The following is a 57,006-nucleotide window of genomic DNA, read 5'->3' as shown; positions in this document are numbered from 1 at the left end:
GGGTATTACGGGTTTTTAGGATTGGGGCTGCCTTGTGCAATCTGTAATTTGCTTATTGGGTTATTTACGAACGGTCGTAATAATAGCCCCCAGGAAAAGGGAAAGCTTATCGACAGCTTTCCCTCTTTTTGCCTCTAATCCCCGCGCTTGTTCTTTGCCTCCAGCAACATCAAGGCAAGCAAAACAACACTGCTCATTGCCAGCCCAAACACCACCAGCGGCCATGCTGTATCCCCATCAAGCAAGGTTACGGCCAAGGTGCCGATCACGCTAACGATCAGGCTTTCCACGCAAAAGTAGATGGCAACGGCGGAACCGGCCACGTCGTTGAACTGGGCCAGGGCGCCATTGGCGGTGACGGATACCGTCATCACAATGCCGATGGCGGCTACCCACATGGGCAGGATAAAGCTGGTAAAGGAGGGTTTCAGCAAGAGCTGTCCTGTTGCCAGCAACAGGGCGGCAAGGGCAATCAAGCCCATGCCGCGTTTCAGGCTCCCGGCTATTCCCCAACGAGCCACAACGTTTTTGGACAGGCGAGTAGTGACGATCATGACCAGGGCAACACTGGCAAAGGCCAGGCTGAAGTTCATTTCTGAATAGCCCGCTTGTCCGATCAAGACTCGTGCTGCGGTCGAGAAGTAGACAAAAAATGTCCCCATCCCGGTGGAGAAGCCCAGGGTGTAGACCCAAAAGGCTGGGCTTTTGAGTACGGCCAGCGCAGATTGCTGTGGATGCAGCGGTTTGGCAGGCCGCGTTTCCGGCCATCTGAGCAGCGCATGAATCCAGGCCAGTAGCCCTGTGCCAGCCAAACTCAGGAAGATGGCTTGCCATCCTCCCACGCTGGCAATTAGAGCACCTGCAATGGGTCCCAATGCGGGAACAAAAGCCAGAATGGAGCTGAACAGGCTATAAATCACCACCCCTTCGGGGCGATCGGCATAGACATCGCGCACGGTGGCAAACAAGGCCACAAGGGTGGCCGAAGCCCCCAGTGCCTGCAGCACCCGGAAACCCACGAACGTCCAGGCGGAGCTGGACAAGGCGGCTCCGGTTGAAGCCAGCACAAACAGGGCGGCACCTGTTAGCAAAACAGGCCGTCGGCCTATGCGATCAGACAGGGGGCCAAAAATCAGTTGCCCTGCACCCAATAACAGCATGTACAGGCTAAGGGTCAACTGGATGATGTCAGGGCTGGTGTCCAGAAGCTCCGGCATGGCCGGTACGACGGGCAGGTAAATATCCATCCCCAGGGAGGCGAGGATGTCGAAGGGCGTCATCAGCAGCAGGGCGGCTGGCAACGTAAAAGCCCAGGAAGAGCGTGAGGAAGACATAACAAAATTACCACTCGAAAAAGAAATCGGGCGGCGTCTGTTTGTTATCAATCAGCGGGATTGGAAGTACAGAACGCCGCAACAAGACCAGAGCTTGTTGCGGCTTATTCAGTTGCTGACTTAGTGCTCGTCATGCAGACGGCTCCTCATTCAAATAGCTTGCAGGGGCATTGCTGGCGAAATGCGGTACTTGTGTAGGTAGGCGCAATCCCCAAGAGGGTACATGGCCTTGCTGAGACAAGCGTTCATTATAGGGGGAGGTTTCTATGATTTTGAAGCATCAGCCCAGTAGGGTTGTGGCTTTTCTGCCCTACACCGTTTTGGCACGACGCGACACTACTACTTCGCTGCAGCCGCTGGTTTTGTTCTTTTTTACACGGATGGCGGCGGCTTTCAGCAGGCGCTGGAATGTCGGGCATTGCGTATGATTGGCAGCGGGGCAATGGGCTGCGTGCCGTAAGCCTTCGCTCATGGCTGTTAGACGTTTGATGGTGGCATCCAGTTGATCGGCCTTGGACAGCAGCAATTGTCTGTCCACCTGCGGAGCCCCATCGGGAGGCAGCATGGCCCGTATCTCTTCCAGCGACAAACCGCCCGCTTGCCCCAAGGCAATCAAGGCCAATTGATCCAGCACGTGCGGCGTAAAACGACGTCGCTCACCAGGGGCGCTGACGGCACGGATCAGGCCTTCTTTTTCGTAATAGCGCACAGTGGAGGAGGGCAAGCCGGTTTGTTTGGCGACTTCTGAGATATCCATCGTATACCTATTGACTTGAAGTTGACTTCAACTTCTATGATCGCTCAGAACGATAGGTGTATCAATGCAAAGGAGTGCCAATGTTATCGATCAATGAATGGGGGCAAGTGATTCTGATTGGAGTCGGAGCCACTATGTTTATGGATATCTGGGGCCTGATTCAAAAGACGATGGGTGTTGCCACGTTAGATTACGCCATGGTGGGCCGTTGGGCTGGGCATTTGCTGCGTGGTCAACTCGCGCACAGTCATATCGGCAAAGCTGAGCCGATTGCGGGAGAGTCTGCCTGGGGCTGGTTCATTCACTACGCCGTGGGCATTGTTTTCGCCTTTTTGATGGTGGCGGTCTACGGCACCGCGTGGTTGCAGGATCCCCGCTGGCTGCCTGCTGTCATTGTGGGTACGGTCACGGTCGTGATGCCCTTTTTTGTGATGCAGCCCGCCATGGGAGCGGGGGTGGCGGCATCGCGTACCCCTACGCCTTGGGTCAACCGTTTGCGCAGCGTGCTGACACACGCAATTTTTGGTCTGGGCATGTACCTTGCCGCTTGGCTGATCAAGCACGTGGTCTGAGTCACCGTTATGCCCAGTACCACGGCGTGCGTGGATTACGACAGGCGTTTAAGCCGGTTGTTTGGGCAAGGCCAGCCATTGCTGGGCTGTAATACGGCTGATGTGTTCAGTCCGATAGTCCTGCAGAAACGGGTTGTACTTGTTTTCCTCGGTGTGATGATGGCGAAAGCCACACTTGGTTTGCACAATCTGCGATTGGGCATTGTTGGCAAAGTAGCCGCACCACAGGGCCTTCAGCTTCAGTGTTTCAAAAGCGTGTCGCATCACTTCGCGCACGGCCTCAGGGATCAAGCCCTGACCCCAGTAGGGGACGCCAATCCAGTACGCAATTTCGCCTTCTTCTTCACTGATCTGGATGTTGCTGTTCTTGCCGATCAGGATGCCAATGCAACCGACGGCCCGGCCATTGTCCTTGTGTACGACGGCATACACTTCGGGCATATTGAAAACGGTGCGGATAATTTCAGTACTTTCCTCAACACTGGTATGAGCAGGCCAGCCGGCAATCGGGCCAACTCGTTCGTCTTGGGCGTATTCGTACAAATCCTCGGCGTCGCTGTCCTGCCAGGGTCGTAAAATAAGTCTTTCTGTTTGAAGTTTCATTTTCTTTACTCGCAATCAAGTAGAAAACAGAATAGAAGCTGGTGGGTTTAGGGAACAGAGCAGTACCTTGGTACTTTCGGTACTTTTAGAAAGTCTTGTCTGTTGTCAGCCAGTAAAGGACAGCCCATCCCCATGCATCACATTCCACAGTTATTCAACGCCAACGACGGTTGCTTGACGGGCGAGACAACGCTGTCCGAAGGCGTGGGGATGCCTTTGTCTTTTGGTCATGCCTATATGACCTTGATGATTTGCCTGTCAGGCCGTGCCCGGGTCAGCCTGAATTTCAAGGACCAGATTGTGCAGCGTGATGATGTGCTGGTGCTGGCTGAAGACACCATCGCCATACTGAAACGGCGTTCGCGCGGCTTCAAGGTGTTTTTTCTGTTGATGCCCAAGAGCCTGGCTTCAGAAGTGGCTTATCCGCTGCCCAATCCCTTGTTTGTGTTCCTGCACGACAATCCCTTGTGTATGCCCCCGCAGAGGGATCGGGCATTGCTGGCTGCATGGCTGGTGCAACTGCGCGAGATTGTGCAGACCCGCAGGCTGTATCAACACATCATGCTGCGTAACCAGTTGCAGAATCTCTTTCTGCGTATTGCCGAGCAGATTCCGTCCGAATACCAGGACAGTCAGCCGTTCAGCCGCAAGGAAATGATCAGTTGGCGGTTTTGGGAGCTGGTAGGCCAGCAATGTCGAAAGCACAGAGAGGTGAAGTTTTATGCGGATGCGCTCAATATCACGCCGTTTTACCTATCTCAACTGAGCAAAGAGCTCTTCAACGACAGCCCCAAGGCCTTGATCGACAGGCAAGTGGTTCTGGAGATCAAGGCGCTGCTTTCCTACAGCCAACTGGCGATCGGGCAGATTGCCGATCAGTTGAATTTTGAGGATCCGTCCTATCTGTGCCGCTATTTCAAGCGCCACACAGGGCTATCTTTGACCTGCTATCGCCAGCATGAGCAGGCCCGTTCCAGCGTGGTGGCAATAGGCTGATAGAGGGACGGTGGGGGTTGCAAGCGATCAGAAAATGGCGATGTGGTATGGCTCAGGAAGGCGAAAAACCTGTCCGCCTGATCAATGCGTTTGGGACTCAAACTCCAGGCGGAGCAGGTTTACAGCTTACATCTTGCCGGTGAATTTATAGCGATCGCCGGGATGCCATAGCCTGGCGTGAGTCGTGAACTGCTCGCTGGAAAAAGTGCGGCGGTCCATCACCAAACAGGGCTGCTGCTCCTTCATGTGCAGGGCCTGTGCGATTCCGGCGGGCGGCACCAGTACCTCGATGCTGTAAAAGCCGGTCGGCAAGGGAGCAACGCGCAGCAGATACTCATTGGGCGTGATCTGGTCCCAGTCTTGCTCCATGTAATCCGGGGCCATGTGTGCATCCACCAGACGATCCTCGTACTGGATGGGCAAGCCGTTCTCCGCATGAACAATAATGGAATGAAACAACGTCGCACCCGGCGCAATATCATACAGCCGCGCTTGAGCCGGGCTGGCTTGCAGCCGCTCCATGCTCAGCACCTGACAACTGTGCTGGTGGCCGCGCTCCCGTATATCCTGCGCGATGCTGCGTATCTCGATCAGGGTGGACTGGAATTTGGGCTGCGCCACATAAGTGCCCGAGCCTTTGATGCGGACCAGCAACGCGTCGTTGGTCAGTTCGCGCAGAGCGCGGTTGACTGTCATGCGTGATACACCAAACTGCTTACATAAAGCCAGTTCGGTGGGGACCAGGTCACCTGCACGCCATTGGCCGGACTGAATTTTCTCCAGCACAAAATTCTTGATTTGCAGATAGGCGGGCAGGGTCGGTTCGGACGATGAATGACTCGTCATGGGAACATCCATTCTTATGTTTTCCTGTAGGACGTGTTCACACTCAAAAGAGCCTCGCACAGACCAGATTTAAGATCGTGAACGGGGCAATGAATGATGCTTGTCATGTTCACGCTCATGAGCATATGCAAGACTCTCTTTCGTATATGTATAGACAACTTTAAAAAATGACTATACATTGGCGTGAGCTTACAAGAAAACCGTTGTTTTGTCGGCGCTTGGGTCTGCTTTCCGCGTGTGGAAACAGCCTGCCAGATAGAACCAGCGCGTATCCAGAGACACCCCAGATGGAGGACATCAGCATGCCTGATCATCACACTTCGGCGGCCAGCCAGGATCCACGTTTTGATGCCACGCGGCAGATTCATGCCCCTACGGGGACACAGCTCAGTTGCAAGAACTGGGTGGCGGAAGCCGCGTACCGCATGATTCAGAACAATCTGGACCCGGCCGTGGCCGAGAATCCCCAGCATCTGGTGGTGTACGGCGGCATCGGGCGTGCGGCCCGAAACTGGGAGTGCTACGACCAGATTCTGGCCAGCCTGCGCCAGTTGGAAGATAACCAGACGTTGCTGATCCAGTCCGGCAAGCCGGTGGGTGTGTTTCGTACTCATAGCGATGCGCCGCGTGTGTTGCTGGCCAACTCGAATCTGGTCCCTAAATGGGCCACGTGGGAGACGTTTCACGAGCTGGATCAGGCCGGTTTGTTCATGTACGGACAGATGACGGCAGGTAGCTGGATCTACATTGGCAGCCAGGGCATTGTGCAAGGCACGTACGAGACGTTTGCCGAGGCAGGTCGTCAGCATTTTGGTGGTTCGCTGGCCGGGCGCTGGATTCTGACTGCTGGCCTGGGTGGCATGGGCGGCGCACAGCCTTTGGCTGCCAGCTTTGCTGGGGCGGTATCGCTGACGATTGAATGCAAGCAAAGCAGTATCGACTTCCGTTTGCAGACTCGTTATCTGGATAAGCAAGCGCGCGATCTGGACCATGCGTTGGAGCTGATTGCCCAACACACTACGGCCAAGGAGGCTGTGTCGATTGGCTTGCTGGGTAATGCGGCCGATATATTGCCCGAACTGGTGCGACGCGCCCAAGCCGGTGGTTTGAAACCTGATCTGGTGACGGACCAGACGTCCGCCCACGATCTGCTCAATGGCTATTTGCCGTCAGGCTGGACGGTGGAACAGTGGCAGGCCGCGCAGAAAGACCCGACGCAACACACCCGCATTCAGCAAGCGGCCGCCAAGTCTTGCGCGGTTCATGTACAGGCCATGCTGGATTTCCAGAAAATGGGTATTCCGGTTGTGGACTACGGCAATAACATTCGCCAAGTCGCGTTTGATGAAGGCGTGGCCAATGCCTTTGACTTTCCCGGTTTTGTGCCCGCCTATATTCGCCCCTTGTTTTGCGAGGGCAAAGGCCCGTTCCGTTGGGTGGCCTTGTCGGGCGACCCGGAAGACATCTACAAAACCGATCAAAAGATCAAAGAGCTGTTCCCCGACAATCAGCACGTGCATCGCTGGCTGGACATGGCGCAGGAGCGCATTGCTTTCCAGGGCTTGCCTTCACGAATTTGCTGGCTGGGGCTGGGTGAGCGTCACCGCGCCGGTCTGGCCTTTAACGAAATGGTGCGTAACGGCGAGCTGAAAGCGCCGATTGTGATTGGCCGCGACCACTTGGATACCGGTTCGGTGGCCAGCCCCAACCGCGAAACCGAAAGCATGCGTGATGGCACGGATGCTGTGTCGGACTGGCCGTTGTTGAATGCCTTGCTGAATACCGCAGGCGGGGCTAGCTGGGTCTCGCTGCACCACGGGGGCGGGGTGGGCATGGGCTACAGTCAGCACGCGGGCATGGTGATTGTGGCTGACGGTACTGAGCAGGCTGACGTTCGTCTGGAGCGGGTCTTGATTAACGATTGCGCCAGTGGTGTGATGCGTCATGCGGATGCAGGCTACGAGCTGGCGATTCAAACGGCCAAGAATTTCGGGCTGACACTGCCCATGATCAAGTAAGAAAAACAGGACAGATAAATGAGCAAGAGTATCGAGCTTTCTCCCGGCGCACTGACTTTGGCACAATTGCGCCAAATCTGGCAGGAACCGACTGTTCTGACTCTGCCGCCAGAGGCGATCGGGGCCATGGATGCGTCCTCGGCCATTGTGGCCAAGATTATCCGTGAGGGTAATCCGGCTTATGGCATCAATACCGGCTTTGGCAAGCTGGCCCAGCAACGCATTCCCGACCACGATCTGGAGCAGTTGCAAAAGAACCTGATTTTGTCGCACTCCGTGGGGGTGGGCGAGCCGGTGTCCGATGCGGTGGCCCGCTTGATCATGGCCATGAAAATTGCCAGCTTGGCGCGCGGCTTTTCGGGGATACGCTCGCAGGTGGTCACGACCTTGCTGAACATTCTGAATGCGGGGGTGGTGCCTTTCATTCCGTCCAAAGGGTCTGTGGGGGCATCGGGCGATTTGGCGCCTCTGTCGCATATGACGCTGACCCTGATCGGTGAAGGACAAGCCAAGTGGCAGGGCGAATGGATGCCGGCTCAGCAGGCTTTGGCCAAGGCCGGTATCACCCCGATTGTGCTGGCGGCCAAGGAAGGGCTGGCGCTGATCAATGGTACGCAAGTGTCTACGGCTTTGGCGTTACATGGCCTGTTCCGCGCCCAGACCTTGTTCCGCAGTGCGATTTTGGCCGGTGCCTTGAGTGTGGACGCCGCCAAAGGCAGTGATGCGCCTTTTGATCCGCGTATCCATGAGGTGCGTGGGCAGCCAGGGCAGATTTATGCCGCCCGCCTGTATCGGCAGTTGCTGGCCGGTAGCCAGATTCGTCAGTCGCACCGTGACAATGACAACAAGGTGCAGGACCCCTACAGCTTGCGTTGCCAGCCCCAGGTCATGGGCGCGATTCAGGATCTGATCACGCAAAACGAACGTACCTTGCTGACCGAAGCCAATGCCGTTACGGATAACCCGCTGGTGTTCCCCGGCAAAAATGGCGAACCGGATCAGGTGCTTTCAGGTGGCAACTTTCATGCCGAGCCGGTGGCGTTCGCTGCTGATGGTTTGGCGCTGGCCATTGCTGAAATGGGTGCCTTGGCAGAACGCCGCGTGGCCTTGTTGATTGACGCCAGCATCTCTGGACTGCCCCCGTTCCTGGTACCTTCCGCTGGTTTGAATTCGGGCTTCATGATTGCTCATGTGACCGCGGCGGCTTTGGCTTCGGAAAACAAGTCGCTGGCACACCCTGCCAGTGTGGATAGTCTGCCGACTTCGGCTAATCAGGAAGACCACGTCAGCATGGCTACCTTTGCGGCGCGCAGGCTGGAAGACATGGCGCAGAACACGGCTGCGATTGTGGCTATTGAATTGCTGTGTGCGGCACAGGGTATTGATTTTCATGCGCCTTTGTTGACTTCAGCGCGTTTGAAGAAGGTGCAAGACGCGATTCGTCAGGTCGTGCCTTTCTACGATCAAGATCGCTATCTGGCACCGGACATTGAAGCTCTGAAAACTTTGGTGCTGGACGAGAGTCTGGCCGCGACGGCGGTGGATCTGTTTGAGCTTTCATGAAGGACTGCTGATTGTTGTTGTCTCCACGAACTTGTCCCTGGCCTGGATTACCAAGCCGGGGGTTTTTTTATGCATCACTCTGGGGGCTCATTGGATCCAGGGCAGGAAGCTGAGTAGAGTCGGGTGAGTAGTTCAATCAGCTTCCTGCCTTTTGCTTGTTGCTGGATTCGGCTAGACCATAATACGAGGCACTGAACGTGTCAGACAGCCTGGCTTCATTGCCTATGGTGTGCAGATCGCCATGAAGAAAATGGGTGGTCGGGTTATTGGATCTAGGCTTTTGTCATCAGACTTTCCAGCGTTTTTTTATAAGCCGCACAGGCCGCTTCTTCTTGCGGATGATGGCCATCCCTAATGCAGGTTTTACCGCTGACGAACACATCGCGAATCGGGTTGGTGTGGGCGCGTTCGGAAAAGACCAGAGCCGACAGCCAATGTTGGCTATCCAGTCCCGCCAGACTGGGGTGTTCCAAATCAATCACCATGAAATCCGCCTGATGGCCGGGGCGTAGCTGTCCGCTGGTTCGTCCGGAGGCCTGTGCGCCACCGCGCGTGCAGGTTTCAAACAAATAGTCCGCTACAAAAGGCTGTTGGGGGGAAGTCAGCACATTGCGTTGCTGACTGATCAATCGTTGACCATATTCCAGCAAGCGCAATTCGGCGCGCCAGTCCACGCAGATATGACTGTCTGAACCTAGGCCCATACGCCCTTGCTCAGCCAGAAAGGCGGCGGCGGGGAACAGGCCATCGCCCAGATTTGCCTCGGTGGTCGGGCACAAGCCTGCTACGGCACCGCTACGGGCAATTTGCTTGCGCTCCTGCTCGTCGATATGAGTGGCGTGGACCAGACACCAGCGTTCGTCCACATTGAAGTTGTCATACAGATAGGCCACTGGGCTGCAGCCCTTAATGTCCTGGCAGGCCAGCACTTCGGCCATTTGCTCGGCAATGTGGATGTGAATCGGGTGGCGCGAGGGCAGGCTGTGCAGGCCGTCGATCAGGGTATTGATGGAAGCAGTATTGGCGGCGCGCAGGGAGTGGGGCGCAATACCGTAACGCCGGTCCGCATGTAAGGGGTGGCTGTTGTGCAAGGACTCCAGCAGGTGCAGCAATTGTGTGGGGCTATTCAAAAAGCGTTGTTGATCCTGGCGGGGAGCCTGACTGCCGAAATTGCTGTGCTGATACAGCACGGGCAGCAGGGTAATGGCCAGCCCGCTGGCGCTGGCCGCTTCCATGACGCCTTGGGCCAGCAGGCCTATGGGTGCGTAATTTTGGCCGTCGCGCTGGTGATGCAGGTAATGGAATTCACACACGCTGGTATAGCCCGCTTTCAGCATCTGTATATAGAGCCATTGGGCGATGGCCTGCATATGCTCGGGTTCCAGACGGGCAGCGAAACGGTACATCAGGTCGCGCCAGCTCCAGAAGCTGTCCTGGCCTTGCCCCCGGAATTCGGTCAGCCCGGCCATGGCGCTTTGAAAAGCGTGTGAATGCAGATTGGGCATGCCCGGCAGTGCCGCGCCCAGTGCCTTATAGACGGAGCCTGCGGTGTCTATGTCTTGTTGGCTGGCTTCGGGGAGAACATGCGTTAGCGTACCGTCCAGATCCCAGCGCAGCAGTACATTGGCTTGCCATTGGCTGTCCAGATAGGCCCAAGGGGCCCAAAGTGCCTCATAGTGCCGCAGAATAGTCATGGTGACTCCTTACGCAGGTCACGGCTGATGATTCCTTGGTACACGACCAGGGCACAGCGTGGCAGGCCCAGCCAGTAGACCAGCTCAGGTAGGGAGTCTATATCCCAGGCGGCAAAGTCGGCGCGGGCCCCGATACTCAATTCACCGCTGATATCCGGGGCACCCAGGGCTTTGGCGGCATGGCGGGTGACGCCTGCCAGGGCCTCCGGGACTGTCAGCTTGAAAAGCGTGCTGCCCATGTTCAGCATCAATAATAGGGAGGCACAGGGGGAGGTACCGGGGTTGCTGTCGGTGGACAGGGCCATGGGCACGCCGTGTTTGCGTAGCAATCCGATAGGGGGCAACTGCGTTTCACGCAGGAAGTAGTAGGCACCGGGCAGGAGTACGGCCACGGTTCCTGCTTGTTTCATGGCGATGACACCGGCCTCATCCAGATATTCCAGATGATCGGTCGACAGGGCGTGATAACGGGCTGCCATTTCCGTACCGCCCAGGTTGGAGAGCTGTTCGGCGTGCATTTTGACGGGTAGACCCAGGTCCTGGGCTGCTTTCAGGACGCGCTCGGACTGCTTCAAATCAAAGGCAATGCGCTCGCAAAAGACGTCAACTGCATCGATTAGTCCTTCTTGTGCCAGCGTGGGCAGCATGTGATCGCACACCAGATCCAGATAGGCATCGGTTTGTCCGGCAAATTCAGGGGGCAGGGCATGGGCCCCTAAAAAGGTGGTGCGTACGGTGACCGGGCGCAGCTCACCCAGACGGCGGGCCACACGCAGCATCTTGCGCTCGCTCTCCAGATTCAGGCCGTAGCCGGATTTGATTTCAATCGCGGTGACGCCTTCGTCCAGCAAGGCATCCAGTCGGCGCAGGGCTTGGGCGAGTAATTCGTCTTCGCTCAGGGAGCGCGTGGCTTTGACGGAGGACACAATGCCGCCACCCTGGCGGGCGATGTCTTCATAAGAGGCCCCGGCCAGCCGCAGGGCAAACTCTTGGGCGCGATTGTCGCCGTAAACCAGATGAGTGTGACAATCGATCAGGCCAGGGGTGACCCAGCGGTTTCCCAGCCTGTGTTCGTGAGTAGGGTGTTGCCACTGCGCGGGCAGAGCAGGGCGCGGGCCCATCCAGGCGATACGGCCTGCCTGTTCGACCAGACACGCATCTTCGATGACGTGCTCGGGGTCGGCGTTGGGGGCCAGGCGTAAATCAGTCCAAAGTGTGTGGCTCATCATTTCATTCCGTGGGAGCGATATAGGCGTAGACCAGCGGGGCCGCAGTATGGTCGGCTTGCAGTTGCAGCGACAAGGGGGCGGATGTGCTGCCCGTCAGGGCTTGCCCGGCGTCCAGGGTCCAGCTCTGTGTGTCGGCCTGGAGCTGATAGCCGCCTTGCGGTGCATACAGAAAGTGCGTGCCAGTGGCCAAGCTTATGGGGGTGTTCCGTCCTTGCCAGGCTTGCAGGCTGCCCTGGGCTCGGCCCCGGCGCAGCATCAGATTCAAGTCCTGTGTCGGTCCTAGTGGCAACAAGCAGGCCATCTTGTCCTCGCCCGCGAAGGCGTAGGGCTGGAACGGGTGCAGCACATGAGGGTTTCCATTGTGAATTAACGGCATGTTGTTGCCTTGGATCAACATGATGTGTCGATCTATGCCGGGAAAGCACGAAAAATCGCCGGAGGTTTGGACCTGGGCCAGGCTGATGCGCCAGTCAAAGTGCTCATAATCGGAATTTTTTGGGGAACACCGTATTTCGCGCGTGGTGCCACCCCCGTTTTTCCAGGGCTGTGCAGGCAGGTTGTTGATGTTCAGCAGGCCAAGCGAAGTGGCAGGGTGGGGATCGCTCATGGTGGCATGGCTCCACGCAGATTTTCAGTTGTATATACAATAGTTGAGTATAGACAAAGTGCGACGATTGCCTTGAAGGGGAGGTCGATTTTTCAGGGTAAATCCCGAGCCGTTGCGGTTTGGCTACTTGCGCTGCAAGCCGCTTGGTGGCAAGGTATACGCTAATAAACCCGCGTCATAACTCATTCAAAGGTGCAGGATGCCTGGTTTGTCCGGCATCCTGCGTTCATTGTTGCAAGCTAGAAAGTTTGCATATGAAGTATTTAATCGTTCTTCTTCAGGACTTTTCCGAATCATGGATACCCTCTCGCAGTCTTTTACCTTTTCCCAACGTGCCCAGAAACTGAGTGGCTCCGCAATTCGTGAAATTCTCAAGGTCACTGCGCGTCCCGAGATTATTTCCTTTGCGGGCGGTCTGCCCACTCCAGCAGGCTTTCCTGTCGAGGAAATGCAAAGCGCGTTCAACAAGGTACTGGGCGAGCAGGGTCGTATGGCCTTGCAATACACCACCACGGAAGGCTATCTGCCCCTGCGTCAGTGGTTGGCAGAGCAAATGAGCGCCGAAGGCTCCCCTGTACACGCCGACGAAATCCTGCTGGTGAACGGTTCGCAGCAGGCGCTGGACATGCTGGGCAAGTTGTTCATTGATGAAGGCAGCAAGGTGTTGGTGGAATCGCCTACTTATCTGGGTGCCTTGCAGGCTCTGTCGGTGTACGACCCTTCTTTTGTGGCGATTCCTACCGATGGCCAGGGCATGATTCCCGAGTACGTATCCGCTCCTGAGGCCATGGGTGCCCGTTTGCTGTACGCGCTGCCCAACTTCCAGAACCCGACCGGTCTGCGTCTGCCCTTGGAGCGTCGTCAGGATCTGGTGGAACGATGTGCTGCCGCACATATCCCAATCGTCGAGGACGATCCCTACGGCGAACTGCGTTACGCGGGCGAACGCCTGCCCAGCTTGCTGTCTTTGGGTCGCAAGGCAGGCGCCACCGTGATTCGTCTGGGCACCTTCTCTAAAGTTCTGGCTCCTGGCCTGCGCCTGGGTTACATCGTGGCTCCTGCCAAAATCATCGACAAGCTGGTGCAGATCAAACAGGCCACGGACTTGCATACTTCCACGTTGACGCAGATGGCAGTATACGAAGCCGTACATAACGGTTTTCTGGAACAGCATCTGCCCAAAGTACGCGATATTTACCAGAAACAGTGCGCCATCATGCTCGATGCCATGGACAAGAACTTCCCGGACACGGCCCAATGGACCCGTCCTGAAGGTGGCATGTTCATTTGGGTGACCCTGCCCGAGCACGTGGATGCCACGGCCCTGTTGCAAAAAGCGATTGAAAATCTGGTGGCTTTTGTGCCTGGCGAGCCCTTCTACGCGGGCAAGGACGTCAAGCGCAACACCTTGCGCCTGAGCTTTGCGACGGTGCCCGAGGAAAAAATTCGCGAAGGTATCGCCATCTTGGGTAAACTCATCAAAGAAGCCTGATGGGTGTTTGGCAGGCAATGGACGCAAACTGATGGTCTGCGTCTTTTCACGCGCTGGCTGGGCCAGCGTTGTGGTTTTCACGGGCCGCCCATTTCGCTCTCTTTGCTCTTGGAGCACGAGCAGGTTCCTGGAATCCACCGCATACCCTCAGCCAGAGGGTATGCCTGTTTCTAGTCTATGGCTCAAGGCCTGGATTTAGGTTTTACCTCTATGACATCTCCATCCGCTTCGGAATCTTCCCCGCGCCCAGATCTGTCCGATATGCGCCCCACCAATGACTGGGTGGCGCGCTATTTGCCCGCCTCCTGGGGGCCTTATGCCCGTTTGTGCCGGCTGGACCGGCCAGTAGGCACCTGGTTGACCCTCTTGCCTGCTCTGGCCGCGCTGGTTCAGGCAGCGGACGGTATTCCTACCTTGTGGCGTGTGGTGATTTTTTCCCTGGGTGCCTTGTTGATGCGCGGTATTGGCTGCTGCTTTAACGATATGGCGGACCGCAACTTTGATCATCAGGTTGAACGCACCCGCTTCCGGCCCTTGACCAGCGGCCAGCTCACCATGCGCAAGGCCGTCATCTTCGTGCTGGCGCAGATGGTCGTGTGTGCCTTGCTGCTCTTGGCCATCAATGAATACAGCCGCTGGCTGGCGCTGGCCCTGTTCCCCATTGTGATGATTTACCCGCTGTGCAAGCGTTTTACCTATTGGCCGCAAGTGGTTCTGGGTATCTGTTTTAACTGGGGCATGCTGATGGCCTGGTCCGATACACAGAACATGGTGCCTTTGGGGGCGATTCTGATGTGGGTAGGCGCGATTGTGTGGCAGGTGGGCTATGACTCCATCTATGCCTATATCGACATGGCTGACGATACCAAGCTGGGTCTGCACTCGACCGCCTTGCGTTTTCGCGAGGCCGGCAAGACCTGGATCAGCGGTTTTTACATAGCTGCCATGCTGTGCTGGCTGGTAGGCGGCTTGCTGCTGGACGAGCGGATTTTGTATTACGCCGTGATGGCGGTTATTGGTGCTCATCTACTGTGGCAGATGAAGCATTTTGATGTGCGCTATCCCGAACGAGGCTTGCGCCTGTTCCGTGCCAACATCTGGGTGGGTGTTTTGCTGGTGGTGGCCGCGTTGGCGGGCACAATCAGTGTGGTTTGATACGCAGCAATTTACATACAGCTTTAAAGGTTTGAAGAATGGCCTCTCCTCTTGAGTATGTTGCAACGGCGCTCTTTGCCATTGCCATCGTCCACACCTTCTCGGTTCCGGTGTTTGCGCGCTTGGCCAATAAAGGCGGCAGCCATGCAGGGCTATGGCATATGTTGTCCGAGGTCGAGGCCGTGTTTGGCGTCTGGGCCTGTGTGCTGGTGGCCTATATGGCCGTTTTTGTAGACCTGCAGTCGGCCATCGAGTATCTGGAGAGCCGCAATTTTACCGAACCCATGTTCGTGTTTGCGATTATGGTGGTTGCCGCCAGCCGCCCGATTCTGGAGCTGGTGAACAAGATCGTGTCGGTGCTGGCGCGAGCGGTACCCGTGTCGAACCAGATTTCCACCTACTTCATCACCATTTCCGTGGTGCCCTTGGTGGGTTCCCTGATTACCGAACCTGCTGCCATGACCTTGGCGGCCTTGCTGCTGCATAAGGCGTATTTCCGCCATCAAGGCCATGCCGGTTTCAAGTATTTGACCGTAGGCGTGCTGTTTGTGAACGTCTCCATTGGCGGTGTCTTGACGGCGTATGCGGCACCGCCTGTCCTGATGGTCGCCAGCACGTTTGGCTGGGACAGCGCCTTTATGGCGACGCATTTTGGTTGGCGTGCAGTGTTGGCTGTCTTGATCAATGCCACTTTGATCACCCTGATTTGCCGTAAAGCCTTGATGGAAATGGGGCAGGGCATGCCCGAGCCCAGCCAAACCCAACGCCCGGTACCGATTGGTGTCATGGCGGTTCACGTGGCTTTCCTGATAGCGGTGGTGCTCGGTGCGCATCACCCCATTGTGTTCATGGCCTTGCTGATGTTGTTCATTGGTTATGCCCATTCGTACAAGCATTATCAGAACCCCTTGCTGGTGCGCGAAGGTCTGATGGTTGGTTTCTTTCTGGCCGGTTTGGTGGTGCTGGGTGGTTTGCAAAAATGGTGGTTGCAGGATCTGCTGGGTGGCCTGTCGCCGACGGTGCTGTTTTGGGGCGCAACGGCTTTGACTGCGGTTACTGATAATGCCGCCTTGACCTATCTGGGCTCTTTGGTGGAAGGCACATCGGATATTTGGCGATACATGCTGGTGGCCGGTGCTGTAACCGGCGGTGGTTTGACTGTCATTGCCAATGCGCCGAACCCTGCGGGTTTCTCCATTTTGAAAGGCAGCTTCCCGGACGGGGCGATCTCGCCGCTGCGCCTGCTGCTCAGCGCCGCAGCACCCACGTTGATTGCGGCTTGTTTGTTTTTGATCTAAATCGGATGGCCGCCATAGGCGGCCCGCCAGGCCGGAGAGAGACTCAGTGCGATTGAACACCAAAAAGGGCTAAAATCACGCACAGAAGTGCTTCTGTGAACTCTTTTCGGGTTCTGCTTGGGCGGGTCCCCAGCTTGAATTTGCTGGTATCGACCCTACTTATTTGTCTCTCGAAGTTTGTTTCGGCTTTTTGTTAGGATGAGTCGTGCCTATCTATGCGTATAAATGCAGCTCGTGCCAATACGAAAAAGATGTGCTGCAAAAAATGTCGGACCCTGTTTTAGAGGTTTGTCCAGAATGTCATCAGCCTACCTTTAGCAAACAGGTAACGGCGGCAGGATTCCAGCTCAAAGGTACGGGCTGGTATGTAACGGATTTTCGTAATCAGGGTGGCAGCAAGTCCGCGGACAGTGGCGCTACGTCCACGCCCGCACCTGCAGCGACACCTACGTCCTCACCGTCCAGCTAACACTACTTTCTATGCGCCCCTTCAAGCGTTATTTCGTCACTGGCCTGCTCATTTGGGTGCCCTTGGTCATCACTGTCTGGGTGATGACCTTGCTGATCGAAACGCTGGAGAGCGTGGTGCCGGAGTTTCTGTCTTCGCAGGCCCTGTTCGGCCTGCGTATTCCCGGTTTCAGAATTGTGCTGGTACTGGCGGTCTTGTTTGGCACGGGGTTGCTGGCGGCCAATTACCTGGGCCGTGCGGTGGTGGATCGTTGGGAATTGCTACTTGGGCGTATTCCTTTGGTGCGTTCCATTTATAATTCCGTCAAACAAGTCAGTGATACGGTGTTGGCACCCGATGGCCAGGCGTTTCGCGAGGCCGTTCTGGTGCAGTATCCCAGGGCGGGTTCCTGGACCATTGCCTTTTTGACTGGCACGCCGGGCGGACAAGTGGCACAGATATTGGGCGACGACTTTGTCAGCGTCTACGTGCCCACGACACCTAACCCGACTTCCGGTTTTTTCCTGATGATGCCTCGAGCCGATATACACAAGCTCGACATGACAGTGGATGCGGCGCTTAAATACATCGTATCCATGGGAGTGGTCGGCCCTGCGGAGTCGATCGCTTTACCCCCCGTTTCTGACCAGCCGGAGGGCCCCACAGGGACACCCCCCTTGGCTGGAACCTGAATTTTCCAATTTGCAGTTTTTACTATTTCGGAGTCATCCTAGATGCGTACGTGTTATACCGGCGAGGTTTCCAAAGAATACCTGGGCCAGACGGTCAATTTGTTTGGCTGGGTACATCGTCGCCGCGACCACGGGGGTGTGATTTTCATTGATCTGCGCGACCGTGAGGGTCTGGCGCAGGTTGTCGTCAATCCTGACAACGTGCAGGCCTTTGAAGTGGCCGAACGTATCCGTAATGAGTACTGCCTGCGCATTACCGGCCGCGTTCAGGCCCGCCCTGAAGGCACTGTCAACCCGGATCTGCGCTCGGGCGAGATCGAAATCGTTTGTGACGAAATCGAAATCCTGAACGCCTCGGTCACGCCTGCTTTCCAGTTGGATGACGACAATCTGTCCGAAACCACGCGTCTGACGCATCGTGTGCTGGATCTGCGCCGTCCGCAAATGCAGAACAACCTGATGCTGCGCTACAAAGTGGCCATGCAGTCCCGCCGCTATCTGGACGACCTGGGTTTCATCGATATTGAAACGCCCATGTTGACCAAGAGCACTCCTGAAGGCGCTCGCGACTACCTGGTTCCTTCCCGTGTGAACGCAGGCGAGTTCTTCGCGCTGCCCCAGTCGCCCCAGTTGTTCAAGCAAATGCTGATGGTGTCTGGCTTTGACCGTTACTACCAGATCACCAAGTGTTTCCGCGACGAAGACCTGCGCGCTGACCGCCAGCCAGAATTCACCCAGATCGACTGCGAAACCTCCTTCCTGAACGAAGAGCAGATTCGCGATATCTTTGAAGGCATGGTCACGCACATTTTCCGCACGGTGCAAAACGTAGAACTGCCCAAGTTCCCCACCATGAGCTGGACCGAAGCCATGCAGCGATACGGCTCGGACAAGCCTGACCTTCGTGTCAAGCTGGAGTTCGTGGATGTGGCTGACCTGATGCGTGAAGTGGACTTCAAGGTCTTCTCCGCTCCCGCCAATGACCCATCCTGCCGCGTGGTTGCCTTGCGCATTCCTGGTGGTGGCGCCATGCCCCGCAGCGAAATCGACGCCTACACCAAGTTCGTCGGCATTTACGGTGCCAAGGGTCTGGCTTACATCAAGGTCAACGATGTTGCCTCGATTCCCGAAGGCCTGCAGTCGCCTATCGTCAAGAACATCAATGTTGATGTCCTGAAACAGGTGATGGAGCGTACAGGCGCCCAGAACGGTGATTTGATCTTTTTTGGTGCGGACAAGGCCAAGATCGTCAACGACGCGATCGGTGCCCTGCGTATCAAGGTGGGCCACAGCGAGTTTGGTAAAGAAAACGGTTTGCTTGAAGAGGGCTGGAAACCTCTGTGGGTGGTGGACTTCCCGATGTTTGAGTACGACGAGGGCGAGAACCGCTACTTTGCTGCTCATCACCCCTTCACCAGCCCCAAAGACGGCCATGAGGATTTGCTGGAAACCGATCCCGGCAAGGCCTTTGCCAAGGCTTATGACATGGTGCTGAACGGTTGGGAAGTGGGTGGCGGCTCGGTCCGTATCCACCGTGCCGACGTTCAAAGCAAAGTGTTCAATGCCTTGAAGATTGGTCCTGAAGAAGCACAACTGAAGTTCGGCTTCCTGCTCGATGCGCTGCAATACGGTGCGCCTCCACATGGCGGTCTGGCTCTGGGCCTGGATCGTCTGGTCACTTTGATGGCCGGTGCCGATTCGATTCGTGACGTGATTGCGTTCCCCAAGACACAGCGTGCTCAGTGTCTGTTGACCCAGGCCCCATCGGCGGTGGATGAGCAACAACTGCGTGAGTTGCATATTCGTCTGCGGGCGATTGAAAACAAGTAAGTCAGGGCGGGGGACGGCGTGTCAGTGATTCGGGTGGTCAGCTACAACATTCACAAAGGCCGCTCGGCTTCGGGCAAACGGGAGTCTTTGGCGGATCTGCGCCTGGGACTCTACGGCTTGTCTCCCGACTTGTTGTTTTTGCAGGAAGTGCAGGGGCGTAACCAACTGCAAAGCAGTCTGGACGCCCAGCACGAATCGCTGGCTGCTGCCTTGCGTATGAATACGGCTTACGGCTGCAACGTGGTTCGTCCACATACGGACCACGGCAACGCCTTGCTGTCGCGCTTTCCCATTTTGCAGTACGAAAATCAGGACATTTCCGACCATCGTATGGAGCAGCGCGGTTTGCTGCATGCCGTTATTGATGTTGGTGGCCGTCCAGTGCATTGCATTGTGGTTCATCTGGGATTGTTCAACAGTGGCCGGGTTCGCCAGGTTCAGGCCTTGCTCGATCGCATCAAGCGCATTGTCCCTGCGGACGAGCCCTTGTTGATTGCGGGTGACTTCAACGACTGGAATAACCGCCTGGCGCCTATCTTTGTGCAGCAATTGAATCTGTATGAAGTGTTTTCCTTCTCGCCTCGTGGTCAGGCCGATAACCGCTTCCGTTTGCGTCAGCCCATCAAATGGCTGCGTACCATGCGCAAAAGTGGGCTGGTGGTGCCGGATCAAGGCATTCAACTGGGCGTGAATGGCGCCGCACGCATGACCCCCCCCCCTCGTACTTTCCCGGCGGCTTTTCCCTGGTTACGTCTGGATCGTGTCTATCAGCGTGGTTTTGCGGTGCGTAATGCCCGCGTGCTGGTGGGAGACCCCTGGAAGCAATTGTCCGATCATGCCCCTATCCTGACCGAGCTGGAGCTGCCGTAACGGAGCATTCAGTGGTTTCCTAACGCATAGGCCTAGCCAGCATGCCGAGTCTGAAGCGCGATCCACTTTGGCACGAAGGTAATCACATTACCTTGCTGCAAAATGGCCAGGAGTTTTTTCCGGCTATTTGCGAAGCCATCGATCAGGCCAGAAAGCGCCTGCATCTGGAAACCTATATCTTCAATCTGGACGATAGTGGTCACTGTGTTTTGGACGCCTTGCGTCGAGCCAGTGAGCGCGGTGTGCGCGTACGCGTGGTGATTGATGGCTTTGGCAGCGATGTGCATGCCTTGCAAATTGCCAAGCAGTTAAAGGCGATGCGTGCGCGCTACCGGATTTATCGCCCCAAGCCGCAAGGGTGGCGCGAACCGCGCTTGTCCTTGCGACGCCTGCGCAGACTGCACCGGAAGATGCTGGTGGTCGATGAGCGCATTGGTTTTGTGGGTGGTATCAATATTCTGGATGACTTTGATGACGTGCCCTTGATCGATGGGCGGGGCAGGCCGCGCTTTGATTTTGCCGTGCGCTGCGAAGGGCCGATTGTGGATGATATGGTGCGGGCGCAGCAGGCTTTATGGCTGCGTATGGCTTGGCGCAGACGCAAGGATTGGGATAGCTTCACCCAGCGTTTTACCTTATGGCGTGAGTGGCGCAAGCGCCGTCAGGAGCGCAAGAAGGCGGAGCAGGCGGGTCAGGTTTTTGAGGGCGTGCGGGCCACTTTGTTGCTGCGGGATAATGTGCGCCACCGCCAACAAATTGAGCAGGCTTATTTGCAGTTGTTGTGCAAGGCGAAAGAGCAAGTCATTTTGGCCAACGCCTATTTTTTTCCGGGCCGTACCTTGCGGCGGCATATTGAACAAGCCGCTGAACGTGGCGTACGAGTGCGCTTGTTGTTGCAAGGCCATGCTGAATACTTCCTGCAATATCGGGCCTGTAGATTCATGTATGGGCAGTTGCTGGATCATGGCATTGAGCTGTACGAGTACAAAGCCAGCTATTTGCACGCCAAAGTCGCTGTTATTGATGACTACTCTATGGTGGGCTCATCCAATCTGGACCCGTTCAGTTTGCTGCTGGCGCGCGAGGCCAATGTATTGATTCAGGATCAGTCATTTACCCAGAATTTGCAGACCAAGCTGGAGTACGAGATTGAACACAATGCCGTCCGAGTTTACCCGGAGCAATATCAGCGCCTGGGAGTGTTCAGCCGGCTGATCGATTACCTGGCTTATGGTATGTTGCGCCTGGGTGTGCTCCTGACGGGCAAATCGTCCTTGTATTGATGCCTGCCAGGTGATTTGTACGGGGCTTTACCCATACAAGGTGCCGTCAGCCGGGCTGCGCCTTATAAAATACTCTCTATACTTGAAGAGTTTGGTCCCGAAGGACTGAGTTTGCCGTAACCATAATTACTTTTACCCGGAGGGTGGACCCTATGAAAACACGTGCAGCTGTTGCCTGGAAAGCGGGCGCACCGCTAACGATTGAAGAGGTCGATCTGGCAGGACCCCAAGCGGGCGAAGTGCTGGTCGAGATCAAGGCGACAGGCATTTGCCATACTGATTACTACACCCTGTCTGGCGCTGACCCAGAGGGTTTGTTCCCTGCCATTTTGGGCCACGAAGGCGCCGGCGTGGTGCTGGATGTAGGTGCTGGCGTGACCAGCCTGCGTCCCGGTGATCACGTGATCCCTCTGTACACACCCGAGTGCCGCCAGTGCAAATCCTGCCTGTCGCGCAAGACCAACCTGTGTACCGCCATTCGCTCTACCCAGGGCAAGGGCCTGATGCCCGATGGCACCTCGCGTTTCTCCATCGGCGGCAAGCCAGTGCACCACTACATGGGCACATCGACTTTTGCCAACCACATCGTGGTGCCAGAAATTGCCTTGGCCAAGATCCGTAACGACGCACCGTTTGACAAGGTGTGCTATATCGGCTGTGGCGTGACGACAGGCTTGGGGGCGGTGTTGTTCACCGCCAAGGTGGAAGCCGGTGCCAATGTGGTGGTGTTCGGTTTGGGCGGTATCGGCCTGAACGTGATCCAGGGTGCCAAGATGGTGGGTGCTGGCAAGATCATTGGCGTGGACATCAACCCCGAGCGCGAAGCCATGGCTCGACAGTTCGGCATGACCGATTTTGTGAACCCCAATGACGTTGAAAATGTGGTGGATCACATTATTCAACTGACTGATGGCGGCGCCGATTACTCCTTTGAGTGTATTGGCAACACCAAGGTCATGCGTCAGGCGCTGGAGTGCTGCCACCGCGGTTGGGGCCAGTCCATCATTATTGGTGTGGCCGAGGCGGGTGCTGAAATCTCCACCCGTCCGTTCCAACTGGTCACAGGCCGCGAATGGAAGGGCTCCGCCTTTGGTGGCGCTCGTGGCCGTACCGACGTGCCCAAAATTGTGGACTGGTACATGGATGGCAAGATCAATATCGATGATTTGATCACCCACACCTTGCCACTGGAACGCATTAATGAAGGCTTCGACTTGATGAATGCCGGTAAATCCATCCGTTCGGTGGTGATGTACTGATCGACGTCGCTGCAAGAGGGAGCAGGCCGCTGCCTGCCCCCTTTATCCCGGTGCCAGAGTCCGTTGCCGCCCTGGGGGCGTGCCACCGGCTTTGGGCCGGATCTGCAATTGGGAACACGAGGGGGCTATGACTCAGACACTGGAACTGCTCAACGAACACCGCTGTTTTAATGGTTGGCAGCGTTATTATCAACACGCTTCGCAGACGATTGGTTTGCCTATGCGTTTTTCTGTGTATATGCCGCCGCAACTACAGGCTAGCGCCCAGAAAGGGGCCGACAGCTTGGCAGCGGCAGTCGGGCAAGGCCGTGTGCCTGTGCTGTTTTTTCTGGCAGGGCTGACCTGCACGGAAGAAACCTTCATGATCAAGGCCGGTGCCCAGCGTTACGCTGCCGAGCACGGCATTATGCTGGTGACTCCCGACACCAGCCCGCGTGGCGCTGGTGTGGCAGGGGAGGATGAGGGCTGGGATCTGGGAACTGGTGCTGGTTTCTATCTGGATGCCACTGAACCGGGCTGGAACAAGCATTACCGCATGGAAAGCTATGTGACCCAGGAGCTGTTTGAGCTGGTCACGACCATCCTGCCCGGTGACGCCAGCCGTGTGGGTATTTTTGGTCATTCCATGGGCGGCCATGGTGCCTTGACGCTGGCTTTGCGCCATCCCGGCAAGTACCGCTCCGTGTCGGCCTTTGCGCCTATTGCTGCGCCAACCCGCTGCCCCTGGGGTGAAAAAGCCTTTGGTGCCTATTTGGGTCAGGACAGGCAGGCATGGGAACAACACGACGCCAGCGCCTTGATGGCCAAGGCCAGCACACCGTATCCCGCCGGTATTTTGGTGGATCAGGGTTTGAGCGACGGTTTTCTGGCTGAACAACTGTATCCGGAAGTATTCGAGCAGGCGTGCGAGCAGGCCAATCAGCCTTTGAGCTTGCGCCGTCACGACGGCTATGACCACGGCTACTACTTCATCTCGACCTTCATTCAGGACCATCTGAATTTCCACGCCGAGCGACTGTGATCGCTGGATAAACAAGGTCGCACTTTGTTATTTTCAGGTGGGCGTTAAGGCGTTACTCTCAGGCAGCCCTGTTTTTTTGCCTGTTTGTGGCGTTCTGCCCACCGATTTTCCGCGGTTTCCCCCAAGTAGTGAACTTTTTCTTGCTGCGTCGCTCTTATTCCTGTACTCGAAATTTTTAGCACTCCAGACCATCGAGTGCTAAACTCAACGATTGTTGAAATACGTTTTCTGCGGTTTGAGGGCCTTGTTGAGTGCTCTCGCCGGCTGACCTTTGAAGGATTTTCCATGACACAACAAGCGAACGCTTTGGCCCTGACGTCTGGTAATGAACTCGTCGCCGCCGTGTCTAATCCAGGCGCACTGGGGACGATCGAAGCGTATATTTCTGCTGTTAATCGCCTGCCCATGCTTAGCGCCGAACGCGAAACTGAGCTGGGCCAGCGCCTGCGCGACCAGGACGACCTGGACGCAGCGCGCGAACTGATTTTGTCGCACCTGCGTCTGGTGGTTTCCATTGCCCGCCAGTACCTAGGCTACGGCTTGCCGCATGCCGATTTGATTCAGGAAGGTAACGTGGGTTTGATGAAGGCCGTCAAACGCTTTGACCCCGATCGCGGTGTGCGTCTGGTGTCGTTTGCCGTGCACTGGATCAAGGCCGAGATCCACGAATATGTCGTGCGCAACTGGCGCATGGTGAAAGTGGCGACCACCAAGGCCCAACGCAAACTGTTTTTCAACCTGCGCCGCATGCGTCCGGACGGACAAACGCTGGATACAGCTCAGGTTGATGCGATTGCACGTGAGCTTGATGTGCGTCCACAGGACGTTAGCGAGATGGAGGTGCGTCTGTCTGGTCACGATATGGCTCTGGAAGCCCCGACCCATGACGACGATGACAATTTCGCCCCTATCTCCTACCTGTCCGACGAAGGGCAGGAGGAACCTTCGCGTGTGCTGGAGCGTCGTGCTCAGGACATGCTGGAAGGCAGCGGTCTGGAAGAAGCGATCGACACACTGGACGAGCGTTCGCAGCGCATTGTGCGCGCCCGCTGGTTGCAGGACGATGGTGGCGCGACCTTGCACGATCTGGCCGCTGAATTTGGCGTGTCGGCAGAGCGCATCCGTCAAATCGAGGTGGCTGCCTTCAAGAAGCTGCGCGTCGCCTTGGCGCCAGCGGCTTAAGCCGTTTTAAAGAGTTACAACTTTTCAGGGAAACGGGTAGAACTTACGCTGATCTTCGCGGACTAAACAATACATTTGCTGATTTTTGCCACCTATGCAATTCGGCATTTGCACATCCGCTTCGGCTTCTCCTCTTCCCCTCCCTTTTGAAGCGGATGTTTATGGGACACCAGTTAGGTGTCCCTTTTTTTTGCTCTGATTGCTTAGCGGCGTTGCCTGCCGAGCCCATCTGACCCGGCAGGCAAAAACGATCAGAAAGTCAAAGCAGCACGCAGCCACAGGGTGCGGCCAGGGTCATTAAAGCGGGTCGCTGCCCCAAAACCAAAACCACTGTTCCCGGCCAGGTTCAGGTGTTCGCCGTAAGTCTTGTCGAACACATTGTCCACACCGGCGGTCAGAGACAGATTGCGGTTGATCTTGTAGCCGCCGTACAGCGACAAGGTGCTGAAACCACCCGTAGGCCCGAAGTCGTAACCCACCACATTCCCTTGTCCCTGCGAATAGCGAGTTTGCTTGGCCACAATGCGCCAGATACCGCCTGCAGACCAGGGGCCCTGCACATAGTCAGCCGTCAAACGCAGATCCAGCGGGGGCATTTGTGGCAGGGCGCGGCCATCGGTGCTGTTGCGGCCCCAGGCATAGGCCAGACTGCCGCCCAGAGTCCAGTTGGGTGTCGCGTTCCAGTCCGCACCCAATTCGCCGCCCATGATGCGGGCCTTGACGTTTCTGGCCTGAGTTTTCATGCCCATCATGCCGCCGGGCAGGTAGTCAAACAGGATGTAATCCTGGATCTGGCCAATATAGGCGGAAGCCCAGGCCGAGACTGTTTCATCCTTGTACTGCGCACCAAAATCCAGCTGTGTGGTCTTTTCAGGCTGAATGCCCAGGAAGGCACTGGCGCTACCTTGCGGGCCGCTGGCCGGGGAAATCAGCTCCCAGTAGTCCGGCATGCGTTGGACATGGCCAATACCGGCGTACAGGCTCAAGGGCAGGGAATCCAGATCATGCTCGATACGCAGGAAAGCACTGGGCAGGGTTTCTCTACGGCGCTCGTTCGCACCGGGGTTGGGCTTGCTCATCATGCCACTGCCCAGGCTGGGTCGCAGGTCGCGGGCACTGGCCCAATCCAGACGTGCGCCACCCATCAAACGGCTGGCGTCGTTCAGATCCCAACGGGCTTCGGTGAACAGGCCAATATTGTCAAACTCGGCATCTTTCACCCAGTCCTGATCGCGGTAGTCCTGCATGCCCATACCGCTGCGTTTGCGATGGCGGCTGCGCATCAAATCAGCACCCGTGGTCAAGGTCAGGTCCTCACTCAAGGCCCAGTCCATGCTTAGACGGCCACCCCAGGTCAGGCGGTCCACATTGGAGGCCATAGGCATGGACATGCCACCACCCGGTTTGAAGGTGCGCAGCCCGTAGTTGTCCATCACGTGATCGGCGTAGTTGTAGTAGAGCTGGGCCTCTACATTGCGTAGCACGCCTTCGTGCATATCCTTCTTGAAACGCAGACCCAAGGTTTCACGTTTGAATTTTGTGCCATCCATGCCACGACCAGCATAGCGGGCATAGCCGTCGCCTGTGCCTGCACTGAGCTCCAGCAAGGTATCGGCATCCGGTGTCAGGCCAATGGCGACGTCCGTATTCCATTTCTTCCAGCGCGAGGGCACACGTTCGCCATCACCGTCCTTGTAGTCCTGAGCGCGATCTTGATTGGCAGTCAGGCGGGCATAGTAAGAGGCATTGCCAGCCGCAAAGTCCACATTGCCTGCGTGACGGCCAGCCGAACCGCCCAGAATACTGGCGTCCAGCGTGGCGTCGTTCTCGGTAAAGCCGGGCGCTTTGCGCTCGAAGCGTACCGTTCCGGCAGAAGCACCCGGGCCCCAGCGCACGCTTTGAGGGCCCTTGATGATGGTCAGTTCATCAAAGGATTGGGGCGAAATGTAGGAGGTTGGCGCATCCATGCGTGACGGGCAGGCACCGGGCATGGAGCTGCCATTGGTCAGCACATTCAGACGCGAGCCAAACATGCCACGCAGCACGGGGTCCCCATTGCTGCCGCCATTACGGATGGCTGCAAAGCCAGGAATGGTTTTCAAGTAATCCGTGCCGTCGCTGGTAGGCAAGGGCAGGCGGGGCAGTTTGGGGTTGGTGCTGAACTGCAAGGGGGATTCAGGTGCCACCCCGGTCACCACGATAGGGCTGAGTTGTTCAATAACGCTGGATTGGGCCAGGGCAAGAGAGGGCACGCAGGCCAGCACACCGGCGCTGATCAGGCCGGGGTTTATTAATTTCTTCATGACTAAATTCCGAAGAGCAGCCGTCGTCCAGCGGCAAACCCGCTTGGGCGATAGCAACAAAGGAGAAAAGGCGTGGCGGCAGAGCCGAACGCGGGGAATCAGACAGGAAGAAGAGAGGGCGGGGCGCGTTGTCCTACCGGCGGGCCGCGAATAAAGGCCTGCACCAATGCAGGATCAAGCGGGGGAAGCAGGAAAGGCCGGAAGTGGCCCAGGCTCAAGGGCGTAATGACCGCAACAGGCGCGGGCGTTAACGCGGCTTGCAGCATGACGCAGAACGGGCAGGTGGCGCTGGTAGTGGCCTGGTCTGAATGGTCGGCGGTGTCCTCGCCTAACAAGGCTGCCCAGTGCTGCACCATCTCAGGGGGCAGGTTTTGTCCTGAAGGTAGACAGAAGGCCAGGGCATAACCCTGATCGCTTTGCGTGGGCATGTAGCCCGCAGGCACGATCCCGCGCAGCACCACAGCCAGCAACAACAAGCCCAGGCCCAGACGATGGGGCCAGCGAGTCGCAGCAAGGAAGGGGCGCTGAAAATTCATGATGCAAAAGTATAACCAGTTATGTCTGGTATCAATTTGCGCTGGCGCAGCGTGTGAACCATGGATTGCGATTTCATCTTTTCTGGTGTCTTTCTATTTCTCCAGGCTTTTCATTGAGCAAAAAACGTAAATTTTGCGAGAAAAAGATAGTTCGGCGGCTGTGATGCGGGGAAAAGGCGCTATTCTGCCTTATGCGGAAAGCGGGGGGATTTTCCGTGTCGATCTGGCCTGCCCATGCCTGAATGCGTAGGTACATGCCGGTAGACTCAATGCCGATGACAAAGGATGTCGCGATGCAGATTGGGCAGTTTGTTTTTGGGTTGGCAGGCCTGTTGGGGCTGGTTGCCTTTATGCCGCCTTTGGCGGGACGCTTGCGACTGCCGTACTCTGTACTCTTGGCCCTGATCGGCTTTGCGCTGGGCATCCTGTTGCACCTGCATGCCTGGGCACCCAAGATGGTGTCGGACTTTCTGAGCACCCTGCAAGCCTTCGACATCTCCTCCGAGACCTTCCTTTACGCGTTCCTGCCTATCTTGCTGTTCGAGACTTCGCTGGCCATGAACCTGCGCCGCTTGCTTGACGATATAGGCGCCATCTTGATGATGGCTATTGTGGCTGTGGTGGTCTGTACGTTTGCCGTGGGCTACGCCCTGAATGTGGTCTCTTCCTATGGGTTGGTGGTCTGTTTGATGCTGGGTGCCATTGTGGCCACCACAGACCCAGTTGCGGTGGTGGGTATCTTCCGTGAAGTGGGTGCGCCTAAACGTTTGTCCACGCTGGTCGAGGGCGAGGCCCTGTTCAATGATGCGGCCTCCATTGCCCTGTACTCGGTGTTGCTGGCGGTGTTGACTGGCGGTGGCGAATTAAGTGGCAGCACCGTGCTGGGCAGTTTTCTGTTCAGCTTTTTGGGCGGTGGTGTGGCGGGTTTCCTGATGGGGCGTCTGGCCAGTGGTCTGTTCGTGCTTTTACGAGGCTGGCCCGCAGCGGAGGTGACACTGACCATCGCCTTGGCGTATCTGGCCTTTTTTGTGTCCGAGCACTATCTGGGCGTATCCGGTGTGGTTGCCACAGTCATTTCCGGTTTGGTGGTGGGCTCCACAGGCCGCACCCGCATGTCGCCCGCGACCTTTGAACTCTTGAGCAGCTCCTGGACCCAGATGGGCTTCCTGGCCAATTCCTTGATCTTCTTGTTTGCTGCCATGTTGATTCCGCGCCTGATGGCTGAAATCACCTGGATGCAGATTGGCCTGGTTGTTTTGCTATTTGTGGTGACCTTGCTGGCACGGGCTGTCATGGTGTTTGCCGTGCTGCCCTTGCTGGGGCGCACTCGCTTTGGCACCCGAGTCAATCGCCCCTATCGGGTGGTGATTTTATGGGGTGGCCTGCGGGGTGCGGTGTCCTTGGCCTTGGCCTTGGCCGTCACCGAGCAACACGCGATCCCGCATGATGTGCGCCAGTTCATCGGCGTGGCCACCACCGGCTTTGTGCTGCTGACCTTGTTTGTGAACGGGATCAGTCTGCGGCCTTTGATTCGTCGTTTGGGTCTGAACCAACTGACTCCTCTGGAGCGTCACCTGCGCGATCAGGCGGTGAGCCTGGCCCTGGAAGAGCTGCGCGACAAGACCGAGGAGCTGGGTCGACAAGAGCAAATCAAACCACAAGTTATTGAGCGCCTGTGTACGGTGTTTGAGGCCAGTCAGGCCGGTGTGGCGTCGGGTCAGATTCAAAGCCTGACCGAAGCACAGAAGGTAAAAATGGGCATGGCGATTTTGTCGGCCCGTGAAGTGGAGCTGTTTTACGAGCAGTTGAAATCGCAGATTGTGGATTGGAAAACAGCCGAGTCCTTGTTAAGCCGGGCCGAGCGCATGAACGATACGGTGCGTCAGGCGGGTTTGGCTGGTTTTGAGGCCGCCATTGCATCGGACCTGCGTTACTCGCGGGGGTTTCGTTACGCCTTGCGCTTGCATTATCTATTTGGCCGGCAAGGTTGGCTGGTCCGGGAACTGGACAAGCGTTTCTCGAACTTGATTGCCAAGCGGTCTGTGGCCCAGCGTCTGATACGGTTTGCCGAAACTGAACTGACGCCCTTATTGGGACAACAGGCCACAGGTACGATTGTGCAGGCTCATAAACTGCGACTGTCTCAACTGGAAGACGCCTTGCATTCTTTGACGCTGCAATACCCGGTGTTCGCGCAGTGGTTGCAGGAGTCCTATCTGGCACGGGTGGCGGCGGCACAAGAACGGGCGCATTACCGCACCATGCTGTCGCACTCCTTGATTACCAGCGAAATGTACGCGGATCTGGTTAAACAGATCACACAACGCTGGCGCTATCTGGAGGAACGTCCCACCCTGGACATGACCATGAGTGCCATGGAGCTGATTGCCCAAGTGCCTATATTCGATGGCATTTCCGAGCAGGCTAAAAAAGATCTGGCTCGGCGCTTGCGTCCGCGTCTGGCCCTGCCGGACCAGAAAATTCATTTGCGCTACGGCGGTATGCGCGTCATGTTCTTTGTGGCTTCCGGGGCGCTGGAGCTGACCTTGCCCGATGGCAGTCTGGTGGAATTGGGGACAGGGCAGACGATTGGCGAAGTCAATGTCGTGGAACATAGCGACCATGCAGGTGAAGTACGCTCCCTGGGCTATAGCCGCCTGCTGATGTTAACCGAGCGCGATTTCGATGCCTTGCGTGGCAAAGACCCCATTTTCAGTGAAAAGATCGAGGCCGTGGTGCGACAGCGCCAACGCGCGTATCAAGTGTGGCAAGAGTTCGAGTCCGGCCAACGCCAGCACGAAGAGCTGCCACCGCTGTTTGGTTTGGCGCATGCTTTGAGTGAGGCGGAGAGTTTCGTGGGGCCGCCGTTACCACCTAAGACGCAAGAAAGTTGAGTAGAGACAACGCCTGCTTTTAGCGGGCGTTGTCTCCCTTTAGCAAGGCCATCAAGCCTAGATTGATGAAGACCTTTTCGCGCCCGACAGTGACTTCGTTCAGGATTTTCAAGGCGACAAGATCTTTCAGTATTTTTGATGCGGTTTGCCGTTGTGCAATTCCTTGCTCTACTAGGTTTGGGATTCGGCCCGTTCGCCCATTACCGTCACTGAACGGGTGGATAGCTTCAAACCGGCGTATGTGTACAAGCGGTAGACATATTTTTGGGACATGTCGAAAAGTCGTGTTTTTTTCAACATGTCCCAAAAGTCTACGTATTACATCCTGGTGTTGATCAGATCAAGCGCACCCAGTGATCCAGTAGCAGCGCCCCAAACAGAACCGCCAGATAAATGATGGAAAAGCGGAACAGCTTACGGGACAGTTCATCGCTATAGTGGCGGTGCAGTTGGTGGGCGTATTGAATGAAGCGTGCGCCCAGCAAAAGGGCGGTAGCCAGGTACAGAGGGCCGCTCATGCGGATGATAAAAGGCAGTAGGCTGGAGGCCATCAGGATGTAGCTGTAGAGCAGTACATGTAGTGTCGTAAATGTTTTGCCGTGAGTGACGGGCAGCATGGGCAGGCCAGCGCGCTGGTAGTCGTGTTGACGGTAGAGCGCCAATGCCCAGAAGTGTGGGGGCGTCCAGATGAAGATAATTAGCACCAGCAACCAGGCTTCAGCCGGGACGGCGTTGGCAATGGCAGCCCAGCCCAGGGCGGGTGGCATAGCACCGGACAAACCACCGATGACGATATTTTGTGGGGTCAGGGGTTTGAGGATCACGGTATAGATCACTGCGTAACCAATGAAGGTGGCCAGGGTCAGCCACATGGTCAGTGGATTCACCCAGTAGTACAGCACCAGCATGCCCATGCCGCCCAGCAAACCAGACATGGCCAGCACTTGGGGTGGGGTAATGGTGCCGCGTGCCGTACCGCGTCGGGCGGTGCGCAGCATGCGGGCATCAATCTGGCTTTCGATCAGGCAATTGATGGCAAAGGCGGCAGCCGCCAGCATCCATATGCCTAGCGTGCCTGCGACCACCGTACCCGGATCGGGCAGGCCGGGAGCAGCCAGAAACATGCCGATGACGGCACAGAAAACAGCCAGTTGGGTGACTCGTGGTTTAGTCAGTACCAGATACTGGCGCAGGAGCGAGGCGGGAGCCAGGGTAGCGGTGTTTGTCATACTGTATTCCTTGGGGGACAGTCGACTTGCGGGAAAGCCGTACCAACAGGGTGACGCAGCATAAAACGAGACCGGCAGCTCCCCCATTATGCAGGACGGCAATCAAAAGAGGCCACTGGAAAAAGATCGTGGTTAACCCCGTGATGAGCTGGGCCAACAGCAACAAAAGGACTAACGTTGCCGGGCGGCGTAGTACGGGATCGGCGCGTAATTTCCACGCAACGGAACCCAGAACCAGAAACACCAGAAAGGCCATGTTTCTATGAACCCAGTGAATAGCGGTCAGCGCGGCCTGGGAAATCATCTCGCCAGAAGGCAGCTCGCCCAGTGCGCGAAACAGCGAAAACCCGCCATGTAAATCCATCTCGGGTATCCATTGGCTGTGGCATTGCGGAAAGTCCATGCAGGCCAGCGCCGCATAGTTGGTGCTGACCCATCCACCCAGGCCAATCTGAATCGTTAGCAGAATGAAGGAACCAATCAGCCAAGGTCGCCAGCGGCGGGTGACAGGAGACACCGGCGGGCCGGGGTTCTCGCGTACGGCCAGCCAGGTCATCAAGGCCAGTACGCTCATGCCGCCCAGCAAGTGGGTGGTGACGATAATAGGCATTAGCTTGTGGGTCACGGTCCAGGCACCAAAGGCTCCTTGTACGCAGACGGCCAGCAAGGTGAACAGGGCCAGCCGAGCCGAATGGCCCAAGGTGTGACGATGCCGCCAGGCCATCCAGACGATGGCAATAATCAGCATGCCCAAGGCCGCGCCCACATAGCGGTGAATCATTTCAATCCAGGCCTTGCTCCAACTGACCGGACCATAAGGCATGGCTTGATAGGCTTGTTCGATATGTGCGCTCGCGCCTAGCGGCGAGAGTTTGCCATAGCAACCGGGCCAGTCCGGGCAGCCCAGGCCCGAATCGGTCAGACGGACAAACGCGCCGAACATGATCAGGTCCAAGGTCAGGAACCAGGTCAGGTAGACCAGTTTGCGGTAGCGTTGGCGGATATCGGCCATAAACTTATCCGATGCGTGAGTTGTTCAGCAGTTTGCGTATGTCGGTGCGAACTTTGATAGGGTCGGCATCACCGGGGAACACCATCATTAAATTGCCATTGGGGTCGATGATCCACATGCCATTTTTGACCGCTTGTTCGGCAGCACTGCTGTCGGTTCCAGGGGCTAGAAACTCGGCCAACTGGCTCGGATCGGCGCGCAGCATATGAGTGCCTAGATAGGCTTCCAGAATTTGCGCTGAAGGCTGGCCTTGGTCCGTCACAAACCAGACGCGGGCGAGTCGGTCCACATTCTTACCCTGGCTGGCATGGGAGTTGCGCAGGATAAACAGCTTGCGCACGCAGCTTTCGGGGCAGGCGCTCTCGTCGGCACTGACCAGTACCCAACGGCCCCGCAGGGACTGCAGATCAAAGTCCTCCCCTTGCAGAGTCTGCAGGGGCAGTGCTGCCTGTTCAGGTACGCTGCGTTGTGGCTCAATCAATTGACCATAGGCATTGCTTTGCTCAGGCCGTAGCCCCAACGAAGGCATGTAGTAGGCCGCCAGCGCAAACAGTACCGGTGCCAGACTGACTGCCAGCAGCAGATACAACGGAGTCAGGGAACGCGGGCGGGCAGGGGTTTGAGTCGTGTCCACGTCAGGTTTTCCTTGTAGGGGCAAAGTTGGGTCTGGAGCGTCGTAGCCATTTCCACGCTACACCGATCCAGGCACACAGGGCAATCAGGGCAAAACCGAACCATTGCAGGGCATAGCCTCGGTTCTTTTCAAAGTCGATATTCGGGTCGGGCCAGTTGGTTTGCAATTGCGAGGCGGGGGCGGTCTGGGCCAGCACACGGGGCAGTACAGGCAGATCAATGCGGCTACGCAGATCTTCCAGGGCCAGGTTCTGCACCACAGGGGGCGTACCAGAAGGGCTGGGCAAGTGCTCGGGCAAGGGGCTGCTGCCTAGTTCAAACAGACGCGGCACGCGTTCCAGCAATTCTCCGGAGATGGTCTCGGAGCCAGATGGGGCATCCGGCACGCTAGGCGCTTGTCCCGGTACGCGAGCCAGCCAACCCCGGAGTACGAGCAGGCTGGAGCCTGCCAGATCACCTTCGTCCAGCACAAAAGGAGTCGCAATCCAGTAGCCCGGCTTACCTTTGAAATTGCGATTATCCAGGAGTACAGTTAACTCACTGCGCCAGGAGCCGTGCACGGCGACAGACTGCCACAAGGCGCCTTTATCCAGGCTGGCCTGGGAATCAATATGGAGGGGGGCTTGCTGGCGGCCTTGTTCTATTTGTTGTGCCAGGCTTTGACGTTCCTGTGCGCGGCTCAGTTGCCAACGCCCCAGGCTAATGAACAGCAACATCAGCAAACCCAGACAAACCAGGGCAAGCAGGGGTCGAGTCGAAGAAGAACGAGAATTGTTGCTGGACATCCATTCAACCTGAAGCGGGGGAGACGTAATGCGTGTGTTAGTCCTGATCGTGTTTCTGGGGATTATTGTGTCGCTGGGTTCGGCTCTGGTGTATTTGATGCGGGACCGGGGCAACTCCAGTCGCATGGCCTATGCCTTGACCTGGCGAGTGGGCTTGTCCGTGGCCTTGTTCCTGTTTGTGTTGCTGGCCCATTATCTGGGTTGGATTGACAGTACTGGCGTGCCTGTGGCCTGAAGTAAAACCCAGGCCCGAGCAAGCGGGCCTGGGGCATGAATCACTAGAACCAGTACACGTACAGATACAAGCCCAGCCACACCACATCCACAAAGTGCCAATACCAGGCGGCACCTTCAAAACCAAAGTGGTGTTCGGCGGTAAAGTGGCCGCGCATCAGCCGTATCAGCATCACCGTCAGCATGGTGGCGCCGATAATCACGTGAAAGCCGTGAAAACCCGTCAACATATAGAACAAGGCCCCATAGGCACCGGAGGTGAACTTCAGGTTCAGCTCGGCGTAGGCGTGCAGGTATTCGTAGGCCTGGCAGGCCACAAAGGCAAAGCCCAGTGCGACCGTCATGAACAGCCAGAAGATTGCGCTGCTACGCTTGCTGGCGCGCAGTGCATGGTGAGCGATGGTCAGGGTAACGCCCGAGGTCAGCAGCAAAGCCGTGTTGATCGTTGGCAACCATAGTGGGCCAACTGTCTGGAACGGAGCGATCGTGCCCGCTGGCCCCTGATTGGGCCATGTCCCGGTAAAGTCCGGCCAGAGCAGGGCGCGATGATCCAGATCGCTTAACAGCGGTGTGGAAATTTCGCGGGTATACCAGAGCGCCCCGAAAAAGGCGGCAAAAAACATGACCTCAGAAAAGATGAACCAGGACATGCTCCAGCGATAGGAGATGTCTACGCGTGTGCTGTTCAGGCCCGTTTCGGATTCACGCACGGCGTCGCTGAACCAGAAGAACAGGACCAGCAGGAAGCTGAGAATCCCGACCAGGAACACCCAGAAACCGCCCGGCCAGTTATTGATCCAGGTCGCCGCGCCCAGCAGCGTCAGGCACAGGGAAAGGCTGGCGCGTACCGGGTGCCCTGACAAGCCGGGGACGTAGTAATACGGCGCCTTGGACGGGTGAGCCGTAGTCTCGACATGCATAGTGTTCTCCTTCGGGTCATGTGCCCTGGGGCACAGTATCCGGCCAGGGTTCAGCCGGCCTGACCAATGAACCAGCGGGCCACCATAATCAGGCCCACAACGAAAACAACCGTGGCGATCAAGGCGGCAATAATCAGATAGACCGGATTGATCTTGGCAATGTCCTGCTCATGGTCACGGCCACGACGGACTCCAAAAAAACCCCAGGCAATGGCTTTCAATGTCTGGAAAAAACTGAGCTTGCGCCGTGTGAGGTCCCGAAAATCGTCATCCATATCACTGTCCTAAAAACTGACTGCCTTTTAGAAAAGTCCAGGCCATGATGGCAATGACGAACACGGCCAGGAGCAGTCCCAGACGGCGGTTGCGACGGCGTTGTTCGGGGGTCATAGGGCGTTCCTCCAGTGTTACTTGACGACAGGGGGGACTTCAAAGGTGTGATGCGGAGCGGGCGAGGGCACCGTCCATTCCAAGCCTTCCGCGCCTTCCCAGGGCTTGGCACTGGCCACTTCCCCTTTACCGCGAGCGGCCTGGATCACGATGTAGATCAGCAGCAGTTGCGACAGGCCGAACCAGAAGGCGCCAATGGTGGCAATCTGGTGGAAATCCGTGAACTGACCGGCGTAGTCCACATAGCGACGTGGCATGCCTGCCAGACCCAGAAAGTGCATGGGAAAGAAGGTCACGTTGAACGAGATCATGGTGGACCAGAAGTGGATCTTGCCCAGACGCTCGTTGTACATACGGCCTGTCCACTTGGGCAGCCAGTAGTAGGCACCACCAAACAGGGCAAAGAGCGATCCGGCTACCAGCACATAGTGGAAGTGAGCCACCACGTAATAGGTGTCGTGTACCGCAATATCAATCGGAGCCACGGCCAGGATCAGGCCGGTAAAACCGCCAATGGTGAACACGAAGATAAAGCCGATGGAAAACAGCATGGGCGTTTCAAAAGACAGCGAACCGCGCCACATGGTGGCTACCCAGTTAAAGATTTTCACCCCGGTCGGAATGGAAATCAGCATGGTGGCGTACATGAAATACAACTGCCCAGTGACTGGCATCCCGGTGGTGAACATGTGGTGCGCCCAGACCAGGAAGGACAGAATCGCAATGGCGGCGGTTGCATACACCATGGAGGCATAGCCAAACAGAGCCTTGCGCGAGAAGGCAGGCACGATGGCCGATACAATCCCGAAGGCCGGCAAGATCATGATGTAGACCTCGGGGTGGCCGAAGAACCAGAAAATGTGCTGGTACAGAACCGGATCGCCTCCACCGGCGGCGTTAAAGAAGTGAGTGCCAAAGTGGCGGTCGGTCAGCAGCATGGTTACGGCAGCGGCCAGCACGGGCATCACGGCAATCAGCAGGTACGCGGTAATCAGCCAGGTCCAGCAAAACAGCGGCATTTTCATCAGCGTCATGCCGGGAGCGCGCATATTCAATACCGTCACCACAATATTGATGGCCCCCATGATGGAGGACGCGCCCAGAATGTGAACCGCAAAGATTGTGAAGTCCATGCCAGGGCCCATCTGCAAGGACAGCGGTGCATACATGGTCCAGCCACCGGCAGGCGCGCCGCCCGGCACAAAGAAGGACGCGGTAAACAGAATCGCGCCCACGGGCAGCAGCCAGAAGCTGAAGTTGTTCATGCGGGCAAAGGCCATGTCCGATGCGCCAATCTGCAGCGGAATCATCCAGTTGGCAAATCCTACGAAGGCCGGCATGATCGCGCCGAAAATCATGATCAGGCCGTGCATGGTGGTGAACTGGTTAAACAGCTCGGGCCGGAAAAACTGCAGACCCGGCTGGAACAGTTCAGTACGCAGCAGCAAGGCCAGCACGCCGCCCTCCAGCAACATCACAAAGGAAAAGATCAGGTACATGGTCCCGATGTCTTTGTGATTGGTGGCGAACAGCCAGCGACGCCAGCCGCTAGGGGTGGCATGGGCATGATGGTGATCATCATGTCCGCTCGGGTTCGCTACATGGTCGACGGTGACGCTACTCATGCTTGACTCCTTGCTGCACTCCCCCTGGCCGTAGTCAGGGATGGATTGATAGTGTGATGGCGGCGGGCGCTGGCTTAGCGTTGTGCCGTGACGTCGGCGGGCATTACGACAGGATCAGGCCCTTTGCCCGCGTTGCCCCAGGCGTTGCGTGTGTAGGTAATGACCGCTGCAATCTGAACGTCGTTAAGTTGATTGCGGAAAGCGGCCATGGCGGTGCCAGGGTGACCATTTAGTACGGTGTCGATCTGGCCTTTCATGGGGGCGAGTACAAACTTCGTATCGCCATCCAAAGCAGGGAAGGTGCCGGGCATGCCTTTGCCGTTGGCTTGGTGGCAAGCCACGCAGTTTTGCGCGAAGATCTGTTGGCCGCGCTCGATCAACTCGTCTTTGGTCCACTCTTTATTGGGGTCGTCGGCCTGGGCCGTCATCAAGTCGTTCTGCTCTTTGGCCCACGTGTCATAGTCGTCTTGCGCCATCACCTGCACCACAATGGGCATGTAAGCATGGTCCTTGCCGCACAGTTCGGCACATTGGCCGCGGTAGGTGCCGACCTTGTCTGCACGGAACCAGGTATCGCGCAAAAAACCAGGGATGGCATCTTGCTTGACGCCAAACTCGGGCACCATCCAGGAATGAATGACATCCTCGGCAGTTAGCATGACGCGCACTTTCTTGTTAACCGGGACTACCAGCGGCTTGTCCACTTCCATCAGGTAGTTGGGGCCAATGGGTTCGCGACCTTCAATCTGGGCGCGGGGGGTGGACAGGTTGGACAGGTATTTCACGCCGGTGGCCGGGCCATCCAGATACTCGTAGCCCCATTTCCACTGATAACCCGTGACCTTGACGGTCAGATCGGCGCTGCTGGTGTCCTTCATGGCCACCACGGTTTTAGTGGCAGGCAATGCCATGCCGATCACGATCAGAAAGGGGATGATGGTCCAGGCTACTTCCACCCCCAGGTGCTCGTGAAAGCGGGCGGCAATCGCGCCCTTGGACTTGCGATGCCGGATGATGGAATAGAACATCACACCGAACACGCCAATAAAGATGATGGTACAGATGATCAGCATCATCCAGTGCAGCCAGGCAATGTCCTGGGCGATGGGGGTCACCCCGTTATGCAAATTGAGCTGATTGACACGGGGGCCACCTTCCATATTGGTGACCTGAGCCAGGCTAGGCCCTGCCGTCGAACAGGCGGTCAGAGCAAATAAACTTCTCCACATCTTCATTGTTGTCCCTCTTTTGGTGTTGCCATGCCAAACCGGGGTTCGGCTGCGTCAACGCTCCGAAAAATCCAACGCTGGAAGAAACTGCTGTGTTGCAGTGGCGGGCTTGTTGCAGTTAGGGCCTGTTAACACTAAAAGGAGCCTCACATGAGTATGCAAACGCGTGAATGGCAAGACGCGAAGCGCAGCCATGGTGGGGCCACGGCGAGCATTCGCAACGCAGGTAGGTGCGCGTTTGCCTACTCACCCTTCAGGCTGGCTGGTGATTGAGCAGCATACGTTGTTGCTCAAGCCTTGCGTGGAACCCCACGCGGCGGCCTGTACGCCTAGCCTGCTGCTCAATCACCAGCCAGTGTGAAGCTCCTTTTAGTGTTAGCAGGCCCTCAGTGCTGGCCCGCTCGAAGTTTTTAGTTGCTTATTTGTTCACGGAAATTATATAGAACTTGCTTTAGCCTTCAAGGGCAGGGTATGTCCCTAGACGACAAGGTTGGACTAAACGCTACAAAAGCCGTAATGGGGCAAGGCTTGAATTACAATCGCCGACTATGACTTTGTTCCAGAACCGATCGCTTATCCAGGCCTTGCGTCAGCGCATGGTCAGCCTGACCAGTCAACTGCAACAATTGCCCCCGCCGGGCAGCCGTCCTGTCACTGTTGATGGGCGCGTGGCGGGATGGATCACCCCCAAGGCCGCGCGTTGTATCGAGCCTTTGCCTGGGGTCTCGATTGAAGAAGATGTCTTGCGTCTGAGCGAATGCCCCAGCCAGGAGTTGAGCTTGGCTCAGGTCCTGGATCAGGTCGCCTTGCGTTTGCAGGAAGGCGGCTGTATCCGTGCCTGGCGTGACGAGTTGTTGGACGTGGTTGGAGAAGGACAATGTCTGTCCCGTATTGAACGCGGTGCGGTGCGGCCCTTGGGTTTTTTGACGCAGGCGGTGCATTTGAATGGCTGGTCTACGGATGGCCGAATCTGGGCCGCGCGTCGTTCACCCACCAAGTCGACAGACCCGAATATGTGGGACACGTTGGTCGGGGGATTGGCGGTTAGCGGTGAATCGTTGCAGACCTCTCTCATACGCGAAAGTTATGAAGAAGCGGGCCTGCCCGAGTCCGTGTTGGTCCATTGCACCCCCTTGCGCGTGTCCTTGCGCATGCACCGCCGCTTGCCGGAAGGCTATCAGGTGGAGAACGCCCTGGTCAGCGATTGCGTGCTGGCCGATGATGTGCGGCCCCGAAATATGGACGGCGAGGTTAGTGAGTTTCGCTTATTGACGCTGGATGAAGCCTGGCAAATGATAGAAGCAGATTTGTTCACCCTGGAAGCGCAAGTGGTGCTGATCGACAGCATCAAGCAGCATCTGGAACAGCCGGCCTGAACCTGGGAATCACCGGGCAGGCACCAACCTGATGGGAGCGACGCATGAACCCGAATCCTTTTGGTATACCTGATTTCAATGCCCTGGGCGGCGGCAACAACCCCTTGCTGCGCAGCATGGACATGATGGCGCAGGCCTGGAAGAACATGGCCAGCGGCGGGGCGGGCGATTTGAGCTCGGGCATGATGCCCAGCTTGTCCGCCGATGATCTGGATCGCCGTATTCGTGACTTGCGCGCCGTGGAGAGCTGGTTACAACTGAACCTGTCGATGTTGGGCACCACCATTCAGGGTCTGGAGATTCAGCGATCCACCCTGGCGGCCATCAAGACCATGGCACAGCAAGGGACGCAGGCGGCTGGCGGCAAAAATCCGTTTGAAGCCTTCATGGCTTTCAACCCCATGGCGGCAGGGGCCACAGCCGCAGATAGCGCCGCCAGTGCTGCTGGTACTGCGGATGCCAAGCCTGGGGTCAGCAAGCCTGAAGCAGCATCGCAAACGGCACCGCAGCACGCATCGGCACAGCCCCAGCCGCAACAAGTGTCGCCACAGCTCGACGCGGCTGCCCAGCAGGATGCTCCAAAAGATAAACAGCCCGGTGCCCAGCAGGAAGCCGGTGCAGGGAACCCCGCTGCGCAAGCGTGGTGGAACATGCTGCAACAGCAGTTTGATGCCATGGCGACCGCTACTGCCGCATCGATGCAGCAAGTAGAAAGCTATCGTCAGCAAGCGAGCAAGGCTACAGCGGCTGGCTCGGCCAAGCCCCCCAAACCGGCGGCGGCCAATGCCCAGACCTCTGCCAAGACCAGTGCTCCGGCAGTGGCCAAGCCGGTAAAAACGGCTGTGAAAGCAGCGACTAAAACGGCAGCTAAAGCGGCCACCAAAACGGCGGCTAAAAAAACCGCCACGCGCAGCACCAAAAGTAGTACCAAAAAAACGGATCGACCAACCTAGTAGGTAAATTTTTATGCTTAATATCGTGATTCTGGCAGCAGGCATGGGCAAGCGTATGCAGTCTGACCTGCCCAAAGTACTGCATCCTATCGCCGGCAAGTCCATGCTGGCCCACGTGCTCGACAGCGCGCGTGAATTGGAGCCGGAAAAAGTTGTGGTCGTGGTGGGGCATGGCGCCGAGCGCGTTCAGCAAACCTTCGCACAGGCTGAGCTGGCCTTTGCCTTGCAGCAACCACAGCATGGCACCGGCCACGCTGTGCAACAGGCCGTACCTGAACTGGTCGGTGGCGACCAGGAAGATGACGCTACGCTGGTTCTGTATGGCGACGTCCCTCTGGTCCAGGCCGACACCTTGCGCCGCTTGCTGCAAGCGCGTGGCCAAGGTGTGGCTGTGCTGACCGAAACGCTGGCAGACTCTACTGGCTATGGCCGCATCATTCGTGGTGAAGACGGCACCGTACAACGCATTGTCGAGCACAAGGATGCTAGCGAAGCCGAGCGTGCCGTGAAAGAAGTGAACACCGGCATTTTGGTAGCCCCGACGGCGCGCCTGAAAGACTGGCTGACCCGCATCACCAACGACAACGCCCAAGGCGAGTACTACCTGACCGACATCATCGCTTTGGCGGTTGCCGATGGCGTGCCTGTGCAAGCGGCTCAACCGGCTGCTGGCTGGGAAACCTTGGGTGTGAACAGCCGCATTCAACAGGCCGAGCTGGAGCGTTTGTGGCAAGCCGAGCAAGCCCGTCGCTTGCTGGAAAAAGGCGTGACGCTGGCCGATCCGGCCCGCTTTGATCTGCGCGGCACACTGGAGTGTGGCCGGGATGTGTTCATTGATGTGGGTTGCGTGTTTGAAGGCAAGGTTGTGCTGCAAGACGGCGTGCGCGTCGGTCCGCATAGCGTGCTGCGCGACGTGACGATTGGTGCCGGTACGCAAATCGAAGCCTTCAGCCATCTGCAACAAGCCCAGGTTGGTGAAGAGGCCCGTATTGGCCCTTACGCCCGCCTTCGTCCGGGTGCTGTGCTGGCCAATCACACCCATGTGGGCAACTTTGTGGAGATCAAGAACACCCAACTGGGCGAAGGGTCCAAAGCCAATCATCTGGCCTATATCGGTGATGCCGATGTGGGGCAGCGCGTGAATATTGGTGCGGGTACCATCACCTGCAATTATGACGGTGTGAACAAGTTCCGCACCGTGATTGGTGACGACGCCTTCATCGGTTCGGACACCCAGTTGGTGGCCCCCGTGACGGTAGGCCGTGGCGCAACGATTGGAGCAGGGACGACGCTGGTGCGCAATGCACCGGACGATCAACTGACCTTGTCGCGTTCGGAACAGCGCAGCGTGTCCGGCTGGAAGCGCCCGGTTCGCAAGTCTTGATGTGTGTTAGCCCATCTTTGGCATCCCTCCCTTTGCATCGCAAGGGGAGCATTGCTGCGTGCGCTTGCGGCACACAGTGCCCGGATGGGCTGATTCTGGATTCTTGCCATGCGCATTCTGCAGCTTAATTTCGAGCGTGGTTGGCGCGGTGGCGAACGGCAAACCTTGCTGAGCCTCCAGCAGATGCAGCAGGCCGGTCATCAGGTCAGCCTATTGGCTCGGCGTGATGAAGAGCTGGCCAAGCGTGCCAAAGAGCAGGGTTTGAGCGTCGTAGAGTGTGCCTCTGTGGGTGCCGCGCTGCGCTATTTGCTGGTGCACGGTCGTGGTTTTGATATCGTTCACTCCCAAACCGCGTCCTGCATGAGCTGGTTGGCCTTGCTGCACTTCTGGCTGCCCAAGCGGGTGGTTTTTACGCGCCGTACGGCGTTTCCGGTTGATCGTAAACGTATCGAGCAACGTAATGGTCGGCAGGCCAGCAGTCCCTTGAGCTCCAAAGAGCGCCGCACGCGCTGGAAGTGGCGCAAGGCGGACCGCCTGGTCGCCATCAGCCAGGCAGCGGCAGCCGAGCCGCGTCGCCTGGGTTTTTCTGTAGACGTGATCCCCAGCGCCATTGAATACGTGGAGCGGGATGAAACCTATGTGAACCATTTGCGGCAGCGTTGGAATCCACAGGGCTTGCACGTTCTGGGGACGATGGCAGCACTGACGGCAGAGAAAGATCCCTTGACCCTGATTCGTGCGATTCATGTTCTGTATCAGCGTCGGCAGGACTTTGTGTTTTTGCATTTCGGTGCGCCTGGCTCTGAGTCCTCGGCGGCAGAGGAACTGATTGCGCAGTTGGGCCTGGAAGGCTGCTACAAGCTGGCGGGTTTTGAAGCCCGTCCTGAACAGGCTTATCGCTTGATGGACGGCTTTGTTCTGAGCTCCCGTCATGAAGCCTTGGGTTCCAGCGTTCTGGATGCCTTTGTATACGGCGTTCCCGTTACGGCCACGATGGCCGGAGGCTTGAGCGAGCTGCTGGACAATGGGCGCGGTACTTTATGCGCGGTTGGGGATGCACAAGCGATTGCCCAGGCTTTGGACGACACCTTGAGCAATCCAACAGCAGCGCGGCAACAAGCCGCATTGGCACATCGCTGGGTGCAGCAGGAGCATGATCCTGCCGTTATGGTGCAGCGGTATCTGCGCCTGTATCAGCAACTGGTGCAACAACGCGCACGAGCCTGAACGCGGCTTATCCCTTCGGTGAAGGCAACGGTATTCGTGTCTCGAACTTGGCCTGATGGATCGAAAAGAAGCTGCGAATGTTGCGAATATTCGCCTGGCCAGTGAACAAGGCATGAGCCAGTTTGTGATACGCCGTCATATCGCTGACCTGCAGAATCACAATGAAATCCACCCCGGTCGAGACGCGATAGCATTGCGTTACCGCTGGTTCCGGTGCCATCAGACGCTCGAATTGCTGCAGATATTCTTCACCTTGACGGTCCAGCGTAATCTCCACAATTGCCGTCAAACTAGGGCCCAGTTGTGCCGGGTCCAGCAAAGCGACCTGTTTGCGAATTACCCCTTGTTCACTTAAACGACGCACTCGCCGCAAGCAGGTTGGGGGAGAGGCATGCACGCGCAAAGCCAGCTCCTGATTGCTGATGGAAGCATCATTTTGCAACTGCTCCAGAATGCGTAAGTCCAGCTCGTCCAGTTCAATCATGACAATGTTTATCTATCTATGATGAAATAAAATTCCGTTAAATAAAATGAAATTTGGTTTTCTTTCATATCGATTATTAAATGAAATTTTAATTCATTTTAATAAAAAAATAGACATAAAATTTTTTGTATTTCAGATCAGAATAAGCGGATTGAATTGATTAGCTGGCCCACCAAAAGGGGCCATGAACAGGAGTTGGCTATGTGTGGAATTGTTGGCGCGGTCGCGCAACGCGATATTGTTCCCGTGCTGCTGGAAGGTCTACAGCGCCTGGAGTACCGGGGCTACGATTCTTGCGGCGTTGCTGTTCATGCGCAGGGCCAGTTGTTGCGGGCACGTAGTACACAACGCGTGGCCGAGCTGCAAGAACAGGTCAAGGCAGATCGTCTGCAAGGCTTTACCGGCATTGCTCATACACGCTGGGCAACGCACGGCGCGCCTGCTACTCACAATGCTCACCCGCATTTCTCCGGCAAGGGCAAAGCACGTATTGCGCTGGTGCATAACGGCATCATCGAAAACCATGACGAACTGCGCGCCGAGCTGCAAAGCATTGGCTACGTGTTCGAGAGCCAGACCGATACCGAAGTAATCGCCCACCTGATCGACCATCTGTACAACGGCGATCTGTTCGAGGCCGTGCAACAAGTCATTCGTCGCTTGACCGGGGCCTATGCCATCGCCGTGTTCTGTCAGGACGAGCCACATCGCGTGGTGGGTGCTCGCCATGGTTCGCCCCTGGTCGTCGGCGTGGGCCAGAATGAAAACTTCCTGGCATCGGATGCCCTGGCATTGGCCGGAACCACTGATCAAATCATCTACCTGGAAGACGGTGATGTGATCGATCTGCAGATCAATAAAGTGTGGATCATGGACAAGGACGGCCGCTCCGTTGATCGTCCGGTACACACCGTACATCTGCACACCGCCGCCGCTGAATTGGGCCCATACCGCCACTTCATGCAAAAGGAAATCTTCGAGCAGCCCCGCGCTGTGGGCGATACCTTGCAAGACATTGAAAGCGTCACCCCCGAGTTGTTTGGCGACCAGGCCTACAAGGTTTTTCAGGACATCGACAATGTGCTGATTCTGGCTTGCGGCACCAGCTACTACGCTGGTCTGACAGCCCGTTACTGGATTGAGTCGCTGGCCAAAATCCCCGTCAATGTGGAAATTGCCAGCGAATACCGCTACCGCGACAGCGTGCCCAACCCGCGCACTTTGGTGGTGACGATTTCCCAGTCTGGCGAAACCGCCGATACTCTGGCCGCCTTGAAGCATGCCCGCAGTCTGGGCATGGAACAGACCCTGACCATCTGCAACGTGGCCACCAGTGCCATGGTGCGTGAGTGCAAACTGTCCTACATCACCCGCGCTGGCGTGGAAATTGGTGTGGCTTCCACTAAAGCCTTTACCACCCAATTGACTGCCTTGTTTCTGCTGACGATTGCCTTGGCTCAGGTAAAAGGCCATTTGAGTCATGAGCAAGAGGCGGATTACCTGAAAGCCCTGCGTCACCTACCCACCGCCATCGCGGCCGTGCTGGCTCTGGAGCCACAAATCATGGCATGGGCAGATCGTTTCGCCAGCAAGGAAAACGCCTTGTTCCTGGGCCGTGGCATGCATTACCCCATCGCCATGGAAGGCGCGCTGAAGCTGAAAGAAATCAGCTACATTCACGCTGAAGGCTATCCGGCTGGTGAATTGAAACATGGCCCTTTGGCCCTGGTCACCGAAGCGATGCCGGTCGTCACCATTGCCCCACGCGATGAACTGCTGGAAAAACTGAAATCCAATATTGAAGAAGTTCATGCACGCGGCGGTGAACTGTATGTGTTTGCCGACGCCGATACCCGCATTGGCAGCAGTGAGCGTGTACATGTGATTCGTATGCCCGAACACTACGGCAAGTTATCTCCCATCCTGCATACCGTGACACTGCAACTGCTGTCGTATCACACGGCTTGCTCGCGTGGCACAGATGTGGATAAGCCACGGAATTTGGCCAAGAGTGTGACGGTGGAGTGAACGAGATTTAAGCGTCAAAGACCGGAAGTAAAATTTGTCCGGTCTGCTGTCAATTGACACGGTCCGAGTTTTATCAAAACCCACCGAATTGATATTGATTTCGGTGGGTTTTGATTTTTAAGCGGTTGGAGCCCGTAATTTGGTGGGCCATGAAGTATTCAGAAAAAGTTAACCGTTACAAAATTCTATTTATAAATAAGAAGAAAACCGGAATTTTATTAATAGCGATATACCCGATAGTGAGGTTTGTGCCCAGTAGAGGGAGGCTGAATACCTTTGTATTTGAAGATCTGGGGAAGCGAGCGGAGCCCCTCAAAATAGCCCATGTGTCGCCCCAAATACACACTGCTAGCGAACTGGACAGATAGCACCATATAATAATTGATAACGATTCTCATTATCTGTCAGTGCGGAGTACCCTCGTGTCATCTTCAGTTCTTCCCTTGTCAGGCGTGTATTCGGCCGAGTCGGTCGAGTCACTGTACTGCGACCACCATAACTGGTTGCGGCGCTGGCTGCATCACCGTTTGGGTGGGGCAGATCAGGCGGCTGACTTGGCGCAGGACACGTTTGTACGTTTGTTAAGTAGCCGCTCCCGCTGGCAGTTTGCCAGTCCCGGCGAGGCACGTGCCTACTTGCGCAAGACCGCACAAAATCTGTGCATCAACCTGTGGCGGCGTCAGGAAATTGAGCAGGCCTGGCTGGATATTCTGGCCACGACGCCCGAGCAATTTTACCCTTCGGCGGAACGCCAGGCCGTGGTTTTGCAGGCGCTGGAGGAGATCAGTGCCATGCTCAGCAGCCTGTCTCCCAAGGCCGCAAAGGCGTTTACCCTGGCCGTTATTTGCGAGATGACTGACGATGAGGTCGGTGCAGAAATGGGCATTTCCGGCCGCATGGTTCGCAAATATGTGGCACAGGCCATGCTTGCGTGCATTAGCCTGCATGCCTGCCAGACCGTCGCCGAATTGCGCCAGGAACCTCAATACTAAGTCGTATGAAGCACGGTTCCAGTTTTTCTTCGCCGCCCACTCCTTCCCATACTGTTTTGATGCAAGCGGCTGAATGGTATGCCTGTCTGCGCGATGGCAAAGCCAGTGCCGAGCAACGTTCTGCCTGGCAGAGCTGGCTCAAGCAGGACGAGATGCACAGTACCGCCTGGCGTTATGTGGCGGAGGTCAGTCGTTGTTTTGAGCCTGTGCGCAGCGCGCCGGATTCGCGCCGTGTGGTGGAGAAATTGCACACTGCCAATGAACGCTTGCATCAGCGCCGTCGCGTTCTGACCAGTGTGGCCGCGCTGGCCGGAGCGGGAGTTGTAAGCTGGCTGGGCTGGCGTCAGTCCTGGTTGCCATCCAGCGTTCTGGCCTTGGCTGCCGACCACGCTACGCAAACCGGCGAGCAGAACCAGCTTGTGCTGGCAGATGGCTCCCGGCTGTGGCTGAACACAGCCTCGGCAATTGATGTGAAGTTCACCGCACAGGCTCGCCATATTGTGTTGGTTTCAGGCGAGATCTTTATCCAGACAGCCAAAGATGACAGGGGACGGCCTTTCACCGTCCAAACTCCGCAGGGCAATATGCGTGCCTTGGGCACGCAATTCAATGTGCGTATGGACAAAGATTGCACACAACTGGCGGTCTACGAAGGGGCCGTGCGGGTTTCCACGGCAAGCGGTCAAAATACCGCCACGGTGCAGGCGGGCAAGCAGGTGCATTTCGGCTCACGACATATCGAGCACAGTATGGACGCGGAGCAGGCGCGCGAGGCTTGGACCCAAGGCCTGCTGGTGGCTGACAACATCGCCTTGCGTAGTGTGATCAAGGAGTTGGGCCGCTATCGCAGAGGCTATCTGGGCGTGGACGAGTCCGTGGCTGACCTGAAGGTCTATGGCAGCTTCCCCATCCATGACACGGACCGTGTGCTGAAAATGCTGGCTTCAGCACTGCCGATTCGTATCGACCAGCCCATGCCCTGGTGGACTAGTGTGCAAGCTCTGGATTGATCGAACAGGGCATTGCAGCAGTCATCATTGTAAAAACTAAAAATATAAAAGCCGATTAAATTCAAATACTTGTCTGGTTTCAGGCAAAAAAATCCTGAAAAAACAGCAAAAGAAGGTTCCGGGTTTTGGAGACTGGGTGGTTTTAGACAGTAAGAGGACCTGATTGGCGTGAGGCCAATGAAGCAGGAGGCGGGCCGCCGTGCCCGCTCGGTACTGAACATCAACGCAAGAACATCGTTCAGGTTCATCGTTTTTATTGTGACTGACCCGTGTTTTTGAAGGATGTCTCCTTATGCATCGTCGCTCCGACCCCCTTTTCCTGCCCAAGGAGGCAGGATCGCATTGCGCTCCTTTGCGTCCACTGGCCTTGGCCCTGTCTGTGTTGATGGCCGGTAGCGCCTTTGTCGTGAGTACCCAGCCTGCCCAGGCGGCCACGCAAAACAGCCCGACAGCAGACAAGACCCAGCGTTATGACATTCCAGCCGGCCCCCTGAGCCGTGTTTTGATGCGTTTTTCGCAAGAAAGCGGTGTCTATCTGGTCGGCGCAGGCAGCGTGGCCGAAGGCAAGCAAAGCGCGGGCCTGAAAGGGAATTACAGTGTGGCACAGGCTTTGGATACCTTGCTGGCAGGCACGGGCATTCGCTATTCGCGTGATGCCAATACGGTGAACTTGTGGCCTGTTACGGAAACCACTCAACTGGAGCCTGTGCGTGTCAAAGGCACCCTGAATCGGGCGACTGAGGACACCGGCCTGTACACGCTAAATGGCACCAGCAGCACCGCCACCCGTTTGAACATGGACACCCAGCACACACCGCAATCGGTCAGTGTGATGACGCGCCAGCAAATGGACGATTTCGGCCTGACGAGCTTTGACGATGTGATGAACTTCACTACCGGCGTGACGGCCAATACTGCAGCGGTGGGAGGTGGGTTTCAGTTTCAGGCCCGTGGCTTTGACATCAGCAATGTGCAGGTGGATGGCGTGCAAAGTAGCTATCGTGCGGCTGGGCGTGGTGCGTTCAACCCTATTGCTCTGGATATGGACTTGTACGACCGCGTGGAAGTCGTGCGCGGTGCGACAGGCCTGTTGTCTCCTACCGGTGAACCCTCCGCCTTGATCAACTTGATTCGCAAACGCCCCCAAGCAGAGTTTGGTGGCAAGTTAAGCGCCCACTATGGTTCCTGGAACGACAAGCGCGTGACGGCAGACGTGACTGGCCCGCTCACTGCAGACGGCCGTTTACGTATGCGCGTTATTGGTTCGCGCAAGCAGGCGGACTCCTTCCTGGATGGCCAGGATCACAAGAACGATTTGCTGTCCGGCATGCTGGAGTTTGACCTGACCGATCGAACCTTGTTGACCGCAGGCTACGACTACCAAACCGCCAAATTGCGTGGTGAAGCCAATATGGGGGTGCCTTTGTTTACCAGCGAGGGCGATCGTATCGACGTTTCGCGCTCCATGTCGCTGGTGCCGGATTGGACTTATTGGGACAAGAAGCACCAAAACGCCTTCTTCTCGGTCGAGCACGAGTTTGAGAACAAATGGAACGCCAAGCTCAGCTACAGCCATCAACGTGACGATGGCGATGCCTTGATTACAGGCTTTGGGCGGGGAGTGAACCCGGTGGTGAATCCGGATGGATCCGGCATTGGTATCCGCGCCAACCTGGCCGCCAATGGTTATCGGCATCAGGATAATCTGGAGCTGTCGGCCAATGGCCCTTTCGAGATGTTCGGGCGTGAGCACCAACTGATGTTTGGTTTTAACGGCACTCGCAAGCGCGATACCACGTACACCATGCAGATCAGTGATACCAGCAATTGGTTCATTCCCAATATTTACGACTGGGATGGGTATATGCCTGAGCCTAGTGTCAGCCGTACAGGGGAGTGGAATCGGGTACACACACGTGAATACGGTTTCTTTGCCGGCACGCGTTTGAACATTATTGATCCGCTGAATGTGATCATGGGCCTGCGTTTGTCGGACTACAAAACCTACCGTGACAACTACGGTAAAACCGGCCAGTTCACTGGCGTGTCCAACGAGTTGCGCAACCGCAATGAAATTACGCCGTACTTTGGGCTGACGTATGACATCAACCCGAATCTGACGGCCTACGCCAGCTATACCCGCCTGTTTCAGCCGCAAAGCTACAAGGATATCAACGAGAACTTCCTGGACCCCATTACCGGGGTTAACCGCGAAATCGGTCTGAAAGGCAGCTTGATGGACGAGGCGCTGCAATTCTCCCTGGCCGCTTTCGAGACCCGTCAAAACAACCTGGCCGTGCTGGACCCTTCGGTGCCGGATGACTTTCTGCTGCCCGATGGCAGCCGCCCCTATGTGTCCTCCGGTGCAGGCAACAAGACCAAGGGTTTTGAAGTGGAGCTGAACGGCGCGCTGACCAACAACTGGAATGTGTTTGCTTCTTATAGCTACGCCAGCACTAAAAACGGTGAAGGTGAGCGGATCAACACGTATATCCCAAGCCAGACCTTCCGTCTGGGCACCATGTACCAATTCTCTGGCGCGCTGCAAGGCTTGAGCGCCGGTGCCACTGTGAACTGGTTTGGCAAGCGGGATCTGTGGACGGCTGGCCGTCCTTATACCGCCAGCAATGGCAAGGTGCTGGAAGATACCCACAGCAGCTATGCCTTGGTGGGTCTGCATGCCAATTACCGCGTGAACCAACACTGGAATGCCAAGCTCACGGTAAACAATTTGTTCGACAAGCGTTACTACGACAACTTCGTGATCTTCCGGGCACGTTACGGTGCGCCGCGCAATGTGCATCTGTCCATTGATTACCAGTGGTAATCCCTTTTTCCTATCTTATTTCGAGCTGATTCTATGACCTTGTTTACTTCTCGCTCTCTTGTTCGTGCTGTTTACCTTGCCTTGGCAATGGGGTTGTCGACGGGCTATGTTCATGCCAAGACACCTGCTCCCGCCGCCTATCAAGCCGTCACTCAAGCACAGATCATGCAAAAACCCACGGCCGCTGAGGTGCTGGAAATTGTCTACAGCCCCAAGCAATCCAGTTTGTTCGTGTCCTCACCAAACTGGGAGGACGAAACCTTGTCGCGCACCTTGGTGCTGGATCCCACGACCTTGGCGATCAAGCAAGAAATCCCGATGCAAGTTAAAAGCTTTGGCGTGGCGTTGGACGATGCTGCCGACCGGCTCTACCTGACACAGGGTTTTAATGGCGGTATTGCTGTGGTTGATACCGCTCGCAAGGAGCTGATCAAGCGCATTGCCGTACAAGAAAAAATCAATTTCCAGGAAACCATTGCGGCGGCGGATTTTGGTCAGGCACGCAAGGATGGTTTGTTAAAGATGCTGGAGCGTTTTAACGTCACCGAGGACTACCCATACAAAATGCGTGAATTGGTGGTGGACACAAAAAATCACCGTGTTTTTGCACCAGGGCTGGGATTGGGCTTTGACAGCGTTTTGTTTGTTGTGAACACGCAGACCTTGGAACTGGAAAAAGTGCTGCCCGGCTTTGGCTATAACGTGGTGGGCATCACCTTGGACTCAGCCAATAATCGTTTGTTTGTGTCCAATATGCAGGGCCAGATCATGGTGGTGAACAGTCAGACGCTGAACATTGACCAGGTGTGGGAAACACAGGCCGACCAACTGTTGAACCTGACCTATGATCCCGAGCAAAACCGCCTCTTCGGGGTAGATCAGGGCATTGACCGTGATAATGCGCGTAACTTGCATCTGGAGCGTGAGTACAAGCGTCGTAGCCCAGGTCACCAGGTGTTTGTGCTGGATGCCTCTAACGGCAAAACCCTGGCCGTGATGCCTACTGGTGAAGTGCCAATTGGTTTGCGTTTTGATGCGGCATCCCAGCGTCTGTTTGTCGCCAACCGAGGTGGGGTGCGCGAGAAAGAAGGCAAGGGTTCGGTCAGTGTTTTCGACACGGCGAATTACAAGCCGCTGCAAACCATTGAGCTGGCCCCACACCCCAACAGCCTGGAATACATCCCCGCTGAAAAAGCCTTGTACGTGTCGGTGAAGAACGATGGCAATAGCAAGGAAAAAGGGACGAAAGAACGGATGGTACGTATCCAGTTCTAATGCGATGGCACAGACAGCCATGCTGTACGACTGATTGACAAGGTGGTTCCAAGCCCGAGTTCGGCCGCATGCTGAGCTCGGGCTTTTTTACGTATATGGACTGCTTGCGGTATTTAGTGCTGAACTATAAGATTAGATATCTAACTAAATAATGCCTGTATGGGGCGACCAGAGCAATCGCGAGCCCTAGTGTCGCAGGTCGCCTCTCAGTAGGCCCTGGCGTCAAATCCACCTATCGAATTTTTCAGCACAGAGTGTGCTTCTTCAACCCAAGGAAAACCGCCCATGTTTCACTATCTGATCGAGCTGTACACGCCTAATGCCAAGTGGAAGGCACTGCCTGCCGAGCAGCGACAGCACTTTCTGGCCAGCCTTCAGGAGGCCATGGGTGGTCTTTCCAGCCTGGGTATTGAGGTGTTGTCTCTGGCCGCGACCGAACGCGATATTGATCACGCCAGCGACCACCGCTTTATGGGCGTATGGCGCTTTCCAAATCAACAGGCATGCCAGGCATTGCTGGCCGGTATCAAGGCCAGCGGCTGGTACGAGTATTTTGACCATACCAATGCAGCAGGGGCAGAGGCAGGCTTCGCCCAACATCTGACGGATCTGGCTCAGGCCTGATCGCTGGATATATGGTGTGATCGTGTGCCGTTTAAGAGGGTTATCCACTTGGGGCGGAGAGATCAAAAGGTCCGCTTTTTAAGCGATGACTTGCTCCTGTAGCCAGTCCTCAAACTGTTTATGCAAGAGAGTTTTTTGGGTGGAGTTCTGAGTGATGGCCCAGTACTGTTGCGCCGGGGTTAGCAGGTCGGGAAATGGCGTGACGATGCGGCCCTTTTCTATGTCTTTATTCAGGGTGGGGATCGGGCCTATTCCTATTCCTAAACCGTCCTGGATGGCGCTGTAGGAAACATAAAAGTGATCAAAGCGTAACGAGCGCCACGGTTTGTTATTCATTCCTGCGCTGGTCAGCCATTCGTCCCAATGCCTGGGGCGGGTGTCGGAAGAGATCCAAACATGATGATGGATATCCTCCAGGCGCTTTAGCGGTATTTGCTGCAGCAATTCAGGTGAGGCGATCAGGCTATGGCGCTCTTCAAATAGTGCGATGCCCGAAAAGTTCGATTGAATCGGCTTACCACGGCGGATAGCTAAATCGAAGGCGCCTTCTAGCCCTAATTGCTGTGTCGTGGCCGTTTGCACTTGTATTCGCGCATCCGGGTACCGCTTATTGAAGTCGGGCAGGCGCGGAATGAGCCATTTCATCGCAAACGTTGCCGGGGCATGCACGCGCAACAAGCGTGTGGTCAAACCTCGGCCATAGTGCAGGCTGGCCTCGTGGATTCGGCTAAAGGCATGCCCGATCTCTTCGGCAAACGCCAGCGCATGCGGGGTAGGAGCCATGCGCAACCCTTCTTTCTCGAATAGGACTTGCCCTAGTCGATCCTCCAGTAATTTCATTTGTCGACTGACTGCCCCATGGGTGACAGACAGTTCTTGGGCTGCCGCCGTAAAGCTACGATGGCGGCAGGCAACAAGGAATACCCGTAGGGCGTTGAGGGGAAGTGACGATTGCATGTCAGGAGCGTGAGTTTTAATCACGTAGAAGTCAGTTTATATGAATGTACGGTATTTTATGGTGCGTTAGCATGACGCCATCGTTAAATTTCTAGGTGAGCACATATGCCCCCGATAGAACTACATGGCCGTCATTATCCTTTGCCTGACCGACCCGTCGTCCTCATTTGTATCGACGGTTGCGATCCTGAATATATCCACAATGCGGTGAGCAGAGGGATTTGCCCTCATATCACGGCGATGGTGAAAACAGGATTCTCGAGCATTGCCGATTGCGTCATGCCCTCGTTCACTAACCCGAATAACGCTTCTATCGTGACGGGTGTGCCGCCCAATGTTCATGGGATAGCCGGCAATTACTATCTGGACCGGGAAACGGGCGAAGAGATCATGGTTAATGATGCTCGGATGCTGCAGGGAGAGACCTTGTTAGCCCTGTTGTCGAAAGCAGGTGTCCCTACGGCGATGGTGACGGCCAAAGATAAATTGACCAAGCTAATTGGTCATGGCCTGGAAGGGCCTTGCTTTTCCAGTGAGAAAGCAGCCCAGACATCGCTGGAGCAGTATGGTTTTCCTACGGTAGAAGAAATGGTTGGTCGCGCCCAGCCTGATATGTATTCGCCCGATCTGTCCTTGTATGTCCTTGATGCGGGTATACAGCTTTTAAAGCAGAAAAAAAGCCAAGTTCTGTATTTGTCGCTGTCGGATTATGTACAGCACAAGTACGCACCTGGCCAGCCAGAGTCAGACGCCTTTCTACAGGCCATTGATCAACGTATTGGCGAGTTTCTGGATCTGGGGGCTGTGGTGGCGTGTGTGGCCGATCACGGCATGTCCTATAAAACGGGCTTTACCGGGCAGGCGCAACTGCTGTTTGTTCAGGATGCGCTTGAGCAGCAGTTCGGTACTGGCAGCGCACGGGTTATCTGCCCTATTACGGACCCGTTTGTACGCCACCATGGTGCCCTGGGCTCGTTTGTGCGTGTCTACCTGAAAGATCCCGAAAATATTGGGGCAGCCGCGCAGTTCCTGCGCACTCAAGTGGGCGTTTTTGAAGTACTTACACAAACCGAAGCAGCCCAAAGGCTGGACCTGCCTGTCGACCGCGAAGCGGATCTGGTGGTGATCTCGGCTCAGGACTGGGCACTGGGTTCCAAGCGTAGTGAGCATGACTTGTCTGCAGTGCAAGACCAGCCACTTCGCACGCATGGCGGCTATTCCGAGCAACGAGTGCCTTTTTTAATTTCAGCACCGTTGAGTGAGGCGGGTTTGGAGTGGGTCAAAACGTCACGATTGCACAATTACGACATGTTTTTTGTGCTCTTAAATTACGCGCTTTAGCCTGTATTAACTCTGTCATTTTTGTGTACTAGTGTGGGTGCATGATGAAAAAACGCTGTGTTGTGGTCATTTGTGACAGCTTGAGACGTGACCTGATCCAAGGGGCTGAAACCCCCAGTATTCAGAAGCTTGCGCAGCAGGGATGCCAGTTCTCGGGGATGGAGGCGGTGTTTCCATCTACCACACGGGTCAGTTCCGCATGCATTGCGACAGGAGCGTTGCCCAAAGATCATGGTTTGTTAGGTAACACCATGGTTTTGAATCACGAAGACGGCTTGAAGGTTCACTCTGTGGGGGACCCCAGCTTTCGTCAAACCCTGTACCAGGCCAGTGGTCATTATTTGTGTGTCCCGACCCTGGCGCAGTACCTCCGGCCCCTTGGCAGCAGTGCTATCTACTCCAATGTGTCACCTGGGGCGGCTTACTTTTTTGATCCAGACTTGGAGGGTTATGTGTTCCACCGTGCGGGTTCCTTTGCCCCCGGTGGGGTACCGCTGCACGGTTCACAGGCTTTGGATATAGAGTCGGGCCAGGCCGGAGATGAACAAATGACAGACCGCTTTTGCCAGCATGTTCTGAGCGATGACAGTCTGCTATTAGCCGTGCTGTGGTTATCAGAGCCAGATGCCACTGGGCATGGCGTGCCTTTGGGAAGTCCAACTCATCGTCGAGCCATTCAAGCGGCAGATCGCAACGTAGCTCGTGTGCTGGAGATGGTCGAGCAGTTAAGAGCCAGGGGCGAGGATGTCCTTGTCATGGTGGGTTCTGATCATGGTATGGAAACCATTCATGCTCAGGTCGACATTGCACAAGAGTTGGTCACGGCAGGCTTGAAGCAGGCTATGAGCAGTCAGGAGTTGCTTGTCGCGCCTAATGGTACGGCGGCGGTCATTGCCTATGCGGCCGATTATGCGCACAGCGATCAATTACTGGGGTGGCTCCAAGCGCAGCCTTGGGTAGGGGAGGTGGTCGTGGGGGACGAACTGCTCGCTTGGGGTATGCCCAATACCGATACCTGCCGGGTGGCTGTGTCTTTAGCCGGAACGGACCGCACGAATGAGGCTGGACTGCGTGGGATGGCCTGGTATGCCGTTGATCCTCTGGATAACAAATCGTATGTGGGTTTTGGCCAGCATGGTGGGCGCAATACGAATGAAAGCCGCCCATTTTTAGTGGTGCAAGGCAGTGATTTTGATCAGGGGCAGGTGTGTTCCCGAATGACATCACTTTGTCACTATGCGCCAACCGTTCTTTGTCATCTTGGACTTTGGGAGCAGCAGATGGCAGCCAACCCTCTCCAAGAAATTGTCAAAACAGCAAATTTCAGTCATTGAATTAAGGATGAGTCATGGGTTCTCGTGTACTTACGCATTATCTGGTTTCCTGTATCTTGCTGGTGGGTGGCACCAGTGTGGCTGTGGCCAATCCCACTGAGCCAGTGATTCAGAAGGGAGGGGTGTTGCATCTGGCTCTGTTGGGTCTGGATACAGCGGACCCGCATCGCCACTCCGGATCGATCGCTGTACAGCAGGTCTTTGTGGAAACCTTGACCAGCATTGCCGAGGATGGCCAGGTGAAGCCATTCCTGGCGGAACACTATACGGTCTCGGAGGATGGCAAAACGTATCGCTTTACGCTGCGCCAAGGCGTCCGTTTTCACAATGGTCGTCTTTTGCAAGCAAGCGATATTGTGGCCAATATTGATCGCGTTAAAGAGAAAGTTAAAGGCGGCTGGCTCAGTGGCGCGATGAACTTGATTACCTCCGTGCAGGCACCGGATGAGCGGACAGTGCAAATCGTTCTGAGCGAGCCTTACGCGCCGTTTTTAAACTTGCTTTCCGAACTGTGGATTGTGGCGCCCGAGTCAGAAGGTTGGGCAGAGATGATCAGCAAGCCTATTGGTACTGGGCCCTTTATGTTTGGTGCCTGGACGCCGAACATGCAGTTCTCCGCGCCACGTTTTGATCAGTATTGGCAGGAGGGCTTACC

The 57,006-nt window shown here is 56.3% G+C and carries 51 protein-coding genes (1 of these 51 running past the window's edge); 30 read left to right on the top strand and 21 right to left on the bottom strand.

The window, feature by feature from the left end; all coding sequences use genetic code 11:
- Positions 1-134: 134 nt before the first annotated feature.
- On the bottom strand, positions 135-1,334 hold the full coding sequence (cml, locus tag ACDI13_RS09535) for a CmlA/FloR family chloramphenicol efflux MFS transporter (protein WP_316990774.1): 1,200 nt from the start codon (positions 1,332-1,334) through the stop codon (positions 135-137).
- A gap of 310 nt (positions 1,335-1,644) precedes the next feature.
- A complete protein-coding gene (locus ACDI13_RS09530; RefSeq protein WP_316990775.1) occupies positions 1,645-2,091 on the bottom strand; it encodes a helix-turn-helix domain-containing protein in 447 nt (148 codons plus the stop codon).
- 80 nt (positions 2,092-2,171) lie between these two features.
- Here ACDI13_RS09530 and ACDI13_RS09525 point away from each other — a divergent pair, with 80 nt between their 5' ends.
- Positions 2,172-2,663, top strand: a complete 492-nt coding sequence (locus tag ACDI13_RS09525) for a DUF2938 domain-containing protein (protein WP_316990776.1) — start codon at positions 2,172-2,174, stop codon at positions 2,661-2,663.
- Between the two features lie 48 nt (positions 2,664-2,711).
- Here the strand turns inward: ACDI13_RS09525 and ACDI13_RS09520 are convergent, their stop codons facing one another.
- Entirely contained in the window at positions 2,712-3,266 is a 555-nt protein-coding gene (locus ACDI13_RS09520; RefSeq protein ID WP_316990777.1) for a GNAT family N-acetyltransferase, read from the bottom strand.
- Between the two features lie 132 nt (positions 3,267-3,398).
- On the opposite strand from ACDI13_RS09520, the gene ACDI13_RS09515 reads away from it, so the two are divergent.
- Positions 3,399-4,262 (top strand): helix-turn-helix domain-containing protein, encoded by an 864-nt coding sequence (locus tag ACDI13_RS09515; protein ID WP_316990778.1) that lies wholly within the window; start codon positions 3,399-3,401, stop codon positions 4,260-4,262.
- Between the two features lie 126 nt (positions 4,263-4,388).
- Here the strand turns inward: ACDI13_RS09515 and hutC are convergent, their stop codons facing one another.
- Positions 4,389-5,108 (bottom strand): histidine utilization repressor, encoded by a 720-nt coding sequence (gene hutC / locus ACDI13_RS09510; protein ID WP_316990779.1) that lies wholly within the window; start codon positions 5,106-5,108, stop codon positions 4,389-4,391.
- Positions 5,109-5,395: 287 nt separating this feature from the next.
- Here hutC and hutU point away from each other — a divergent pair, with 287 nt between their 5' ends.
- A complete protein-coding gene (gene hutU / locus ACDI13_RS09505; RefSeq protein ID WP_372372408.1) occupies positions 5,396-7,126 on the top strand; it encodes a urocanate hydratase in 1,731 nt (576 codons plus the stop codon).
- Between the two features lie 18 nt (positions 7,127-7,144).
- Positions 7,145-8,689, top strand: a complete 1,545-nt coding sequence (gene hutH, locus ACDI13_RS09500) for a histidine ammonia-lyase (protein WP_316990789.1) — start codon at positions 7,145-7,147, stop codon at positions 8,687-8,689.
- 272 nt (positions 8,690-8,961) lie between these two features.
- Here the strand turns inward: hutH and ACDI13_RS09495 are convergent, their stop codons facing one another.
- From ACDI13_RS09495 to ACDI13_RS09485, 3 genes are read right to left on the bottom strand one after another with little or no spacing between them, the layout of a single operon-like run.
- The gene (locus ACDI13_RS09495) at positions 8,962-10,383 is read right to left on the bottom strand and encodes a formimidoylglutamate deiminase (RefSeq protein ID WP_316990790.1); all 1,422 of its coding nucleotides are present in this window, start codon (positions 10,381-10,383) and stop codon (positions 8,962-8,964) included.
- The gene (gene hutI, locus ACDI13_RS09490) at positions 10,380-11,609 is read right to left on the bottom strand and encodes an imidazolonepropionase (protein WP_316990791.1); all 1,230 of its coding nucleotides are present in this window, start codon (positions 11,607-11,609) and stop codon (positions 10,380-10,382) included. Before hutI ends, ACDI13_RS09495 begins: the two co-directional genes overlap by 4 nt.
- A gap of 4 nt (positions 11,610-11,613) precedes the next feature.
- Complete coding sequence (locus ACDI13_RS09485) at positions 11,614-12,219, bottom strand: HutD family protein (RefSeq protein ID WP_316990792.1); 606 nt, start codon at positions 12,217-12,219, stop codon at positions 11,614-11,616.
- Positions 12,220-12,514: 295 nt separating this feature from the next.
- On the opposite strand from ACDI13_RS09485, the gene ACDI13_RS09480 reads away from it, so the two are divergent.
- The 11 genes from ACDI13_RS09480 to rpoH all read left to right on the top strand — a co-directional run bounded on the left by ACDI13_RS09480 (position 12,515) and on the right by rpoH (position 24,749).
- Positions 12,515-13,711 (top strand): PLP-dependent aminotransferase family protein, encoded by a 1,197-nt coding sequence (locus tag ACDI13_RS09480; protein WP_316990793.1) that lies wholly within the window; start codon positions 12,515-12,517, stop codon positions 13,709-13,711.
- A 210-nt stretch (positions 13,712-13,921) separates the two neighbouring features.
- Positions 13,922-14,866 (top strand): 4-hydroxybenzoate octaprenyltransferase, encoded by a 945-nt coding sequence (ubiA, locus tag ACDI13_RS09475; RefSeq protein WP_316990794.1) that lies wholly within the window; start codon positions 13,922-13,924, stop codon positions 14,864-14,866.
- Between the two features lie 38 nt (positions 14,867-14,904).
- Positions 14,905-16,164 carry a putative Na+/H+ antiporter gene (locus tag ACDI13_RS09470; RefSeq protein ID WP_316990795.1) on the top strand — a complete coding sequence of 420 codons (1,260 nt, stop codon included), beginning with the start codon at positions 14,905-14,907 and terminating at the stop codon, positions 16,162-16,164.
- A 205-nt stretch (positions 16,165-16,369) separates the two neighbouring features.
- Positions 16,370-16,633, top strand: a complete 264-nt coding sequence (locus ACDI13_RS09465) for an FmdB family zinc ribbon protein (protein ID WP_316990796.1) — start codon at positions 16,370-16,372, stop codon at positions 16,631-16,633.
- An 11-nt stretch (positions 16,634-16,644) separates the two neighbouring features.
- Positions 16,645-17,304, top strand: coding sequence for a DUF502 domain-containing protein (locus ACDI13_RS09460; protein WP_316990797.1), 660 nt, complete (start codon positions 16,645-16,647; stop codon positions 17,302-17,304).
- A 42-nt stretch (positions 17,305-17,346) separates the two neighbouring features.
- Complete coding sequence (gene aspS, locus ACDI13_RS09455; RefSeq protein ID WP_372372407.1) at positions 17,347-19,134, top strand: aspartate--tRNA ligase; 1,788 nt, start codon at positions 17,347-17,349, stop codon at positions 19,132-19,134.
- Between the two features lie 18 nt (positions 19,135-19,152).
- A complete protein-coding gene (locus ACDI13_RS09450; RefSeq protein WP_316989245.1) occupies positions 19,153-20,004 on the top strand; it encodes an endonuclease/exonuclease/phosphatase family protein in 852 nt (283 codons plus the stop codon).
- 41 nt (positions 20,005-20,045) lie between these two features.
- The gene (clsB, locus tag ACDI13_RS09445) at positions 20,046-21,287 is read left to right on the top strand and encodes a cardiolipin synthase ClsB (RefSeq protein WP_316989246.1); all 1,242 of its coding nucleotides are present in this window, start codon (positions 20,046-20,048) and stop codon (positions 21,285-21,287) included.
- A gap of 152 nt (positions 21,288-21,439) precedes the next feature.
- Positions 21,440-22,546, top strand: a complete 1,107-nt coding sequence (locus ACDI13_RS09440) for an S-(hydroxymethyl)glutathione dehydrogenase/class III alcohol dehydrogenase (protein ID WP_316989247.1) — start codon at positions 21,440-21,442, stop codon at positions 22,544-22,546.
- A gap of 127 nt (positions 22,547-22,673) precedes the next feature.
- Positions 22,674-23,567, top strand: coding sequence for an S-formylglutathione hydrolase (gene fghA, locus ACDI13_RS09435; RefSeq protein WP_316989248.1), 894 nt, complete (start codon positions 22,674-22,676; stop codon positions 23,565-23,567).
- Positions 23,568-23,852: 285 nt separating this feature from the next.
- Positions 23,853-24,749: an RNA polymerase sigma factor RpoH gene (gene rpoH / locus ACDI13_RS09430; protein WP_316989596.1), complete on the top strand. Its 897-nt coding sequence runs from the start codon at positions 23,853-23,855 to the stop codon at positions 24,747-24,749.
- 251 nt (positions 24,750-25,000) lie between these two features.
- Here the strand turns inward: rpoH and ACDI13_RS09425 are convergent, their stop codons facing one another.
- Positions 25,001-27,052, bottom strand: a complete 2,052-nt coding sequence (locus tag ACDI13_RS09425) for a TonB-dependent copper receptor (RefSeq protein WP_316989595.1) — start codon at positions 27,050-27,052, stop codon at positions 25,001-25,003.
- Positions 27,053-27,150: 98 nt separating this feature from the next.
- Positions 27,151-27,588 carry a DUF2946 family protein gene (locus ACDI13_RS09420; protein ID WP_316989594.1) on the bottom strand — a complete coding sequence of 146 codons (438 nt, stop codon included), beginning with the start codon at positions 27,586-27,588 and terminating at the stop codon, positions 27,151-27,153.
- 293 nt (positions 27,589-27,881) lie between these two features.
- Here ACDI13_RS09420 and ACDI13_RS09415 point away from each other — a divergent pair, with 293 nt between their 5' ends.
- Complete coding sequence (locus ACDI13_RS09415; RefSeq protein WP_316989597.1) at positions 27,882-30,482, top strand: cation:proton antiporter; 2,601 nt, start codon at positions 27,882-27,884, stop codon at positions 30,480-30,482.
- 19 nt (positions 30,483-30,501) lie between these two features.
- Here ACDI13_RS09415 and ACDI13_RS09410 read toward each other — a convergent pair whose 3' ends face one another.
- Genes ACDI13_RS09410 through ACDI13_RS09390 form a run of 5 tightly spaced genes read right to left on the bottom strand, consistent with a single transcriptional unit; the run spans position 30,502 to position 34,141 of the window.
- Entirely contained in the window at positions 30,502-30,789 is a 288-nt protein-coding gene (locus tag ACDI13_RS09410; RefSeq protein ID WP_316989593.1) for a Fic family protein, read from the bottom strand.
- 28 nt (positions 30,790-30,817) lie between these two features.
- Complete coding sequence (gene cyoE / locus ACDI13_RS09405) at positions 30,818-31,711, bottom strand: heme o synthase (protein WP_316989592.1); 894 nt, start codon at positions 31,709-31,711, stop codon at positions 30,818-30,820.
- Entirely contained in the window at positions 31,650-32,723 is a 1,074-nt protein-coding gene (locus ACDI13_RS09400; protein ID WP_316989591.1) for a COX15/CtaA family protein, read from the bottom strand. Before ACDI13_RS09400 ends, cyoE begins: the two co-directional genes overlap by 62 nt.
- Before the next feature lie 4 nt (positions 32,724-32,727).
- Entirely contained in the window at positions 32,728-33,357 is a 630-nt protein-coding gene (locus ACDI13_RS09395; protein WP_316989590.1) for a hypothetical protein, read from the bottom strand.
- Position 33,358: 1 nt separating this feature from the next.
- Positions 33,359-34,141, bottom strand: coding sequence for an SURF1 family protein (locus ACDI13_RS09390; RefSeq protein WP_108728370.1), 783 nt, complete (start codon positions 34,139-34,141; stop codon positions 33,359-33,361).
- A gap of 28 nt (positions 34,142-34,169) precedes the next feature.
- On the opposite strand from ACDI13_RS09390, the gene ACDI13_RS09385 reads away from it, so the two are divergent.
- Positions 34,170-34,376, top strand: coding sequence for a twin transmembrane helix small protein (locus tag ACDI13_RS09385; protein ID WP_316989589.1), 207 nt, complete (start codon positions 34,170-34,172; stop codon positions 34,374-34,376).
- Positions 34,377-34,419: 43 nt separating this feature from the next.
- Here the strand turns inward: ACDI13_RS09385 and ACDI13_RS09380 are convergent, their stop codons facing one another.
- The 5 genes from ACDI13_RS09380 to coxB form a co-directional block, all read right to left on the bottom strand.
- Positions 34,420-35,295 (bottom strand): cytochrome c oxidase subunit 3, encoded by an 876-nt coding sequence (locus tag ACDI13_RS09380; protein ID WP_094198061.1) that lies wholly within the window; start codon positions 35,293-35,295, stop codon positions 34,420-34,422.
- Between the two features lie 50 nt (positions 35,296-35,345).
- Positions 35,346-35,570, bottom strand: a complete 225-nt coding sequence (locus ACDI13_RS09375; protein WP_316989588.1) for a DUF2970 domain-containing protein — start codon at positions 35,568-35,570, stop codon at positions 35,346-35,348.
- Position 35,571: 1 nt separating this feature from the next.
- A complete protein-coding gene (locus tag ACDI13_RS09370) occupies positions 35,572-35,685 on the bottom strand; it encodes a cytochrome oxidase small assembly protein (RefSeq protein WP_219003578.1) in 114 nt (37 codons plus the stop codon).
- Between the two features lie 17 nt (positions 35,686-35,702).
- Positions 35,703-37,310, bottom strand: a complete 1,608-nt coding sequence (gene ctaD / locus ACDI13_RS09365) for a cytochrome c oxidase subunit I (protein WP_094198059.1) — start codon at positions 37,308-37,310, stop codon at positions 35,703-35,705.
- Positions 37,311-37,384: 74 nt separating this feature from the next.
- The gene (coxB, locus tag ACDI13_RS09360) at positions 37,385-38,545 is read right to left on the bottom strand and encodes a cytochrome c oxidase subunit II (RefSeq protein WP_316988205.1); all 1,161 of its coding nucleotides are present in this window, start codon (positions 38,543-38,545) and stop codon (positions 37,385-37,387) included.
- 542 nt (positions 38,546-39,087) lie between these two features.
- On the opposite strand from coxB, the gene ACDI13_RS09355 reads away from it, so the two are divergent.
- From ACDI13_RS09355 to ACDI13_RS09340, 4 genes are all read left to right on the top strand, one after another.
- The gene (locus ACDI13_RS09355) at positions 39,088-39,915 is read left to right on the top strand and encodes a DUF4743 domain-containing protein (protein WP_316989844.1); all 828 of its coding nucleotides are present in this window, start codon (positions 39,088-39,090) and stop codon (positions 39,913-39,915) included.
- Positions 39,916-39,959: 44 nt separating this feature from the next.
- On the top strand, positions 39,960-40,868 hold the full coding sequence (locus ACDI13_RS09350) for a PhaM family polyhydroxyalkanoate granule multifunctional regulatory protein (protein ID WP_316989843.1): 909 nt from the start codon (positions 39,960-39,962) through the stop codon (positions 40,866-40,868).
- Positions 40,869-40,881: 13 nt separating this feature from the next.
- On the top strand, positions 40,882-42,252 hold the full coding sequence (glmU, locus tag ACDI13_RS09345; protein ID WP_316989842.1) for a bifunctional UDP-N-acetylglucosamine diphosphorylase/glucosamine-1-phosphate N-acetyltransferase GlmU: 1,371 nt from the start codon (positions 40,882-40,884) through the stop codon (positions 42,250-42,252).
- Between the two features lie 108 nt (positions 42,253-42,360).
- On the top strand, positions 42,361-43,479 hold the full coding sequence (locus tag ACDI13_RS09340) for a glycosyltransferase family 4 protein (RefSeq protein WP_316989841.1): 1,119 nt from the start codon (positions 42,361-42,363) through the stop codon (positions 43,477-43,479).
- A 7-nt stretch (positions 43,480-43,486) separates the two neighbouring features.
- Here the strand turns inward: ACDI13_RS09340 and ACDI13_RS09335 are convergent, their stop codons facing one another.
- The gene (locus ACDI13_RS09335) at positions 43,487-43,963 is read right to left on the bottom strand and encodes an Lrp/AsnC family transcriptional regulator (RefSeq protein ID WP_316989840.1); all 477 of its coding nucleotides are present in this window, start codon (positions 43,961-43,963) and stop codon (positions 43,487-43,489) included.
- Positions 43,964-44,164: 201 nt separating this feature from the next.
- On the opposite strand from ACDI13_RS09335, the gene glmS reads away from it, so the two are divergent.
- The 6 genes from glmS (at position 44,165) to ACDI13_RS09305 (ending at position 52,719) form a co-directional block, all read left to right on the top strand.
- Complete coding sequence (gene glmS / locus ACDI13_RS09330) at positions 44,165-45,991, top strand: glutamine--fructose-6-phosphate transaminase (isomerizing) (RefSeq protein ID WP_316989839.1); 1,827 nt, start codon at positions 44,165-44,167, stop codon at positions 45,989-45,991.
- 422 nt (positions 45,992-46,413) lie between these two features.
- A complete protein-coding gene (locus tag ACDI13_RS09325) occupies positions 46,414-46,983 on the top strand; it encodes a sigma-70 family RNA polymerase sigma factor (RefSeq protein WP_316989838.1) in 570 nt (189 codons plus the stop codon).
- A 5-nt stretch (positions 46,984-46,988) separates the two neighbouring features.
- Entirely contained in the window at positions 46,989-47,993 is a 1,005-nt protein-coding gene (locus ACDI13_RS09320) for a FecR domain-containing protein (protein WP_316989837.1), read from the top strand.
- A 292-nt stretch (positions 47,994-48,285) separates the two neighbouring features.
- Positions 48,286-50,820: a TonB-dependent siderophore receptor gene (locus tag ACDI13_RS09315; RefSeq protein ID WP_316989836.1), complete on the top strand. Its 2,535-nt coding sequence runs from the start codon at positions 48,286-48,288 to the stop codon at positions 50,818-50,820.
- 33 nt (positions 50,821-50,853) lie between these two features.
- Complete coding sequence (locus ACDI13_RS09310; protein ID WP_316989835.1) at positions 50,854-52,095, top strand: hypothetical protein; 1,242 nt, start codon at positions 50,854-50,856, stop codon at positions 52,093-52,095.
- Between the two features lie 285 nt (positions 52,096-52,380).
- Positions 52,381-52,719 (top strand): DUF6616 family protein, encoded by a 339-nt coding sequence (locus tag ACDI13_RS09305; protein WP_316989834.1) that lies wholly within the window; start codon positions 52,381-52,383, stop codon positions 52,717-52,719.
- 78 nt (positions 52,720-52,797) lie between these two features.
- Here the strand turns inward: ACDI13_RS09305 and ACDI13_RS09300 are convergent, their stop codons facing one another.
- Positions 52,798-53,676, bottom strand: a complete 879-nt coding sequence (locus ACDI13_RS09300) for a LysR substrate-binding domain-containing protein (RefSeq protein ID WP_316989833.1) — start codon at positions 53,674-53,676, stop codon at positions 52,798-52,800.
- A 105-nt stretch (positions 53,677-53,781) separates the two neighbouring features.
- On the opposite strand from ACDI13_RS09300, the gene phnA reads away from it, so the two are divergent.
- The 3 genes in view from phnA to ACDI13_RS09285 are tightly spaced (at most 41 nt apart) and all read left to right on the top strand, a layout consistent with a single transcriptional unit that may run on beyond the window.
- Entirely contained in the window at positions 53,782-55,017 is a 1,236-nt protein-coding gene (gene phnA / locus ACDI13_RS09295; protein WP_316989832.1) for a phosphonoacetate hydrolase, read from the top strand.
- A 41-nt stretch (positions 55,018-55,058) separates the two neighbouring features.
- Positions 55,059-56,351: an alkaline phosphatase family protein gene (locus ACDI13_RS09290; protein ID WP_316989831.1), complete on the top strand. Its 1,293-nt coding sequence runs from the start codon at positions 55,059-55,061 to the stop codon at positions 56,349-56,351.
- 14 nt (positions 56,352-56,365) lie between these two features.
- Positions 56,366-57,006 carry the 5' portion of an ABC transporter substrate-binding protein gene (locus ACDI13_RS09285; RefSeq protein ID WP_316989830.1) on the top strand. The gene runs 895 nt beyond the window's last position, so only the first 641 of its 1,536 coding nucleotides appear in the window; its start codon is at positions 56,366-56,368; the stop codon falls past the right edge of the window.

The sequence above is a fragment of the Alcaligenes faecalis genome, assembly GCF_041521385.1.
GTDB classification, from domain to species: Bacteria; Pseudomonadota; Gammaproteobacteria; order Burkholderiales; family Burkholderiaceae_B; genus Alcaligenes; species Alcaligenes faecalis_E.
The sequence above is the reverse complement of the archived record's forward strand: the minus strand, read 5'-3'. Positions and strand labels throughout refer to the sequence as shown.

Excerpts from the sequence above, each read along its gene's own strand:
- clsB (WP_316989246.1), top strand. The coding sequence starts at position 20,046 with ATGCCGAGTCTGAAGCGCGATCCACTTTGGCACGAAGGTAATCACATT.
- ACDI13_RS09340 (WP_316989841.1), top strand. The coding sequence starts at position 42,361 with ATGCGCATTCTGCAGCTTAATTTCGAGCGTGGTTGGCGCGGTGGCGAA.
- ACDI13_RS09420 (WP_316989594.1), bottom strand. The coding sequence starts at position 27,588 with ATGAATTTTCAGCGCCCCTTCCTTGCTGCGACTCGCTGGCCCCATCGT.
- ACDI13_RS09515 (WP_316990778.1), top strand. The coding sequence starts at position 3,399 with ATGCATCACATTCCACAGTTATTCAACGCCAACGACGGTTGCTTGACG.
- ACDI13_RS09425 (WP_316989595.1), bottom strand. The coding sequence starts at position 27,052 with ATGAAGAAATTAATAAACCCCGGCCTGATCAGCGCCGGTGTGCTGGCC.
- glmU (WP_316989842.1), top strand. The coding sequence starts at position 40,882 with ATGCTTAATATCGTGATTCTGGCAGCAGGCATGGGCAAGCGTATGCAG.
- ACDI13_RS09480 (WP_316990793.1), top strand. The coding sequence starts at position 12,515 with ATGGATACCCTCTCGCAGTCTTTTACCTTTTCCCAACGTGCCCAGAAA.
- ACDI13_RS09300 (WP_316989833.1), bottom strand. The coding sequence starts at position 53,676 with ATGCAATCGTCACTTCCCCTCAACGCCCTACGGGTATTCCTTGTTGCC.
- ACDI13_RS09350 (WP_316989843.1), top strand. The coding sequence starts at position 39,960 with ATGAACCCGAATCCTTTTGGTATACCTGATTTCAATGCCCTGGGCGGC.
- hutI (WP_316990791.1), bottom strand. The coding sequence starts at position 11,609 with ATGAGCCACACACTTTGGACTGATTTACGCCTGGCCCCCAACGCCGAC.
- ACDI13_RS09335 (WP_316989840.1), bottom strand. The coding sequence starts at position 43,963 with ATGATTGAACTGGACGAGCTGGACTTACGCATTCTGGAGCAGTTGCAA.
- hutH (WP_316990789.1), top strand. The coding sequence starts at position 7,145 with ATGAGCAAGAGTATCGAGCTTTCTCCCGGCGCACTGACTTTGGCACAA.
- ACDI13_RS09310 (WP_316989835.1), top strand. The coding sequence starts at position 50,854 with ATGACCTTGTTTACTTCTCGCTCTCTTGTTCGTGCTGTTTACCTTGCC.
- ACDI13_RS09440 (WP_316989247.1), top strand. The coding sequence starts at position 21,440 with ATGAAAACACGTGCAGCTGTTGCCTGGAAAGCGGGCGCACCGCTAACG.
- ctaD (WP_094198059.1), bottom strand. The coding sequence starts at position 37,310 with ATGAGTAGCGTCACCGTCGACCATGTAGCGAACCCGAGCGGACATGAT.
- ACDI13_RS09375 (WP_316989588.1), bottom strand. The coding sequence starts at position 35,570 with ATGGATGACGATTTTCGGGACCTCACACGGCGCAAGCTCAGTTTTTTC.
- ACDI13_RS09385 (WP_316989589.1), top strand. The coding sequence starts at position 34,170 with ATGCGTGTGTTAGTCCTGATCGTGTTTCTGGGGATTATTGTGTCGCTG.
- ACDI13_RS09320 (WP_316989837.1), top strand. The coding sequence starts at position 46,989 with ATGAAGCACGGTTCCAGTTTTTCTTCGCCGCCCACTCCTTCCCATACT.
- rpoH (WP_316989596.1), top strand. The coding sequence starts at position 23,853 with ATGACACAACAAGCGAACGCTTTGGCCCTGACGTCTGGTAATGAACTC.
- ACDI13_RS09525 (WP_316990776.1), top strand. The coding sequence starts at position 2,172 with ATGTTATCGATCAATGAATGGGGGCAAGTGATTCTGATTGGAGTCGGA.
- ACDI13_RS09495 (WP_316990790.1), bottom strand. The coding sequence starts at position 10,383 with ATGACTATTCTGCGGCACTATGAGGCACTTTGGGCCCCTTGGGCCTAT.
- ACDI13_RS09315 (WP_316989836.1), top strand. The coding sequence starts at position 48,286 with ATGCATCGTCGCTCCGACCCCCTTTTCCTGCCCAAGGAGGCAGGATCG.
- ACDI13_RS09415 (WP_316989597.1), top strand. The coding sequence starts at position 27,882 with ATGCAGATTGGGCAGTTTGTTTTTGGGTTGGCAGGCCTGTTGGGGCTG.
- ACDI13_RS09460 (WP_316990797.1), top strand. The coding sequence starts at position 16,645 with ATGCGCCCCTTCAAGCGTTATTTCGTCACTGGCCTGCTCATTTGGGTG.
- phnA (WP_316989832.1), top strand. The coding sequence starts at position 53,782 with ATGCCCCCGATAGAACTACATGGCCGTCATTATCCTTTGCCTGACCGA.
- fghA (WP_316989248.1), top strand. The coding sequence starts at position 22,674 with ATGACTCAGACACTGGAACTGCTCAACGAACACCGCTGTTTTAATGGT.
- ACDI13_RS09370 (WP_219003578.1), bottom strand. The coding sequence starts at position 35,685 with ATGACCCCCGAACAACGCCGTCGCAACCGCCGTCTGGGACTGCTCCTG.
- ACDI13_RS09355 (WP_316989844.1), top strand. The coding sequence starts at position 39,088 with ATGACTTTGTTCCAGAACCGATCGCTTATCCAGGCCTTGCGTCAGCGC.
- hutC (WP_316990779.1), bottom strand. The coding sequence starts at position 5,108 with ATGACGAGTCATTCATCGTCCGAACCGACCCTGCCCGCCTATCTGCAA.
- glmS (WP_316989839.1), top strand. The coding sequence starts at position 44,165 with ATGTGTGGAATTGTTGGCGCGGTCGCGCAACGCGATATTGTTCCCGTG.
- ACDI13_RS09485 (WP_316990792.1), bottom strand. The coding sequence starts at position 12,219 with ATGAGCGATCCCCACCCTGCCACTTCGCTTGGCCTGCTGAACATCAAC.
- ACDI13_RS09470 (WP_316990795.1), top strand. The coding sequence starts at position 14,905 with ATGGCCTCTCCTCTTGAGTATGTTGCAACGGCGCTCTTTGCCATTGCC.
- aspS (WP_372372407.1), top strand. The coding sequence starts at position 17,347 with ATGCGTACGTGTTATACCGGCGAGGTTTCCAAAGAATACCTGGGCCAG.
- ACDI13_RS09390 (WP_108728370.1), bottom strand. The coding sequence starts at position 34,141 with ATGTCCAGCAACAATTCTCGTTCTTCTTCGACTCGACCCCTGCTTGCC.
- cyoE (WP_316989592.1), bottom strand. The coding sequence starts at position 31,711 with ATGACAAACACCGCTACCCTGGCTCCCGCCTCGCTCCTGCGCCAGTAT.
- coxB (WP_316988205.1), bottom strand. The coding sequence starts at position 38,545 with ATGAAGATGTGGAGAAGTTTATTTGCTCTGACCGCCTGTTCGACGGCA.
- ubiA (WP_316990794.1), top strand. The coding sequence starts at position 13,922 with ATGACATCTCCATCCGCTTCGGAATCTTCCCCGCGCCCAGATCTGTCC.
- ACDI13_RS09520 (WP_316990777.1), bottom strand. The coding sequence starts at position 3,266 with ATGAAACTTCAAACAGAAAGACTTATTTTACGACCCTGGCAGGACAGC.
- ACDI13_RS09400 (WP_316989591.1), bottom strand. The coding sequence starts at position 32,723 with ATGGCCGATATCCGCCAACGCTACCGCAAACTGGTCTACCTGACCTGG.
- cml (WP_316990774.1), bottom strand. The coding sequence starts at position 1,334 with ATGTCTTCCTCACGCTCTTCCTGGGCTTTTACGTTGCCAGCCGCCCTG.
- ACDI13_RS09290 (WP_316989831.1), top strand. The coding sequence starts at position 55,059 with ATGATGAAAAAACGCTGTGTTGTGGTCATTTGTGACAGCTTGAGACGT.
- ACDI13_RS09305 (WP_316989834.1), top strand. The coding sequence starts at position 52,381 with ATGTTTCACTATCTGATCGAGCTGTACACGCCTAATGCCAAGTGGAAG.
- ACDI13_RS09380 (WP_094198061.1), bottom strand. The coding sequence starts at position 35,295 with ATGCATGTCGAGACTACGGCTCACCCGTCCAAGGCGCCGTATTACTAC.
- hutU (WP_372372408.1), top strand. The coding sequence starts at position 5,396 with ATGGAGGACATCAGCATGCCTGATCATCACACTTCGGCGGCCAGCCAG.
- ACDI13_RS09530 (WP_316990775.1), bottom strand. The coding sequence starts at position 2,091 with ATGGATATCTCAGAAGTCGCCAAACAAACCGGCTTGCCCTCCTCCACT.